Source organism: Peribacillus sp. YIM B13481, from assembly GCF_042787985.1.
In the GTDB taxonomy this organism is placed as follows: Bacteria; Bacillota; Bacilli; order Bacillales; family DSM-1321; genus Peribacillus; species Peribacillus simplex_A.
The window spans coordinates 1-52,558 of record NZ_JBHZPE010000035.1 but is presented as its reverse complement, the minus strand read 5'-3'; the positions used below and the strand labels follow the sequence as shown (position 1 = coordinate 52,558).

The window sequence follows — 52,558 nt, the reverse complement described above, 5'->3', positions numbered from 1 at the left end:
ACTCTAATGAATATTTTGTCATAAAAAATAGCACCTCCAATTGTTAGATAGTGTCTAACAATTGGGGTGCAGTTCATAAAAGGCCTATAGATATTAATTTTGTTTTTCTTGCGTCTCAAGATACTGCCTTATTTTATTAAGATACTCTGGTCCATCCATTTGATCTTTCACGATCATTTCTATAAGGGAAAGTTTTTCGGCGTTCATTTCCTGAGCCTTCTTGATGGCATCATCCAGTTCTCCATTCGTCCTGACTCTCGCAGTGAAGGCCTCCTCGCCAAATGCTTCAGCTAGCTTTGTATATTCCCACTCTGGTATCTCGTTATATTTCTGTTTTTCTATATCGACTTTTACGTTTAAGAATTTTTCTATCGTATAGCCGTTATTGTTGAGGATAAACACGATGGGTTTGCAGCCGTTCACCAACATCGAGCTTATTTCCTGTGCTGTCAGCTGTATCGAGCCGTCACCAGTAAACAAAAGTACACGACGGTTTCTATCCGCTATACAAGCCCCAAAAGCAGCGGGTGTCGCATAACCAATACTCTGCCAGCCTCCCTGGGCTATATAGGTCGCCCCTTTTGGCAATCTAACCTGTGACATACCATAATAGAATGTTCCTGTTTCAGTGACCACAATGTCATGTTCCTTCAACATTTGCTGAATTCGAGGATAATAAGAGGCCGCTTCCAGTGGTGCTGTAGGGTCTTCGACCATTGTGTCATACGGAAACGAGGTTGTTCCAACAGATTCCTTCTGCCGGTAGCCAATTTCTTTGAGAGCATTTAGAGCATCTTCACCATTGATATTCATATAGCTGGCAACTCCCACTTTTAAGGAGTCAGGTTGAACCTCTATCATTTTCAGCGGATTTAGCTTTGCTGTACCTTTGGATGTATTGACGTCTGACCAAACAGCACCTACTGCAATGATGCAATCCGCTTCCTCAACGGCCTGAGCTACCTCCTTACTTCCAAAAGCTCCGCCGTATACACCAATATAAAGGGGATGACTCTCATCAAATACGCTTTTCCCCTGCATTAACGAAGCGACTGGAACATTTAACTGCTCAGCCAGTTGCTGCACGGATCCTTGCAAGTTATAACGAAGTGTTTTCATATCTACAAGCAGGACTGCTTTTTTTACAGCCTCTAACATTTTTCTTATTTGCTCCACTGCTGACTGCAATGCATCGTCATTCGTTTTGGTCTTATTTTGGGAAGGTTCGGTGTGGGAAATCACCGGTTTTGTAACGAGATCGATGGCCACTACCAAATAAACGGGCTTTTTCTTTTCCTTCGCAATTCTGATCGCTTCCGGTATCTCCCTAGCCGCGTTTTCTGGTGTAAGAATCGCTGTATAACTGGTGATATGCTCATAAACCTTACGGAAAACATCAAAATCTCCATCCATTAACGTATGATGGGCAAGCTCTTTCTCCTTTTGGATCATGGACTTTGGTGAGCCGACAATATGAATGAGCGGCACATTTTCACTGTACGCACCAGCGACTGCATTGCATGCACTCATCTCACCAACGCCAAAGGTGGTGATCAGTGCCGATATGCCCTTCACCCGGGCATAGGCGTCCGCTGCGTATCCAGCATTGAGTTCATTTCGTCCATTAATGAACTCAATCCCATCGTAATCTTCCAAAGTATCTAGCAATGAAAAATTATAGTCTCCGGGTACACCAAAAATCTCTGTAATGCCCTCTGCTTTTAAGCAGTCGTATAAATATTGTCCCAAGGTTCTGTTTCCAGCCAAGTCAATCACTCCTTCAATTGATTCATCTCTACCTTATTAATACCCAAACATAAGTAGGTTAACCGTATAAGTATCCATATAAATAAGAGCTGCCTTCGCTAACCTATTAATCTATTTTGAACTTTGATAAATGAAGTGGGTGATATTGTCCTGGAATGGTGTGGAAATCTTTAACCACTCAAAGGGAAGAGGATGCTTTTATAGGGGTTGAAGAAAATTCATTATTCCCAACCATTCCAAAAACGAACTGCTACCTCGGAGCTACTGCCTACTATAAAAATGCGGATTTCAAAAAAAAACGATTCAATTCCAAATCAAAAAGTCTGAAAATTCTTGATTCCACCTCTAACTTTGATTTATATTTGAATCAACCGAAAAATCGGACAAGGGGGAAAATGATGAGTGAAAACAATGTGAAAAGAGTTTTGGAAACCATCATCAGCACATCGAATAATAATATTACCGTGACTGATGAAAGGGGATTCATTTTATTTACGAATCCTAACCATTGGTGGATTTATGGAATTGAACCCGACCATTATCTTGGAAAATCCGTATATCAGCTCGAAACGGAAGGAATACTTACGCCTTCAATATCTGCCATGGTATTGAAAGAGAAAACACCTGTTCAAATCATGCAGCATACGAAGACAGGAAAGATTGTCATGTCGACTGCCTATCCCATCTTTGATGATGATGGTGAATTGATTCGTGTCGTCAGTTATGCCCAAGATCAAACTGAAATCAGAAACCTTCAGGACCAGTACGGTCAATTGGAGAAAAAGATCCAAGAATATCAATCGGAGGTCGAGGAACTGAGGGAACAGGAGGAGCTAATCTATCGCAGCAAGGAAATGCGGCAAATCGCCAAAACGATACTCCGTGTTTCCAAAACGGATGCTACTGTCATGCTTCTTGGGGAATCGGGGGTGGGCAAGAGCGTTTTCGCCCGCCGGCTACATAATCAGAGTTACCGCAGCAAAGAGCCATTCATCGAAGTCAACTGCAGTACCATTCCAGAAAGTCTCTTTGAATCTGAAATGTTTGGATACGAAGCGGGATCCTTCACCGGTGCGCAAAAGCATGGTAAGCAAGGGCTGATTGAACAGGCAGACAATGGAACCTTATTTCTGGATGAAATCGGGGAGCTCCCCCTGGATATGCAAGTGAAATTATTAAATGTCCTACAGGAGAAGACTTTTAAAAGGGTGGGCGGAAAAAAAGAGCATAAGATAGATTTCCGGCTTGTAACCGCAACGAATCAAAACCTTGAGGAAATGGTCGAAAAGGGTACATTCAGGCTCGATTTGTATTACCGCTTAAATGTGATTCCCGTCCATATACCGCCTTTACGGGAAAGAAAAGAAGATATTGCCATCTTAATCAATCATAATCTCGAAATCATCAACAAGAAATACAAAACAGATAAGAAGTTGCATCCTTCCACTTACGAAATCCTGATTCAGCATAAATGGTCAGGGAACGTGCGTGAATTGGAAAATCTGATTGAACGGGTCATTCTGACCTCGGAAGACTCCATCATTTTCCCAGGCTTCCTCCCTTCCCATTTCCATGGACAAGTATCTTTGGAGAAAAAAGATGATACCTTAATGATCGACCAAATGATGGTTGAGGATCGTGATCTCAAAACCGCTCTTGAACAAGTGGAAAAATGGATGATGATGAAAGCGAGTAAACAATGTAAATCCACATATGAAATGGCAAAATTCTTAGGTATAAGCCAGCCTTCAGTCGTTAGGAAAATGAAGAAATATAAAGGTCAATTACCCATTACGTAAAAGTAAACTAAAAGAATATTTCACTGCAATCTAATAGGAGACCTTCACATGAAGGTCTCTTATTTCTCTTATTTCTCTTATTTATTTGACACGCCTGCCGAGTCAAATGTTGCCATTTCTTTAAGGACCAATGTCGCTGCCTTTAGGATCGGGTATGCCACTGCGGCCCCTGTTCCTTCTCCGATTCTCATTCCTATATCGAGGATCGGCTCCTTACCAAGCAATTGTATGGCTGTTCTATGACCTGGTTCAGCCGATCGATGTCCAACAAACATATAATCTGCTGCATGTTCAGAAATGAGGTTGGCCAATACAGCGGCCGTGGTTGTAATGAAACCATCAACAAGAATGGGTATACGGTTATTCGCTGCAGCGATCATGGCCCCTGCCATACCTGCAATTTCGTATCCACCGATTTTCATCAAAATATCGATTGGATCATCAGGACTAGGTTTTCTTAACGAAATCGCTTTTTCAATTATTCTTTGCTTATGTAAAATGCCTTCAGACTTCAAACCTGTTCCCTGTCCCACTAGCAATTCGGAGCTTTTCCCGCTTACGACGGAAATGATGGCGGAACTGGATGTCGTATTTCCGATTCCCATTTCACCAAGAATCAGGCAGTTCACTCCACGGGCAATCATTCTCTGTGCACGATCATATCCAATTTCAAGCGCTTGAAGTGCTTCTTCCTTTGTCATCGCATCTTCTTTATAAAAGTTTCTAGTTCCACGGCGGACTTTTCTCGAAGTTAATTCCGGAGCCTCGATATCTGCATCGATCCCTATATCGACAATGTCCAAGTAAGCATCTATCGCACGGCTGAGTACATTGATGGCGGCTCCATCATTCAGGAAATTGAGTGCCATTTGTTCCGTCACTTCTTTTGGATATGCCGACACCCCTTCTTCCGTAATTCCGTGGTCGGCTGCAAACACGATAACACCCGGTTTAGAAATGTCCGGAAAGGCCTCTCCTGTCATCTTGGCCAATTCAATTATCCATTCCTCAAGTCGTCCTAAGCTTCCCTGAGGAACCGTCAGTGAATCGACATGGCCTTTTACCTGCCGTCCCATATCCTCATCCAGCATCGGGATGGAAATGGCGGCTAACCCATTCGTCATATTAAAAACCTCCATAATCCAAAATGAAAAACCTTAACCATCGGAAAAGGTTCTTATCCATCATTTTCTATAAATACAACTTAGTCAATATAATTATCCTTTAAACTTTAACATGTGTACACACTAAGATCCATTTACTTCGGGACCCCTATTTCATTTAATGGATAGATGCGAAATTCCACTTTGCCCACAAGTGATTCCTCTGAAATAAAACCAAATCTTCTTCCATCCCAACTTTTCCTGCGATTGTCCCCCATGACAAATAAGTGACCAACAGGTACCTTGGATTTCCCAAGTAAATCATTCAGGGTGAAATTCTCCGTCAGATTTTCTTCAGGTGGAATTTCCTCTTTTTTCGTTTTCAAATATGGTTCTGTATACTCTATTCCATTAATAAACAGCATATCATCCTTCATTTCGATACTGTCACCTGGTAAACCGATCACCCTTTTTATATACTTCGCATCTGCGTCCGGTGCATTAAATACAACCATATCGAAACGTTCTGGCTTTCCGATTTTAGTTACCACGATCCGGTCATCGTTTTCATAAGTCGGCTCCATTGATTTACCCTTGACGGTAACTGGCGTAAATAAAAACTGTTGGCAAATAAACACGATCATAAAAGCGAATAAGATAGATTTCAACCAAGAGAACACTTCAGTTTTCATATCATTCTTCATAGCGACTCCCTCCCATCTATTGTGAACGGCTAACATTTGAAACCAATGCATGCAGCGTCAAGACCAATTTTTTAGCTCTGTTACTCCCTGTATGCTGAGTTTTGCCGGTCGGTGTTCAGAGGAGATATTCTAAAAGAAATATATGGAAAAATTGTAACATATCCATTTATCGCTTGCGAGAATTAATCATTTTTATTAACTGGGGCGCAAAGCAAATCTAAAAATATATCGAAAAAAGGATAGCGAATTTCAGCTATCCTTTTACTTGGTATCTAATCCTTGCTCCAAAAATCCTTTTATGGTGGACCTTAGTATTTATTCCAAGTCAATAAAGTATCTAGTGGCAAACGGACTTTTTCAAATCCTGCTTTAGTTCCTTTTCCAAGGGAGATTAACATGACAGGTTTGAAGTTTTCCGGTACATTGAATGCATCCACAAATTTGGCTTCATCGAACCCTCCCATAGGGACTGTATCGTATCCTTTTGCTTTTGCTGCTAACATGATCTGCATGGAAACCAAGCCACCGTCAATCATGGCTACACTTAAAGCCTTTTCAGCAGAAAAGTTACCGTAATTATGGATGATGGAAGCTACAAATGGCTCTTTGATTTCATTCTTCATGATCCCTTTATCCACCAATTCACCATAAATTCGCTCTGCATTTTTGTAACCTTCTATATCAGCTAAAACGGCAATGACCGCAGAGGCATCAACAATTTGTTGTTGGTTATTTGCGATGGGCAGCAATTCTTGTTGGGTTTGCTTATCTTGAATCACAAGGAATCTCCATGGCTGTAAGTTTGAAGAAGACGGCGCTTGAATTGCAACCTCCAGGATTTCTCTAATTTCTTCTTCAGTCATCACGTATTCAGCATCGTATTGGCGAACAGATCTCCGTTCTTTTGCGACCGTAAGGAAGTCTGTATCAGTAAGGACCTTCGGCTTTTCTAGCGGTATATTCAATTCTTTCGATTTATTTAGGTACTCTTCTTTACTCATTGTATTTTTTGTCATTTATAATGACCTCCATTTAACTGTGTATATTACAGGAACAGTATATTACGATTACTGTTCTTTTGTCAAATACAGTTTAAGAAAAACGAAACCCTATTAGTTTCGTTTTTCACTTTAAGATTTTGATAGTAAATCAGCAATCGTCTTTTGTTCCAAGCCTTGTATAATCCAGCTCTCCATCTCGTTTTTCAAACCGCATAAAGCGTCGCGAGAAGAAGGCTGAAAGCATTTTTTATCATTCACATCAAGGAAGCCCTTTGAAAAAGGTTCGGATTTAATTGCAGCGTATATATCTGCAAGTATGATTTGTTCGGGATTTTTGGCTAGTGAATATCCGCCATCCCTGCCTTCTTTAGCTTGAATCAGCCCTGCCTTAACTAAATTACTTAATATTTTTCTGAGAAAACCCGACTCCGAATCAAGCTTATCGGCCAATTTAGCACTATTACATAATCCATCCTGATCTGCAAGAACGAGCAAAGCTTGTACTGCAAGACTAAACCACATTATACTGGATACCTTTTCAGACATTTCTTTCACCTCTCCTCTACTTTAAACTATTTTTCAATGAATATAAAACGCTGCATCGAACAATTCTTCCTAAAACCTCTTTTAAATGAACCAGCCATGCGGAAAAGCTTGCATACCCTTTTAGACCGATCGGAGTTTTTCGGAGCAGTGATAGTAATGGGAAGTTGAATCTGTCACCAAAATGAATGGATAAACACAGTACTCCCACTTGGCGTATTTTATATCACCTTCCATTAAATGCTTTTCCCCATTTTACAAAAACCAGGAAAAAAAATGGACTAGTTATTTGTCCAAAATAGGTTTTTTGGGAATATGGTAAACTAACTTAATAGAATTTTCACTCAGGAAGTGTTAATGATTGATGCTAAAGACCCTCTCATCACGACTATAAGCTGGTTATTGGCTTGGAACGGAAATTAATGATCATGGCCCTCTTGGTTTTGTTCATAGCTGCTTCAGAGTATGTCCATTCTTGGGTGGTCGGTAAAATTTTCAAGATGGGGAAAGGGGGATATCATCACCTTGACATTTACAGGAGGAATGCGAAGCATCAGTGCAGGATCCGTTCTTGCGACTACCTATTTCCCTGCTGCCGTCGCTGTACCCGTTGTACTTGGTATGCTTTTTAAGCAAATGCTCGCTTCCTTTTTTGGCTTCATTATGGAGAAGCATTCCACCGTTGTTCGAAAGAAGGGTGATCAGTGAAAGATTATTTCCTAAGCATCCCTTTTCCCTTTCATTTAATTTCCAATTATAATAGACTAGTGGAACTTATTAACATGATTATCCATAAAAAATAAACAATCGGAGGTAATAAAGATGAAAATTGTTGCAATAGTGGGAAGTATTCGTAAAGAGTCTTACAACCTAAAGCTTGCCAAATATATTCAAACTAGATATCAAGATCGTTTTGATCTCGAAATCTTAAACATTCGGGACCTTCCTTTTTATGATCAAGATATTGAAAATGAGCCTCCTGCAGTCGTGAAAGAATTTAAAAGCAAAGTGGCTGATGCAGATGCAGTCCTATGGGTAACGCCTGAATACAATGGGACGATTCCAGGCGTATTGGGCAATGCCATCGATTGGTTGTCACGTGTGGATAAAGTCTTGATTGGCAAACCTTCATGGATCATGGGTGCGTCAATGGGACAATTAGGAACGGTTAAAGCTCAATTGCATTTACGTGAAATTCTATTCGCTCTAGGCATCTCCTCCCCGCTCCTTCCCGGGAATGAAGTATACGTCGGAGCCGTGCATGACAAAATCAATGACGAAGGCAGTCTTACACATGAGTCGACTGTCCAGTTTATCGATACGGTCGTCGATAACTTCATTAGCTGGTATAATCATCATACTCGTTAATGCTTTTAAGACAAGAATCCCAGCAGATCGCTCCTGCTGGGATTCTTGCTGCTTCATTCATGAGTTAAATGAGCCTTGATGGCAGTGCTCCTTCTCGATTTAAATCCTGCCTTTTCCAGGCAGATACATTCATCCTCTTCCAGCTTGGAATGAAGGATATTTCGTCATCCCGCCATCAGCAAATAAAGTGATGCCCGTTACATAACTGGATTCTGAAGATGCCAGCCATACGGCAACCGCGGCAATCTCTTCAGGCTTTCCGATATACCCCATTGGAATCATGCTTTCCAGATCCTTTTTCTTTTTGGGATCTTCAAGTTTGTCGGCATTAATTGGCGTGGCGATGGCTCCAGGTCCAATGCTGTTCACACGAATCCCTTTCGGTGCATATTCAAGCGCCAGGGTTTCCGTAAGCAACTTCACACCGCCCTTGCTTGCCGCGTAATGTACGAATAAAGGCCAGGGAATCATCTCATGTACACTGGACATGTTTATCACATTCCCTTTAACATTGTTCTCGACAAAATACTTGATCGCTTCACGGCAGCCTAAGAAATTACCGGTTAAATTGGTGTCAATTACCCTATTCCAGTCGCTTAACGGCATCTCGTGAGATGGAACGGCATTTTCTACTCCTGCATTATTAATGAATATATCAAGTTTCCCGAATTCCTTTACCGCAGATCGAACAATGTTAATCATATCTTCTTCAACCGTGACATCACATTTCACTGCAATAGCTTCCCCACCACTGTTTTTGATTTCTTCCAATACACTGTCCGCTTCCTCTGATTTAGTGCGATAATTAACCACGACCTTTGCCTTTTCCTGAACAAAGCGAATGGCCATCGCCTTTCCTAAACCAGTGGATGAACCGGTTATAACAACGACCTTACCCTCTAAATCTGTATACATTTAATCACCCTCCAATTAACTTTTTGCCAATCCGAGCATAATCCCGGCTATGATAATCAAGATAATTCCTATAACGATTCCAATTAGTTGGCGCTTCGTTTTCTTTTCACGTAATATGATGATCCCGCCGAGAGTTGATATGACTATGCCCATTTGAGAAAGGGAAAAACTCGTAGCCACTCCAACACGGGGCTGGGATATGAATAAAAACATGTTCCCTGCAGCCCATATCAGTCCGGGAATTATATTGCGGATCGTATATTTGTTAAACGGTTTATGTTTAAAGGTCAATAATAGACCGCCTATCACCATCCCGATCGCTTGAGGGAACAATGCTGACCAGCCATTAACATTGAAAAGCCGGGCTACGACCACATAGACCAAATAACCGAACGTCGAGATGAGGAGAATAATGATTCCTTTTTTCAAGTTTCCCGATTTGCCCTCTTTTGATTCTTTATCTTCCAAGGAGGTCAAGACAATTCCTATAATAATGAAAACTAGTGCCAAAACGCCTAAAATGACCGCTTTCATAGTAGACCATTCGTGAAAAACAATGACCCCGAATAAAGTCGTTGAAATGAGCTGTAATCCAGTTGATATCGGCATCGTTTTGGAAACACCCATTAAATCAATGCTCTTAAGCTGATTAGCTTGTCCAACGGCCCAAAACAATCCAGAAACGATCCCGACGCCAAACACCAAAAGTGACAACTTGATATCGGCAAAAATATAAACACCAATTGAAAAAATCAAGGCGCCAATCGTTGTACCTAGTGTTTGACTATAGGGTCCCCCCCCAAGTTTCACATTAAATAAAACGATGCTTCCCCAGAATAATGCAGGCAAGAGAGCTAATAATATATCCATCTTCAACCCCCATATTTGTATGTACTAACGGAAATTTCATTTTATATTCTCTTAATATGTTGTTCGCATTATTTGAATTGAACCTCGGTAATTTTATCCAGTTCCCGCAGAAATAGTGTTCAACACAAAAAGGGCTGCAGTCTCAGCCCTTTTTGACGATAGTGATATTAATTGCAGCTACCCACCATGTTATGATGTTGCATGTCCATTTCCGAATCATCACTACCTTGAAATAATCACTTTCATAAACAGCCGTCGTTCCGATAAAGATGAGGGAGAACAAGAGAGTCAGAAAGAAAAGGAGCAAATCCCCTCCCACTTTTTGTTTCTTTTACATCCTCTCTCTTTATATAAAAAGTCACAAAGAATATACTGGGAAGGTATTCAGATTCATCGAAATGATCATGAAAGTTTGTGAATCAAGAGCCAGCATGACCCCAAGCATGGCTCCTATCAGTGTTGTTGATAGAGACTCCATAACCGCTGTTAAACCGAATGGCCTTCCGCTATTGATGCTGCCACTGCACATATTGAGATGGCCAGAACGGTAAAACCGCAGCTTGCCGGGCAACAGGAATGGCAGCATTAAACTTGCCGTTATGCTTAACATCATGACCATGCATTTACCCAGGCTAACACCAATATGATTATGGTGAAATACTCTAGTTAGCAAATGCAAAATCCAGTAGCCTATATGTTATGAAAGATGAAGTATCCTTGCACCTTACTGAGCAATAATAGTTATTGTGAATTTAATGAGTTATTAATGAATGATCTTATTATATCGGGGGCGTTAGTTTGAAAAAAGACAGCCGTAGTGCTGTCTTTTTAATTATGAGATTATAAATAATATACGAACAGAGCCCAATAAAAAAGCAAACCATATGTAGGTTTGCTTCTTTTCTTAGATGATGGAACTTACTTCTTCAAATGATAGGGAACTGTCGCAACAACTACATTTCTTCTATAAAGCAAGTAGGCCTTAATCAGTAAACTTGATTGGTTATGAAGAATATTGTGCCAGCCTTTCTTCGGAATAAATTGCGGGATTATTACCGTAACTTTATAGTTGGATTCACTCGCTTTATGTTCAACTGTATCCACGAATTTAGTTAATGGCTGTATGATACTCCTGTAATAAGAGTTTAGTGTGACGAGTCTAACATCTGGCTGCCACTTTTTCCACTTTTCTTCAAATTTCTTTTCATCTTCTCTTTCAAAAGCAACATAAACGGCAATGACCTGATGTGCTGATAGAGATTTAGCATAATTTAAAGAGTTCTCAACCACATGAGTTATACCGGCCACAGGCACAATAATGATATTCCCTTCTATTGGCAAGATGGGCTCACAAGTTGTAATCCTTAGCTGGTCTCCGACTGCTTCATAATGCTTCCTAATTCGATGAAAAATTAAAATGATGATAGGTAAAAAAATCAAAACAGGCCAAACCTGAGTAAATTTGGTTAAAAAGAATATCATCGTGACGATAAAACTAATAGTGGCACCAATTGAATTAATGGTTAATTTCATGATCCAGCCTTTTGGCTTTTCGCGTATCCATTTGACAATCATCCCGGTCTGGGAAAACGTAAATGGAATAAATACCCCTACCGCATAAAGTGGAATAAGATTTTCTGTATGTCCCCCAAATGCGACTATTAAGATGATGGATGCAAGTCCTAGTATGATAATTCCATTGGAATATCCTAATCGGTCCCCTCTAATCGTAAACGCCCTTGGTATGAATTTATCTTTTGCAAGATTCACCGCAAGCAAGGGGAAAGCGGAATAGCCAGTATTGGCAGCAAGAATCAAGATCAATGCAGTCGTACCTTGAATGAAGAAATACATGAAATTCCGACCAAAGATCTCTTCAGCAATCTGCGAGACGACCGTTACCTCTGCGCTAGGAACAATGCTTAAATAGTAGGCTAAGAATACGATTCCCGTAAATAATACAGCCAGTAAGGAACCCATAGCTATTAAAGTTTTTGCAGCATTATTCGGAGCTGGGTCTTTAAAGTTCGGAATCGCATTGGAAATCGCTTCGACTCCTGTCAATGCGGAACTTCCTGATGCAAATGCTCTTAGCAGTATGAATAAACTGATGCCCGCTACTGGAGTCCCGATTGGCGCGTGTAATTCCGGTGAGACTCCTCCTGTCAGGATTTTGTAAATTCCTACACCAATCAAGATGAACAATGCTAAAACGAATAGATACACCGGATAGGCCAAAACAGAGGCCGACTCCGTAACCCCTCTTAGATTAAGGATGGTAAGCAGAAATACAAAAACGATGGCTATGCCTACATTATATGCATGAAGGCCGGGAAAGGCGGACGTGATAGCATCCGTACCTGCAGAAACACTTACAGCTACAGTTAAAATATAATCGACCAATAAGGATCCTCCAGCTATCAACCCTGGATTGATACCTAAATTGTTTTTTGAAACCACATAGGCTCCCCCGCCATGAGGATAAGCAAAAATGATTTGTCTATAGGACAAGATCAATGCAGCCAACAGTAACAATACTCCGATGGCGATGGGTATGGAATACCAGAATGCCGCAGCACCGACCGTGATCAGAACGATTAATATTTGCTCCGGTCCATAAGCAACCGAAGACAAAGCATCAGAAGATAATATCGCCAAAGCCTTGGTTTTGTTAAGCTTTTGATCACCTAGTGCATTTGATTTTAAAGGTCTCCCGATCAAAAACCTCTTTATAGAAGATAACATCAAGAATTCACCACCATTTTTAAGTTATAAGTTTATGTTACCCAGCTATAGAAAAAACAAAAAAAATGGAAAAATGCCCACAAGTCATAACTAAATAGACCTGTAGACATCCACTTTTTTGTCTAACAAGCTCCACCTTCCCTCTCATATAACGCTTACGAGGTTAGCTGTCGGATTCGGACCTAAGAGTAGCCCTACCTTGAAAGGATTCACCCCTTGGATTGTTAAAATAATCCCATACCGGACCCCCCGTACCATAAGGTTTAAGCGATTTAGAAATACGAAACTGTTGATTATCATACTCCCGTGAAATGGAAAAGTAAATGAAAATTTTGCACAGTAAAATAATAATTTATTTTAAGTGAGGCTTTGTTCTGACGTATATAACATAAGTCATCCAAGTGCATGATTCGAAGGTAGGAAAAAGGTGAATAACTTGTTAAAAAAGAGAAACTTCCCAATCAATTTTTAAGAAATGAAAGAACAAAAACGGTGGGTCCTTAAAAGGGAAAATTACCGAATTACGAAACTGTTTAAATCTCTAATTTATTAACGGTTCACCTTTCTTATTAAAAGGATCTGCCCCCGCTTGGATAGGTTTGCAATATATAAACTCCACGCTGAAAATCAAAAATTCGCTTCTTGAAATCCACTTTGATTTCCATCCAAAGGGGCATTCTTTGATTCTAATCAGTTCCTTCCTTCTTGAATTGTTCCCAAATTGCTTTTTTTAAAGACAAAGTATTTCTGGCCAATATAGTTCAGTACTGTATAAAAGATTGTTCCGATAAGTACAGCCACATTTTGCTGAATGGAAAAATGAACGGATGCTTCCAAGGATCCTGCAATGGCTTGTCCTAAAGAATAAGCCGCGGAATAACAAATCAGGATGACGCAAAAGAAACGGGCAACCCCTCTCCGCCAATCTATATCGCTTCTAAAAGTAAAAGTCCTGTTCAACAGAAAACTCGTTACTGCTCCCATACCATTGCCGAAAAAGGTAGAGATCCAGTAAGATAATTCAAGAACATTCATGAGAAAAAGCATGATGGAAAGTCCAACCCCTGTATTGACCATTCCAACCAATAAAAAGCGGATAAAGGAGTTAGTGTGTTTTAGATAGTTTTTCAATACTTGTCCGTTCATTATCTAGTTGCTCCCGTTTATTTAAATCGAGCGGATTAAATAAATCCAGATCCACAATATATTTAGGCCGGCGTTTGGATTCATTATAGATTTTACCGATATATTCCCCAATCAAGCCGACAGCAATCAACTGGAGTCCGCCGATCAACCAGATGGAGGTAATTAATGAGGTCCAACCAGTTTCGGTCTGCCCAAAAAACTTTAACCATAAAAAGTATGACCCAAAAAGTAAGCTAATGAAAAAGGAAAGACATCCTAGCCATAATACAAGCCGGATCGGTGTTACTGAAAAGGAAGTAATGCCATCAAGAGCAAAAGCAACCATCTTCTTAAATGGATATTTCGTTTCCCCTGCCAATCTTTCTTTGCGGTCATAATAAACAGAGTCCGTCTTAAACCCAATAAGCGGGACGATTCCCCGTAAAAAAAGATTCGTTTCTTCAAATCGTTCCAACTCCACGATCGCCCTTTTGCTCATTAGCCGGAAATCTGCATGATTATAGACAAGGTTGACCCCCATTTTGTTCATCATTTTATAAAAGCCAGTTGCAGATGTTCGTTTAAAAAATGAATCAAGGTCCCTTTTTTGGCGGACGCCATATACAATTTCACATCCTTCAGTGAATTTCCGAATGAATTCAGGGATGACTTGAATATCATCTTGTAAATCTGCATCAATTGAAATCACACAATCCGAGGCTTCCTTGGCTGTAAACAATCCGGCAAGGAGTGCATTTTGGTGGCCTGCATTCCGTGAAAGCTTTAGTCCACGAACATATTCATTGTTAATCGTTTCCTTATATATGATCTTCCATGTTTGATCTTTACTTCCATCATCAACCAATAGAATTTTACTTTGACCAGACACAACATTTTCTTCGACTAAACCCCTCACCAATCCACAAAGCTGGGAAATGGTATCCTGCAAAACACTTTCTTCGTTATAACAAGGTACAACAATCGTCACTATCGGTGAATTCACAATATCCCCCCCTTTTCAAATGACTCTGTATAAATGAATTTTCCAAACGGTCCCTTTCTTTGTGAAAATCCTATCCAGTTCCAACCCGTTTTCCTTCGCGTTGTTGATTGGTACGGCAGAAAATATATACTTGCCGCCTAATCCTTTAAACGCATCTACATTAATCTCCAAATTATCCAACTCTTTCTTCGAGCCTTTTTTGAACATATAATGCTTACCAAGCTCATCGGCAAATAGGTAACAACGTCCTCCCCATTCATCAAAGTAGATTCTGATGTTTTTATTCTTTGCCAATTCGTTTTCAATTATTTGACGAAATTGATGTTTGTATGTAAGCGGATAGAAATTGTTATAGCTATCGAGCGTGTAAAACCCATTAAATTGGGCGATAGCAGGATGTAGACCGATGCTTGCAACCCGATATTCTTCCTGTGGGAGGCCAATATGCTCTTCTATATCCTGAAAAAGGCTTTCTGCATAGAACTCTTTAAAAGATGGTTTTTTATTGTTAGTGATTTCTTCATTGAAACCCATTAAAACCATGATTTGAACGGCAATGAAGATTAAAAGGGTTTTCTTAGCAAATTCACTGTGTTCCCAGATGATTTTTATGGCGAGGGCAAACCCCAAGTAAATCACCATCGGCCTTAAAAAGTGAAATCTGGCAAAATTAAAAGTATCCAAGGTATGGAACCTTTCTGTTAAAGGAAGCCAGCCTTTATAAAACCAAAATGCATACCATGCGGAGAGCATAAAATTCAAACCGAACAAAAAAACAAAAACCCTTTCCTGTCTCCACAGTTTTTTGATCAAAATAATATAAAGGGCAAAAGCTGTAATCGGCAGGATGATAAGCGCATGTACAGTCATGACATGCGTATGTCCAAGAACGAAATTTTTGAAAGTAAGCTTAATGACCCACTCGAGCGGTAGCCTTGCGTGAAAATATTCATCCCTGCTGTTTGGCTCCGAATCAAAAATGAAAGAAGCAATCAAACGATACTCCACAAGACCAAAAATGAAGGTCATATAAACGATTGAAAGAAAAAACCTTAAATTCCAACCTTTTCTCCTAATCACATCCGTTATCCAAAGAAGGCCCATTGCAACCAGGAAAAAGAAAAAGCCAAGTACGATGCTTGAATATAGAGGTAAAAGTGTAAGGACCAAATAATTCTTCCACGAGTGGTCCTTGTTGCGGATATTCAAAAAAGCCCAAAGGGCTAGCGGCATCCCAAGCGTGCTGAGCATTCCCGATGGCCAAAATGGAGTAAGGGCAAAGGCTAAGGATGTTCCAACCCTAATCCATCCCGATTGGCGCCCTGTAATGAAATGTTTTTTTAATAGGATATACATACCAAAGAAAGCAATAAATCTTGTTAATGCCTGGCTTATTGCATATGCAACCATTGTCGGAAAAAGGGCATGAAGCCACACGATAATACTGAATTCACTGCCAAACGCATTTCGGGGCAGCCCATTCATAATCTGTGGAATTTTGGCGTTTATTGAACCAAATAACTCACCGCTTTCTGAAAGCACTTTATACCAGGCAAGGTTGGAATCCAAATTATCATGTACACGAATATGTGCATTTTCTCCAAGGATGAGTAGAGGAGAGAGATATAAAATTATGACGAGTAAAGCAAAAAGGATTTGTTTTCGCTCTTGATTTTCAATTGGCAAAATATACACCTCTTGACGAAATTCATATATCCATAATATTTACTTCAATGGTAAATCTATTCTTTTTCAGGGATTTATTTTCACCTTTTTTTGATATAGGTCAACCAATGACTACATAAAATGAAGGGTAGAACAAAAAGCGGAATAAAAGAACCTTAAAAAGGGGCTAGGCTATGATAAAGAAAGCCGTAATTCCAGCAGCCGGTTTAGGAACACGATTTTTACCTGCTACAAAAGCTCAACCAAAGGAAATGCTGCCGATTGTCGATAAGCCGACCATTCAATATATTATCGAGGAAGCGGTACAATCAGGGATTACAGATATTATCATCGTTACGGGGAAAAACAAACGTGCCATTGAAGATCATTTCGATAAATCCATAGAGCTTGAAATGCTACTACAAAAGAAAGGACAAAATGATCTGCTTACAATCGTGGAGAACATTTCCAATATGGTGGATATTCACTATGTAAGACAAAAGGAACCATTAGGTCTGGGGCATGCAGTTCTATGTGCCAAAACTTTTATCGGAGACGAACCTTTTGCCGTCCTATTAGGTGATGATATCGTGGATAGTCGTGTCCCAGCCTTGAAACAGCTAATGGAACGGTATAACAAGGTTCGAGCGAGCATTATCGGGTGTAAGGAAGTGTCACCTGCCGCTGTCTCAAAGTATGGGATTGTAAATTTCCAAGAACAATATGAGGATTTATTTCTGGTACGAAACTTAGTGGAAAAGCCAAAAGTTGAGGAGGCTCCATCAACACAGGCTATTATTGGCCGATATATTTTATCACCTGCCATTTTTGAAACCCTTGAAACCGTACAGCCCGATTGTAAGGGGGAAATCCAGCTTACCGAAGCTTTAGACCTTTTGCTGGAAAAGGAACCAATATATTCGTACATCATCGAGGGAAATCGATATGACGTCGGGGATAAATTCGGCTTTCTTCAAGCTTCAATAGATTTCGCCTTGAAACGACCTGAACTTCGCGATCAGCTAATATCTTATTTAAGACTGTTGTTTCCTTAATAAGGTTCATAAAAGCCTATGCCCAATTACCAAGATGTGATTGGGTCATTTTCATAACTTCTTGCATTTTTGATTCAATGGAAAGATTTTTTGAGTTTAGTCAGCTCCAGATACATTTTAATATGACCCCAATAACATGTTCCCGTACCAAAAGCTTAAGATCTATGAATATGAAACTGTTTATTAATGGCAAATCAAAGTGAAAATTTTGAACAGAAAAAGAATAATTTATTGTTAGTGAGGTTATGTTGATAAGGTATATCAAACATATGAGATCCAGAAAGGATTGCAGAGAATCACATGCATAAAAAAAATAATCCGATAATAACCGATGAATTTTTAGATAGTGTAGTTAAGGAAATCAATGACCTATTTGGTGGACCCATTAATGAAAAAAATGATCGTTTCCAGCATGGGGACGATCAAGAAAGAAATTGAATCCTCCTTATCCACAACAAGGAGTTTCCTCTACCGGGAAATTACCCCACATCTTCTGAATCTAGTCTCAAAAAAACTCTGGCGGTTTTTATCCAGAGTTTTTTTTATGGCTAAATGCAGGCTGACTCCCCTTCTTTTCCTATATATAGCCGTATCATAAGAAATTTAAATGTTCATTATGACTTGTCCAAACAGATTTAGCTTATCCTCATAGAATGAATATACGTAACTATTTAAAAGAAAGGGGTCAAACAACATTGAGCCACACTGATGATGGCTTCCGCAATTCTCAAAAAGTGCCAAAGGGAAGGCTGATTTCCGGACATACAAAGGAGTTTCAAAAAGATGCCCTTGGCTTTCTTACCCGATTGGCCAAGGAATATGGGGAGGTCGCAAAATTCCGTTTTGGACCATTCCAAAATGTTTACCTCGTTTCCAACCCTTATTTAATAAAACAAATACTAGTAACAAAACAAAAATCCTTCGTCAAATCAAAGGACCTCAAAGCTTTAAAACCACTTATTGGTGAAGGTCTGCTTACAAGTGAAAAGGACTTTCATATGCGCCAGAGAAGGCTTATTCAGCCCTCTTTCAAAAAGAATCATATTAGCCATTATGCCAAGGATATGATTGATATCACAATGGCTTATATATCAACTTGGGAACATAATGATGAACGGATAATTACAAAGGATATGATGGACATCACTCTGGGGATAGTCAGCAAGACCATGTTCAGCATAGAATTCACGGATGGCTCTGAAATTGTAGGGAAACCGCTGGACACTGTATTAAAAGCTGCAGTCAAAAGGATGAGATCGATTTTCCGGTTGCCATTATGGGTACCAACTAAAATCAACCGTGAATATAAAAAGGCGATAAAAAGCCTTGATAAAGTGATTTACGAAATTATTGAAAAACGGAAGACCGACACAGTAAAACATGAAGACATGCTTGGAATCCTGATGGATGCACGTGATGCCGAAGACGGATTAGGAATGACAAACCATCATTTACGTGATGAGTTAATGACCATTTTTCTTGCAGGTCATGAAACGACAGCAAATGCTCTTTCTTGGGCACTGTACGCACTTTCAATGAATCCTGAAATTCAATCTAAGCTTTTCTGTGAAGTGGATAGCATAATTGGTCGTAGGACACCCAGCCCTGACGATTTCATGAAATTACCATACACTCAAAATATCATACAAGAAACACTTCGAATGTACCCGCCAAGTTTTATGATATCCCGGGATGTGGAGGAGGATGTCGTTATAGGAGGATATCACTTTAAAAAAGGCGATATGATTATAATAAGTTCTTATGTGATGCAGCATGATCCAAAGTATTTTGAACAACCGGATTCTTTTATTCCTGAACGATTTGAAAACAACTTTTTGAAAAACCTGCCTATGTTCGCTTACCTTCCATTTGGCGGAGGACCCCGGGTTTGTATCGGCAATCATTTTGTCATGATGGAAGCAGTGCTTGTCCTGGCTTGCATTTCTCAACGATATAGGATAAAGCTTGCACCTGACCATCATGAAGTAACCCCACTTCCGTCCCTTACGCTCAGGCCTAAGCGTGGGCTGCGCATGGTCGTAGAAGAAAGAGAAGCGAGCCTTTGCACCTGAATCATCAACTTTTAAATGAATATGAATGATTCCCCATGAACAAAACATTTTTATCTCCTTTAAGAGACTGGCCTATTTTTTGAAAGGAGGGTTGAAAAATGTATATGCACCATTCACCAAAGATGGGTATCATCCACACTGAATTACAATATTTAGGGATGGCCTCGCAGGTATATACCGGTTATTTAGAATTTATAAGGGAAATTGATCCGGTACAAGAATCTGAAGACCAACAGCCGCTTCCTCTCCCCTTTTTATATGAGAACGAGTAGTCCCATTAGCCATTTCCTGCTCTAAACCTTATATGTTATAGAAAAACCGACCTATCAAGGTCGGTTTTTTGTTATTCAGCAGTATGTTCCATAACCGTAACCCTGGGCGTACCCGCCGCCAAATCCAGCTCCGCCGCAAAAGCTAGCTCCCACAATCACTAAAAGGATAAACAAAACGACTATAAAGGCGAAACCTCCGCCAAATCCAAAACCGCCATCACAACCACAATCTGACATATATGACATCTCCTTATTCGTTTTTATAGAAGGACTTGAACTGGTTACATCATCTTATTCACTACCAAACAAAATGACAGTGAAAATGCGTTTTAAGATAATTTTTTTAACTCTCGTCTCTTGTTCAATATGTATTTTTTTCGGAATGTATGCAAAATCGGCTTTTCCAAAAACCTCCGATTATTTTAAATAAAATTGCCCACATAATTTTTTCATTCCACTCTTAAAAAATCACTTATTATACTACTTTCCTTAATTTATTTCATAAAATTCAAATACTTTTAGATAATAAAGAACCCCTAAGGCATTTCTAAGAACAACCCAAAAGGGTATCCCACTTAATGGAATATTTTTAACTACATCATGTATATTTGGTGGTGTGTATTTATCCTATTTGACCCCAGATCTGATATTAAGCTACCTTATGGCCATCCCTTTCCTCACAGTTCTATTATTATCGATTAGTATTTGTTCGGTGCAATTGAAGCTGCGTAAACAATAAACCGACAAACGGGGTTTCTGGTTAAAATGGCACACATATACAACTATATTAGCTATCACATCTTTAAGCTTTATCTTTTTTGCATTTATCTTCAATAAGCAAAATATAATTGGAACTACTGTATGTCTTGTCACTTTAGCAATACTTATCCTTATTTCTTTTATTGTCAAACAAAAAAAGAAATAAGGAAAATCCCTGAATTTATTGGATTTCAGGGATTTTTTCTTTTCCAAAATTCTTATGGGAAATTGAAATTTGATTTTACAAATACTCGGATGCAACAACATTCTTGTTATATATTAAACATACATATGTTAAAATAACCAATGAACCAATCATCCTACAAATTCGAGGTGTATATATTGTCCATATCTAAAACAAATCGCTTATCCCTTGTAGAGCAAGTGGTTTCCCAAATCGAATCGTTAATCGAATCAGGTGAATGGGAAATTGGAAATCAGATTCCTCCTGAAATGGATTTGATCCAACAATTCGATGTAAGCAGAAATACATTAAGAGAAGCTGTACGATCACTTGTTTATGCAGGTCTTTTAGTGACGAAACAAGGAAAGGGAACATTTGTAAAGTCCTCAAGTGCCTTGGGGGCGGCATTTCAAAGAAGGATCCAGCAGTCAAGTTTATTAGAAACGTTAGAGGTCCGTCATGCCCTTGAAAGAGAGGGAGCTCAGTTAGCGGCACTGAGACGTAACCAGGGAGATATAGAAAGATTACGGCTTCATATAACAGCTTGCAGTAATGCGGCAAAAGCAAAGGATATCAAGGCTTACGAAGAAGCGGATATCCAGTTGCATAAATCGATTATGGGTTCATCACATAATGGTTTATTGATTGATTTGTACGAACATATGGAAGACTCCCTCCATGATTCCATCCATCAGATAGTCGAGATGAGTTCTGATGCGAACCTTCATCTGAACATCCATTGCAACCTTGTAGATGCAATCATCGAGCAAGATGTGAACCGGGCAATCGAAACAGTGAATGAATACATTGCACAATTCAAAAAGTCTTTAGAGTAAGTACGGAGGAGATTATGAGCATTCATCAAGCGGCAAATCAACTGGAACAAACAAAAATGGATATTAAACCCAGGTTAGGACTTCTCATCATCGGGATCATTCTTCTTGGTGCCAATCTGCGGGCTCCCTTAACATCTGTTGGCCCCCTTGTCACTTCGATCCGGGATAATTTAGGAATTTCCAATACACTATCAGGTTCCTTAACGACATTGCCTTTGCTTTCTTTCGCATTATTATCACCATTTGCGCCTAGGATAGCACGGCGGTTTGGAATGGAGCTCACTCTTTTCCTTTCCTTGATATTATTAACGATCGGGATTGGGATACGCTCTGTTGGCGGCGTATTGACATTGTTCATTGGGACCATTTTAATCGGGTTGGCCATCGCAATGGGCAATGTATTGTTACCCAGTCTGATAAAACATAACTTTGCTAGGAATATCGGTTTAATGACAGGGACATATGCAGTTTCCATGAATTTATGTGGCGCAATAGGTTCCGGGATCAGCATTCCCATTGCTACATCATCGGGTTTGGGTTGGGCTGGTGCCCTTGGATGCTGGGGAATTTTATCTCTTATTACGGTTTTCTTTTGGATGCCGCAATTAAGACGGCCATTCAAGTCAGGTAAGGATATACAAACGGCTCAAAAGGTTAAAAACATTAACTTATGGCGTTCTGGATTAGCCTGGCAGATTACTTTTTTCATGGGGTTGCAATCGTTTATCTTCTATACAGTAATTACCTGGATGCCGGAAATCCTGGAGCAAAAAGGTCTGAATGCTGATGAGGCTGGCTGGATGCTATCCATTATGCAGCTTGCCGTCATTCCCATAACATTCATTGTGCCAATTTTAGCTGGACGCTTACAAAGTCAGCACCTGTTAGTGGTCCCACCTGTCACCTTCCTTATTGCAGGGATATTCGGCATATTATACGGAAGCACTATATTCATACCAGTATGCATGATATTGATCGGAATTGGCGTCGGAACCATTTTCAGTTTATCCATGATGTTCTTTAGTCTTCGAACACAAAGTACCAATGAAGCGACGGAATTATCAGGAATGGCTCAATCATTCGGTTACCTCTTAGCTGCCATCGGACCGGTATTATTCGGATTGCTTCATGACGTTACACATAGCTGGACAATTCCCTTATTTATGTTGGTCGTTATTTCGGCACTTATTTTCATTGTTGGAATGCGTGCAGGAAAAAATGAATATGTAACTACAAATGAAAGTCTCTCATGAATTTTGTAAAAAAGAGCATACTTACATGATAAAGAACCTGTGAAAGCGTTAGAACAACGTGTTGTCGAATTAACGAAACGAATGATATAAGTTTAGTGTATTTGAAAAAAGCCATTGTTCCTGTTGAGCAATGGCCTAGACAGTGGACATCAAGTTTGCCTACTGTTTTTTTATGGCTTGTACAATTTGAAAGAGGGCTATCGCCAGTACAAATCACCAAAACACATTTGTGTGACATGTCATTTTTATCAAAGTGTACCGAAAGTAAAGATATCAAAAAGTAGTGACACGTCATATTGGGCACGATTATATGATAGAAGCAGATCATCTGCGTCATCATCTAGATATAAAAACCTATCTATGCGAAAAGTAAAGAAACGATTGAGCGTGTTTTCGCAGATGAAAAAAGAATAGCATGGTGCGTTGGACTACTTAAAGGGGACTTGAAAAATTGTCCATGCAGGTGATGCACTTTCGCTGCCATGAATGTAAAGAAGATGGCCAATTGGACATGGGAAGGTCAAAAAATGGCCTAACATAGTGGGCTCGTAAAGACACAATTCCTTAATATTGAGCAAAATTCAATTTCAAAAGGGGTTCGGAATGTTTTAATTCCGAACCCCTTTTATCTGAGCCATTGCTCTTGTTGAGCAATAGCCTTTTCGTATGTAATTCCTGAATCTGCAAAATGAAAAAAGACGTACAATGTGAATCGCACGCCTTTTTTGCCTACAATTATAATGACTTGGAAATCGCCATCTCCGCGTTCTCTTTTTTATGCATACTTCTTACTTTCCTCGTCTTTAAAAAAGCTCTTCATTGCGTGGAAAACATCTGCCTTTTGCTTAAGGATATAATACCTGAATTTTTCATTCTCGATATTCTTATAGGCTGTCATCAATGTAGAATGACGATTGTATTGATTGACTTCCCCATACCCGAACATATTGGAAACCTTCATGAGTTCTTCAACAAGCTTAACGCATCGAACGTTATCTGATGTGAGGTTATCACCGTCGGAAAAATGAAACGGATAGATATTGAACTTCGCAGGGTCATATTTATGATCAATAAGTTCTAATGCTTTTCGGTATACGGACGAACAAATCGTACCGCCGCTTTCCCCTTTTGAAAAAAAATCCTCTTCCGGAACCACTTTCGCTTCAGTATGATGGGCAATGAACTCGATTTCAACCGTTTCATATTTTGTCCGCAAGAAACGGTTCATCCAAAAGAAAAAGCTTCGAGCCATATATTTTTCCCACAACCCCATACTACCAGAAGTATCCATCATTGCCAGCACGACTGCTTTGGAATCAGGTTTCTGGATCTCATTCCAGGTTTTGAATTTAAAGTCTTCCTTATAAATAGGATGAAACCCTGGATCCCCGCTTAAAGCGTTCCGTTTGAAAGCCGATATCATCGTTTTCTTTTTATCGATATTTCCCATTAAGCCTGTCTTGCGGATATCGTTGAATTCGATATGTTCAAGCGTGTGCTCCGCCTGTTCTTTCTTCTGGAGATTAGGCAGTTCCAATTGGCTGAACAGGGCTTCCTCCAATTCCATCATCGACACTTCGGCTTCATAATAATCCTCACCGGCCTTATCACCTGCACCTTGGCCCTTACCGGCCCCGGCATCGGACGGTGAGCCATCCCTTGCAACCACATCCCCCACTTTACTGTCTCCATCGCCTTGCCCTACATGTTTGTTTTTATCATAGTTATAACGAATTTTGTATTCATCCAAGGAGCGAATGGGAATCTTGATAACATCCCGGCCATTAGACATTATGATGCTTTCTTCTGAAATTAGATCAGGCAAATTATTCTTGATCGCTTCCTGCACCTTTTCCTGATGACGTTGTTGATCATCATAGCCTTTCCGATGGAGGGACCAATTTTCCTGTGAGATAACATATTGTTGATTATTCTCTTCCGACATTCTCTTCCCCCCTTAAAAATGTTTGCACGCTTTTCATCATTCCTTCATATAATAAATTAGTGTGGGAAAGCCCACATCATTCCGGTGTCCCAATGAAAAATACTATGCGAAAAAACGGATTAAAAGAAAAGTATTACTCTATCTTATGCAGCGGTGCAGGATAATTTACCACAAAATTCAATAATGGACGTTTGCCTACGAACTAGACAAGTCATGACATCGACATACGGACCCTTTAAATATTTTTTTCTAATGTTAATGCAAAATAAGTATTTATCTAGAAAACGAACAGACTTATCAGTCCTGTTCGTTTTTCAGCAGGCTTCATTTATCGGATTAGATTTTTATAAGGTAACTTAAAATATCTTTTTGATGTTAGCCGGGTACAAAATCTAAAAGCAGAGACATGCAAATACATATCAAAAAATAGCAGCAATAAACCACAACAAAAGGGTGCTCCAGTAATTTTCTGGACACCCTTTTACACAGATAGAATGATTCTGGTTGTGATATTCGTCAATCTTTATCTTCCTCAATTTCATGTTGCACTGTACCTGGGCGTTTGTCCCGCTCTTTCAATTCTTCATTCGTCCTTTGATTTTCCATCTGCTTCCCAAGTTCTTTCATCTCTTCATAATCCTTAGCCATGGAGCTGTTTTCCGGAACATGTTCTCTTTTCAATTCTTCTTTACTCATTTGCTATCACCTCCACTTATTGATACCCAATATTTCCAAATCCAAAACGTAACATATCCAATGGGAAGATGGGGTATAGATAAGACATTATGAGCAAACCAAAGGAGGTGTAAGAAGGATGCAAACAACTACACTTTATGTAAAAGAAGCAACGTCAGAAGGTCCGATTCTAAATCTAGAGTCCATACTTTTAAAAACGGAAGGCGTGGAACGTGCGATCATCGATGTTGATGATGGGGAAATTAAAATCGATCATAGCGAAGACGAACTTTCCCCCGACCAACTTATCACACTTATTGAACAGTATGGCTTGAATGTAACCAAATAGGAATCCAAAGTACCGGGCTCCCCCTAGTAGGGCCCGGTACTTTTTTTAATTTTTAAATATCCGATACCCTGTCACCTTTATCAAATACTTTACCTTTCCTAAAAAAGGATATAAACCCCTACCCAATAGGGGGCAGGGGCAAGAAAGCATGCATTTACCGATTTAACAAGCTGCCCACATAGCGCAGCAAATCATTGGCCGAAGTGGAATTATAACCGTGCTCATCGATAAGTCTCGTAATGACTTCGTTCACCTTCTTCAGTTGCCTTTCGTCTGGTGTTTTCGTTGAAGTAGTGATTTTGACGACATCCTTCAAATCCGCGAATAGCTTCTTCTGGATTGCTTCCCGTAAACGATCATGTGAATTATAATCGAATCGCTTTCCTTTACGCGCATATGCAGAGATACGAATCAATATTTCTTCGCGGAATGCTTTTTTTGCATTCTCGGAAATTCCAATTTGCTCTTCAATCGAGCGCATCAATTTTTCATCCGGATTAATTTCTTCCCCTGTCAAAGGATCGCGCAGCCTTGATTTATTGCAGTATGCTTCGACATTGTCCAGATAATTATCCATGAGGATTTTCGCAGACTCTTCATATGAATAGACAAATGCCTTTTGCACTTCATTTTTTGCAATGGCATCATATTCTTTACGTGCAAGGGAAATGAAATTCAAATACCGCTCCCGAAGTTCGTTCGTAATGGACGGATGCTGATCAAGACCTGCTTTTAATGACATAAGTACATCCAATGCATTGATGGACGGATTTTCCTTACGAATGATCGTAGAGGAAATTCGGTTAATCACGTAACGTGGATCGATTCCGCTCATGCCTTCGTCCTGATATTCTTTCTTCAATTCATTGATGTCTGCGGAATTAAAGCCTTCCACATTTTCCCCATCATACAGCCTCATCTTTTTCAGTAAATCTATATCGCCCTTTTTGGGATCCTTCAAGCGGGTCATGATGCTGAAGATTGCCGCCACCCGTAATGTATGCGGGGCAATATGAACATCTGAGACATCACTTTCATGAATCATTTTTTCATAAATCTTTTCTTCCTCGGTAACCTTCAGATTATACGGAATAGGCATGACGATGATCCGCGAATGCAATGCCTCATTTTTCTTGTTGGAAATGAAAGCTTTATATTCCGTTTCATTCGTATGGGCCACGATAAGTTCATCTGCACTGATCAATGCAAAACGCCCTGCCTTAAAATTCCCCTCTTGTGTCAATGAAAGCAAATGCCATAAGAACTTCTCATCACATTTAAGCATCTCCTGGAATTCCATCATCCCGCGGTTCGCCTTGTTCAGTTCGCCATCAAAGCGATAGGCACGCGGATCCGATTCAGATCCATATTCGGCAATCGTCGAAAAATCGATGCTGCCCGTCAAATCAGCAATATCCTGTGACTTAGGATCAGAAGGACTGAATGTTCCAATTCCAACACGCTTATCCTCTGAAAGGAAAATACGCTCGACCATCACATCTTCAATCCTGCTTCCATACTCCTGTTCTAACCTCATTACATTCAGCGGCGATAGGTTTCCTTCAATCCGGATGCCGTATTCCTCATAAAAATCACCCCGTAAATACTGCGGAATGAGATGCAGTGGATCTTCATGCATCGGGCATCCTTTTATTGCGTAAATGGCACCAGAATCCTTTAATGAATAATTTTCAAGTCCACGCTTCAGTAAAGAAACGAGTGTAGACTTTCCTCCTGAGACCGGACCCATAAGAAGCAAAATCCGCTTACGGACATCCAGCCGCTTTGCCGCCGGATGGAAATATTCCTCGATGAGCCTTTCCAGTGAATCTTCAAGCCCAAACAACTGACCGCTGAAAAAATTGTATTTCTTTGACCCATTTACTTCCTCTATCCCTGCATCTCTGATCATGTTGTATACACGTGAATGAGCAGATTGAGCAACTAATGGCGTTTCTTTCAAAATTTCTAAGTACTCTGCGAAGGTGCCTTCCCACTTCAGCTTCTGTTCATCTTCTCTAAATTTTTCGATTTTCTTTAAAATATCCATTTAAGGAACCTCCCCCTGTCACTTTCAGAGAATACTTAAATCTATGCTCTAAGTCTGACAAACATGTCAGACTTTAAAAAGTGTCCGGGCATTGTTTAGAAACCTCCTGCACGCTCCATATATCGAAAAAGGCTTCATCATTGAACAATTGATGACAAATCGGCTGACAAGAAAAATAGTGTACACTACTGCTAAAAATTAGGGTATACTAAGCCTATACTTAAGTGGGACAATATGGGTAAAGGGAGGTCACATTATGGGCACAATTATTATCGTTGCAGTTGCTATTACATTTTTAGCCGCTATCTTTACTGCTGGTTATGAAGATAAACCGGGTGTCAAATAAAGAAAATATTAAGGCCTTTCTTACATTCCAAAAAAAGGGACAGCAAATTAAATTTGCTGTCCCTTTTCTTTGCACACCCATCCATATAAATAGAAAAAAGTCCTTTCGAACCCTGGAAGGATTTCTTAACTTTTAAAATAAATTATTAATAAACACTTCATTGATTTCATGCTTGCATGAAATCAATGAAGTGTCTTCATATTTTATACAGCGTTCTTTTTTTCCGTTTGAGATGTGATATCGTTCTCCAATGCTCTCAAGTCGTCGTTTACTTTTTTTCCTTGTTCCAAATATTCTGTTTGGAATCCACTCTTTATTGCCCACCTATAAAACACTAGTGATAAACATGTAATGAGGGCCATATCCCAACCAAATGGAATTACGTTAAGTCCACCAAACTTTTCACTGCCTAAATATGAAATGGTCATCATACAGATTAAGTAAACAACCATCCAAAGTCCTGCCGAAAAGTTTTGACGGAATCCTTTCCAGTTTATTTTTGCTTGATAATAGAAATAAACGGGAAGACCGATCATTATGATAAATAATACTTGACCTGTCAGCGGCCATCTTGCCCAATAAAGAACCAAAGAAGCAAAAACAAAGCCAAGTGGCGCAATGATGCTTAATCCTTTTAGACGTAATGGTCTGTACAAGTCCTTACCTGTGCGTCTTAGTGTCATAACAGTAACCGGACCTGTAATATAAGAGACTAAAGTGGCAACCGAAATTACCTCTGCTAGTACTCCCCAGCCCCTAAACATGAATAAAAATAAGAAAGATACACCTAGATTTAAAAACATGGCTTGACGCGGGATACCATAAAGAGGATGAAGTTTTCCAAACACGCTTGGTAAATATTTATTCTTTTCCATTCCATAAATCATTCGTGACGTTGTCGCCGTGTATGTTATTCCTGTCCCGGAAGGGGAAATAAAAGCATCGACGTATAGTAAAATGACTAGCCAGTTTATGCCTAAAACAATTGCTAAGTCAGCAAACGGTGAATTGAAATTCAAATGATGCCATCCGTTCACAATCATGGACGGATCAACGGCTCCAATAAACGCAATCTGTAATAAAACATAGATAACCGTTGCAATTAAAATGGAGCCAATCACTGCAATTGGGATCGAACGTCCAGGATTCTTTGCCTCACCTGCCATATTAATCGGACTTTGAAAACCGTTAAACGCAAAGATTATTCCAGAAGTCGCTACTGCAGTAAGTACACTTGCCCAACCATTAGGTGCCATACTTCCCGCTGACGTAAAATTGGATGCATGAAAACCAGCAAATAAAAGTGATCCAATCGTAAGTCCAGGTATAATAACCTTAAAGACTGTAATAAATGAGTTAGCTTTTGAAAACAAACTAACTGTCCAGTAATTTAATAAAAAGTAGACGATAAGTAATGCAGAGGCAATTGCCAAGCCTCCCCCTGTAAGACTTCCATTTTTCACTAAACCATGTGTCCACTGCGCCCATTCCCATGGCCATGAGCTCATATATTGAACTGAAGCAATCGCTTCAACTGGAATTACGGAAACAATTGCAATCCAGTTTGCCCAACCTGCAAGAAACCCTATGAACGAACCATGAGAGTACTGCGTGTATTTTACCATTCCCCCAGCTTCAGGAAACATTGCCCCTAATTCACTGTAAGAAAGTGCAATAAATAATATAACAACCATTCCTATAATCCAAGAGATAATGGCAGCTGGTCCTGCGATTTGTGCCGCTCTCCAAGCTCCAAATAACCAACCTGATCCAATAATAGACCCGAGTCCTACCATCGTTAATGAGAACGTTCCCATCTTTCGCTGTAAATTATTCATATGTTCATCACCATGCTTTCCAAAAATTCATTCCTTTAAATAACGTTTTAAAGTAACTGGATTTATGATTTGTGCTAGTGTACGCCCAAATAAATCTTAATGTAATTGCTGCATTCAGATCACCTCTTATTAAGCGCCTAACTTTTGATTGGAATATCTTAAGGTTGTCCCCTTTATGAGAACAATATTTTCTGCTTTTTTAGAAAATGCTTAGATCCCATTCTTCTGCCATATGTTTCAATAGCATACTACCTGTCACGCTATTCCCATATTCATCAATTGCCGGCGCATAAATACCAATACCACATCCACCTTTGAAGGGCATTCCGCTTCTGGCACTTGGAGGAACTGATGCCATAATTCCACCCGATACTCCACTTTTGGCTGGCACCCCAACAAAAGCCGCAAATTTCCCCGAAGCATTGTACATTCCACAAGTAAGCATTAACGCTTTGGCTAGTTTAGCCACTTTTTTAGGGAGAACTTGTACTTGACGTATAGGATGGTATCCATCTAGTGCGAGAATCAATCCAATCAGGGCTATGTCTTCTGTAGTCACTTCTATGGAACATTGCTTCAGGTAAACCTCTAAAGCCTCCTCTACATCAGATTCTAAATAATTCATCTCTTTTAAATAATGTGCTAAAGCTCTATTTCTATGAGCGGTTAGCACCTCAGATTGAAACACTTCCTCATTGATGATTGGGCGCTTCCCTAACAAATTTTCAAATAATGCAAGGAGAAATTCCAATTTTTTTTGTGAAGACTCCCCTGGCAGAAGCGAAGCTACAGTAATCGCCCCAGCATTTATCATAGGATTAAACGGTTTTCCTGGCTTATGCATTTCTAAACGAATGATTGAATTGAAAGCATCCCCAGTTGGTTCCACATCGACCCTATCCAACACATAAGAAATGCCGCAACCCAAGCATGCTGCTATAAAGCTGACCACTTTTGAAATACTTTGTAACGTGAAAGGGACTTCCCAATCTCCTGACTTTATCATGTTTCCACCTGGCTCTAGTATGCAAATACCTAACTGCGATAAGTGTGTATTCCTCAACGCAGGTATATAATTGGCGGTTTGTCCTTCAGTAGCATAGGGTTTGTAATTTGCTACCCATTCATCCAAGCAGGCTTGCTTTTGATTATTAACATGAATGTTATAATCTTTTGTTAATTCTCCAACCACTTTCTTCCACCTCTTCATTGTTGTGCTTAACTTTAATGGATTAGATGAAAACATAATGAATATTCTAAATATTGTTAAGCGCTTTCAAAAGTTTTTACCTACCTTGAATTTTAAAACGGGAACTACATAATCTTACAAAAACCTACAAAATCTAAAAAATAAAAATCCTTTAAAAGCAAAAACGGGATTCTTTTCACATGTTTTGATACTATTTTTGTGGATAGAAAAAAAGATTGTTTTTTCCGTATTTTTACTAATACGTTCTATTAAGCAAAGTAAGCATTGTATTGAAGCCGCTGAAACTGTATACTGATTTTTTAAACAATTGGGAGGTGAACGCCTTGAATCTCGGTACGTTAATGAAAAAAGAGGTCAATATCCTTGCTCTGATGTTGTTAACAGTGCCATTAGCTGGTGAATTGAGTTTTTATCCTTTAAATGAAACGTTTCGGATAAGTTTTGGTCCGCCTGCACTTTTCTTCTTTTTACTATTATTACAGAAAACACCTGCTATTTTATCGGGTGCCTTGACAGGAACGATGGTTGTGTTATTTCGTATCCTAATAGACTTTTTCACAAATGATAATTTTCACTGGGCGTCCACTTTTCAAGAACAGTATCCCAGTTTTTTCTTTTATTTCACCTATTCCTTTCTTTTTTCTTTAGTGAAAATCAACCGCTTTCAAAACCGGTCTTTGATTATTGGATTTATTGGCCTCATTATCGAAATATTATCCGACACTGCAGAATTAATCATTCAATATTTTGTATTAGAAACAACAATTACGTTAGGTTCATTAAATGAGATGATCGTGATCGCATTCGGACACAGTTTTATCGTTTTAAGCTTTTTTAATATGATGAAACTTTATGAGGCACAATCAAGAGAAAGGCAAATCAGAAAACAAAATGAACACATGCTGATGCTCATTTCCAATTTATATGAGGAAACGATTCATTTAAGAAAAACATTAAAAAATGCAGAGAATATAACAAAGGAATCGTATGATTTGTATCGCGATTTAAAAGAACGGGAAAAACGGGAAAAGCAACCCCATGTTCTTACACAGCAATATAGTCAAAGAGCATTGCGCATTGCGGGTGAAATGCATGAAGTTAAGAAAGATAATCAACGGATTTTTGCTGGTCTCTCTAAATTGATTTCTAATGAGAGTTTTAAGGATTATATGGAAGCTGCTGAACTTATTCGATTAATTATCCGAATTAATGAAAAATATGCCTTATCACTTGGAAAGGATATTCAATTTGAATACTCTTTAGATGGAAACACCGATTCACATTATCATGTATATACCGTATTATCTCTTTTCAATAATTTAGTCGCAAATGCAGTGGAGGCAATTAAAGAAAAGGGAATCATTAGTTTAAGTTTGAGTGAACTTTGCGATAATGTAGAATTTAAAGTTGCTGATAATGGTCCTGGGATCCCTAAAAAATATCAGACCGTTATATTTAAACCTGGATTCACTTCAAAATATGATCATTTCGGGACCCCTTCAACAGGGATTGGACTCTCATATGTTAAAGAAGTTGTGAAAGAACTGGGAGGGGATATCCTATTAGAGAGTAAGATTGACGGCGCTGTTTTTTCTATAAAGTTACCAATCCATAAGTTGATACAGAAAGGATGATTCCATGCGTTTTTTTATAACAGATGATGATTGTGCTATACGTTCGAACTTAAGCCAAATTATAGAGAACGAAGATTTAGGAGAAGTGGTAGAGGAAGCGGAAGATGGCAGTCAATTAGAAGGACATATTTTGAATTTAAAACAAATTGATATATTATTTATTGATTTATTAATGCCCATCCGGGATGGCATTGAGACACTTCGTCATATAAAAAGTACATTTAATGGAAAAATAATAATGATTTCACAGGTTGAATCAAAAGAGCTGATTGGTGAGGCATACTCACTCGGAATCGATTATTATATTACTAAACCAATTAATCGCATTGAAATATTAACAGTTATCCGAAAGGTCATGGAACGTATTCATTTAGAAAGATCGATCACTAATATCCAAGCCTCTTTAAATAGTGTATTGAATTTTGAACAGCCAAAGGCTGATAAATCAAATAATTTTAATGAAAAAAGCATAAAAGAGGTGGGCGAATTTTTATTATCGGAATTAGGGGTTGTGGGAGAAAATGGGGCAAAGGATTTAATTGAAATGCTTCAGTATTTATTCATGTATGAACGGACATTTACTTTTGAACAGCATTTCCCGACTCTTAAAGATATCTTTGAAGAAATTACAAAAAAAAAGCTCGGAGCATCAGCTGCGCAAGTTGATATTAATCGAGAAATGAAAGCTGCCGAACAGCGAATACGCAGAACGATCAACCATTCGTTAAATCATTTTGCTTCGCTCGGTTTAACGGATTTTTCAAATCCAAAGTTTGAAAATTACGCTTCTAAATTTTTTGATTTCACAGTCGTTCGCCAAAAGATGAAAGAACTGCAAAATGATTCAACGATCGTCCTTACTCCTACCCGGGTAAATACAAAAAAATTCATTCAAGTATTTTTTTTCGAAGCGAAACGATTGAATCCAGAGGAAATAAATAGATATAGATAAATTCCATAATTAAAAATAAATAACTATGGAATTTTGTTTGATTCTACAAAAGGAAGTGCTCAAAAAAAGCGTAAAATCCCCTGAAAGATTTCAAGGGATTTTAGCAATGAACTCACTTCTTCAACAATAAATACATGAAATAAGGAGCACCGATCAATGCAACCATGATACCTGCAGGAATCCCCTCAGGTTCAACAATATTACGACCTATTGTATCGGCAAGCAACAATAGCCATCCACCGATTAAAATGGCAACTGGAATGAATAATTGATTTCGAGGTCCCACCAAAGATTTTGCTATATGGGGGGCCATGAGTCCAATGAATGCAATTCCGCCTGTAACAGAAACGGCAGCCGCAGCCAGTGCGACAGCTGTGATTAGCAATACGATCCGTTCCTTTTCAATCGATACGCCCACTCCAATTGCGATTGGTTCACTTAAACCAAGCAGATTCAAACGGTTTGCTTTATATAAAGTGAATGGAATGAGGATGATTAACCATGGAAGAATAGCCCAAATGAAGGGCCAATCCGTACCCCATATATTTCCCGCCAACCATTTTGCAATGAAATCGACTTTTGCCCGTTCCGCTGATGAAATGAGGACAATCATCAAGCCTGAAAGCGCCATTGAAAATCCTACGCCAATCAAAACTAACCGAACAGGTTCAAGGCCAGCCCCTTTCTTAAATGAGAGTATATATATTAAACAGGCCGCCAGTAACGCGCCTATAAAAGCGACAAGTGGGATCATGTAAACAAACGAACCTGTATCAATCGGGAAAAACAAAAAGAAAGCGGCAATGGCAACACCAGCTCCTGAGTTGATTCCGATGATTCCGGGATCGGCTAAATCATTACGTGTGATTCCCTGTAAAATGGCTCCCGACAGTGCAAGGGCCATGCCTGCTAAAAGGGTAATGATGATCCGCGGTAATCGGACAGAATATAAAATGAATTCCTCTTTAAACGTCCCTTGCCCGAAAAGCGTTGGAATCAGTCGCCCTAAAGAAAGATTCGAATACCCCGAACATGTCCCAATAATGATCGTTATGATTATGAGTGCGAATAATGCACCTAATATCCATCGCTGTTTTTTGATTAAAGCTGACTGGATCATGAAAATGATTTACCTCCTTTACGCACGATTAGGAGGAAGAAAGGTAAACCTATCATCGCAACAACCGCTACCACAGGTGTTTCATATGGAGAATTTATTGTCCGGCCTATCGTATCGGCAAGAAGCATGAAAGTGGCGCCTGAAATCGCTGACATAGGCAGGATGAATCGATAATCCGTACCAACGATTGCCCTAACCATATGGGGGACCATTAACCCGATGAATACCATATTCCCAACAAGAGCAACGGCAGCACCAGCTAGGAGAATGATGACTACGAAGAGGACCGCCTTTATTTGTGTTGTCTTTTGACCTAATCCTAACGCCACTTCTTCACTTAAGCTAAGTATTGTGAGCTGTCTAGAAAAGATAAAGGAGATCAGGATGCCTATTACAATAACTGGGACGATTACACGGAGCTGCCCCCATGATGTTCCGATATTCCCGCCTGCAGTCCACATCGAAACATCCTTTGATACCTTGAAATAAATACCGACCCCTTCCGAAACGGCAAATAGGAATGCAGAGACTGCAGCACCAGCCAATACGATCCGTAAAGGAGAAAATCCTCCCTTTTTCATCGCACCTATGCCGAAAACCATGGTAGCCCCCACTGCGGATCCAATAAAACACGCAGTCATTATCCCTAAGTTATTAGCTGAAGGAATAAATGCCAAAGTTATGGCGAGACCTGCATTGGCACCTGCCGTCAATCCAAGCAACCCTGGATCAGCAAGTGGATTTCTAGTCATTCCCTGCATGATGGCACCAGAAACGGCAAGTGCCGCACCAACAAAGATTGCACCCACTTCACGAGGGAACCGGATTTCCCGAATGATGGAAATCTTATCACCGGTAGCATTTGATGTCAGTGCTTGCCAGACATCTTTGACGGTAGCATCTGCCGCACCAAATGCCATCGAAATAAAGAACATGCCCATGGATGCAGCAATCCCGATGATCAGTTTATATATAAATGGGATGAAACGTTTATTCTCATTAGTCATCTGTCTCTCATCTCTTTATTTATAGAATAAAAGGAGAGGTATTTGAATCCCTCTCCTCGCTGTATTATTTACCTAGAAAACCTTTGGAAAAGAAGTCTATTTGGTAATCTAATGTTATTGGATCATTGAAGTAAAATTCTTTCGCATTAGCTTCAAATAGTTGATTGTTTTTAACAGCAGGAATGTTTTTATACGTATCTGTTTGTTGGAATGAATTATCCTCATCTTTATTATTACTCAAAATCACATAATCACCGGCATAGTCTGCCAGAACTTCTAAAGATAAAGCAAAGTAACCATCTTTCAACGCCACTTCTTTTACTTTTTCAGGCATGGCCAAATTCATTTCTTGATAAAGGATTTCCGTTCCACGTCCCCAATTATCACCAAATACATAGAAATGTTTGTCAAACTTTTCAAATACGGAAACGGTAGTATCTTCACCGATTTTAGCTTTTATGTCTTCACCGGTTGTTTTTGCACGTTTTTTGAAATCATCCACCCAAGCCTGGGCTTCTTTTTCTTTATTCAAAAGCTTACCAATTTCTATGTGCTGCGTTAAATAGTCCACTTTTCCGTATGTATACGTAACGGTTGGAGCAATTTCACTTAATTTATCGACATTTTTAATCGTTGATAAACCAATGATTAAATCCGGATTCAACTCCATGATCTTTTCCAGGTTTTCGTCCGTCACTTCTTCGACATCCTTTAGTTCTTTAAAGTTCGGGTTCATTTTAGACCAGGAATCTACCCCTACAAGGTTAACATCCAAAGCCATTACGTTACCTGCGAAAGTAGATAGTACTACAACGCGCTTTGGATCTGCAGGAACTTCAACAGGGCCGTTCTCAGATTGGTAAGTGATTGTACCTGATTTTTCCTTTTTGGAAGTGGAGCCTTTTTCTTTTTTGGTCGACTCGTTACCACAAGCACTAATAATTAACACTAACAGCAGTATAAACGGGATCATTATCTTTTTCATTTGATGTCAAATCTCCTTTTAATAAATTGTAGGTGCTGCACATTGGTTTGTTCGTTCGTTGATCTCGTCCGATTACCGCATCAATATGGAATACTTCCTTAAGCACATCATGAGTGATGACTTCTTCACAATCTCCTGCTTTGACTATTTCCCCTTCTTTTAAGGCAATGATATAGTCGGCAAAGCGAGCAGCTTGGTTTAAATCATGAAGGACCATGACAATCGTACGTCCCTGTTCTACATTCAGCCTCTGTAATAGTTCTAAAACCTCTAGTTGATGCGCCATATCCAAATAGGTGGTCGGCTCATCGAGGAAGATGATTTCCGTTTCCTGGGCAAGGGCCATGGCAATCCAAACACGCTGGCGCTGGCCACCTGAAAGAGCATCCACCGGACGGAACTTAAAGTCTTTCATGCCGGTCACTTCAAGTGCCCAATCAATCACATCATAGTCCTTTTGGGTCAGACGCCCAAAACCTTTTTGATAGGGAAAGCGCCCATATGATACGAGCTCGCCAACTGTCAAACCACTTGCACTCTCGGGTGTCTGCGGAAGTATGGCCATTTTTCTTGCAAGGATCTTAGTGCTTTCTTTTGAGATATTCACCCCATCTAAAATAACCGTACCTGATTGGTTTGGAATGATCCGGGTGATCGCTTTCAAAAGTGTGGATTTCCCACATCCATTTGAACCGATGATCGTTGTGATTTTTTTATCTGGAATTTCCACACTGAGATCTTTTACAATTAAATGTTCATCGTACCCAATATTTAAATTCTCTGTATATAGGCGAACCATTTTTTAACCTCCATTTACTGAAAAATAGGTAAGTAAAGACTCAATTGAAAATGATTATCATTACCAATACTTTAATCCTATAATTCTATCTAAATATATTGTCAATAGTTAGTTCATGGGTATATAAGAAGACAACCTTTTAGAACTTTCGCCTGAAAAGTTTTACCAATTGATAAATGAAAACAGTGAAGATCCCGGAAATAATTCCGGGATCTTCACTGTTTGGCGCATGCTCAGGATTTTGAAAGGATGTCCCTTAAGTCATCAATCAATGTTTCTTAAATCCTTGCTTCTCCACGTAATCTTTCATGTACAGCCTGCTTTTTTTTCCAAGCATGCCAGCCATTTGCTCGGTCCAGGTGTCTTTTCGTTTACCTTTAGTCCGGCTTTCGTAATAACTGGAAATCGTTTCATTGTACTCTTCAAGTTGTCCGATGAACTCCTGCTTATCCTCCTGATATCCATTTTCATGATAGATATTGGACTTCGGCAAACGGGGCTTTTTATCCGAACGGTTTTTCGGATATCCAACCACTAAAGCGAATAATGGAATAACCCGGTGCGGTATATTCAAAACCTCAGACACTTCCGGGAGATTATTGCGTATCCCGCCGATATAGCAAATGCCAAGTTCCATCGATTCTGCGGCCAATGCTGCATTTTGAGCCGCCAGAGCAGCGTCAATACAGGCAACCATGAATTTCTCCGTACTTTCAATCGATTCAGTCAGGTCCATGTTTTCCATTTCGGAAACCATATCCTGACGATATAAATCGGCGCAAAAGACGAATAGATGTCCATTCTTCTCTACATAAGATTGTGGTCCGGCAAGTTCAGCAAGCTTGGCTTTCTTTTCCGGATCGGTTATCCCTATGATTGAATACGCTTGAATATAACTTGAAGTCGATGCAGCCTGGGCGCATTCCACAATCGTATTGATTTGCTCCTCAGACAATGGCTTGTCCTCAAAAGAACGAATGGAACGGTGATCTAAAATCTTCTCAATTATTTTATTCAAAGCTCTCACCCCTATTGAATATGTAAAGTGAAAAATCCATCATCGGGGCTGTAATTCCCCCGATGACAGTAAGCCAGTGATGACACTCAACCTTTTGTTTTCAAATCCAATTCACGGTAATTTTGCTGTCTCAATGCTTCATAAATCAAGATGGCAGCCGTGTTCGACAGATTAAGGGAACGTACTTTATCCGTCATTGGAATCCGAAGGCACCGATCCATATTTTCTTGGATCAGCTCTTTCGGGAGACCCGTCGTTTCACGGCCAAAAATGAAGTATATCTCACTGTCTTGATCACTGTAATCGAAGCTGGAATGCGGCTGCTCGCCGAATTTCGTTAAGTAATAAAATTCACCGCCGGCATTCTTTTCGTAAAACTCTTCTAACGAATCATAATAATGGATTTTTACATTCTCCCAGTAATCGAGCCCAGCCCGTTTGAGCTGTTTGTCATCCGTTGAGAAACCAAGCGGGCGAATGAGATGCAAAGACGTATCCGTCCCTGCACACGTTCTTGCAATATTGCCTGTATTTGCTGGAATCTGTGGTTGATATAAAACTACATGTATTGCCACTTCATATTCACCTCTAGTTTGAACTTCACCTTAATTATAGCATTAAACAAAAAAGACTAAAAACCAATCACCCTCCATCCAAAATCACAAAGAATTTATAAACGATGTTCGGTGTATATCTAGTCGAATCCTCATACGTCCAATACCGGTGACGGCTATTCATCGTATGGGCATTCACAAGCGGCATCCCATCCTGATCCTTCGCGGTTACAATCAAGTTATGATCAAACCGTCCGTCCCCTTCAAAATCTATACAGAGGATATCACCCAAATTCAATTCCTCTGCCGTCTCCACCTGCTTTGTCCTGATGGCATTCCCGGATTTTAGCAGATGATATAAAGAATGTGCCGTCGTCCAAGTGTAACTCCAGCTTTTTCCTCTTATCCACCAGCCCTTACTTTTGTTTGGCGCCCCCCACATCGGAATTCCTCCCGCATGTAGACATTGTGAAATGAAATTCGTACAATCATCAGTGAATTTATGATACCTTGGATTGAATTCATTCCACCAACGCTCGGCATATTGGACGGCCTTCATCCGCTCATACTTATATGCAAGACGATTTGCGCCGGGATCACATTTTGGCTGTGCCTCTTCCGTTTCAAAGCTGGGAACCAACTCACATTCATCCACTATATACCCATTTCGAAATCGAGCTTCCCTTTCTTCCATTTCTTCTTCAATATAAAATGAATCCTCCTTTTTCAATAAATATTGCAGGTGCACTTGATAAGTCAGGACTGTATCCATGTCTTCCTTTCTCTTCGAATGAACCTTGCCTGCTGCATTCACCCGAACAATTTCCGCTGCACGGTTCCTCATCAATTCCTTTTTCAGATGTAATTTCCTTTCACTCCGTTCCTGATTATCGGAAGTATAAAACTCCACTCTTTCTTGTAAAAGGCGTTGCAATTGTTCCCTCAAGTTCATGCCCTCCTTCTTACCATCTATGCTAATGTGTATGTGCGAAGGGGATTAAAATGCACCTGACGATTTCCTCCCGCCTTTTTACGATTTTAAAGGGCAATCCAAACAACCCTCACATTCATAAATTTTAAAGTCACGTGTGATGTCTTTCCGTATGGGTCGATTACAGTATGGCTTTTTTTATACTGAATTATAATCAAAGTAATATTGGGGAAAATATAAGAATGAATACACAATTTTCTAACCTGTTTAGACCAGATTGGAGACGGAAATTTTGAGCTTTATTGAAGTGTTAAGTAGGGTAGTTACTGCTTTTGTGGTTTTACTATTGATGACTCGAATTATGGGAAAAAAGCAAGTAAGTCAGTTGACTTACTTTAACTATATTACAGGTATCACTATCGGCGCGGTGGCTGCTTCCATCACAATCGATACAAGTATTGATTTGGTTGACGCCTTCGTTAGTTTAATCGGTTGGTCCGTACTTACTATTCTTGTAAGCTTCATTAATTTAAAATCTCCAAAAGCTCGTATAATACTTGACGGCGAACCTACAATTGTAATCAAAGATGGAAAAATCCTAGAGAAAGCGTTGAAAGGGGAAAAATTAAACATGGATGACCTTAGCATGCTATTGCGAGAACAAAGCATATTCTCCATGCAAGAGGTAAACTATGCCGTTTTAGAACCAAATGGTCAATTGTCTGTCTTAAAAAAAGTGGATAGCCCGAGTGTTTCCAAAAAGGATATTACTTATGTGAAACCATTATACATACCTACAGAAATTATTGTGGATGGAAAAATCGTTCCTCATAATTTAAGTAAACTGAGTTTAAACCAAAGCTGGTTGGAAACGCAATTACAGCAGTTTGGTGTATGCCTAAAAGATGTATTTTATGCTGAAATACAAAGTGATGGCACTTTGTATATAGATAAAAGACAAGATGACCAGTTTCCTCCACGTTAAGAGGAAAAGGGGGAGCTCAAGTCATTTAAATTTGGACAGTTATGCTTTTAGAGCTAAGGATTTGCTGATTATTAACAGCCCAATAATCTCTCTTTTTAGGTACCCGCAGGTATATATATAAACAAATATTTTCACCATAAGGAATAGAGTAGCAACTAGTTATTCAGAATGGCAAGTGTCCAAAAGAAGTGGTGCTGCAGCTCATCTTAAGTATGAATTTGTAGATGCCGTAACAAATATACCCGTATAACAACAATCTTATTACGGGGATGTAAGTACTGCTGATAGTCGATACTGGTTTTATCTTCTGTTCAATAATGTATTTACTACAAAAAACTACTACTTAGTGGTTACAAATTGGGAGCTATCCGGTTAACTTTAGTGGTAATGTCTATAACTAGAAAAAAGAGAAAGAAGCTGTCCCAAAAGTCATTTACGACTTTTAGGACAGCCACTACATCTTAAATATCATTTTGTTTCCAAGGTAAACTGCAGTCCCTTTTCAATTTCCGCCAGTACCTCTTCATCCGTTTCCTTCATTCGTGCTTCTTCCAGAACGGAAACGGACTGCCCCCGGCCAATTTTCCCAACCGCCCAGGCCGCCGTTCCCCGTATGACGGGCCGCGGATCATCCTTCATGACCTGGATCAGTTCGGGCAATGCCGTTTCGTCTTTGAAGTGGGCCAATGCTAAAATGGCATTTCTTTGGATTGGTTTTTTACCGCGCCAAGAGCCAGATACATGGCCGTATGTCTCCTTGAAGTCCCGATTTGAAATCGTAAGCAGAGGTTTCAACAGCGGTTTCGCTAACTCGGGGTCGGGTTCCATTTCTTCATGAAAATGAAAATCCATTCCTTTGTTTTTCGGACAAACGGTCTGGCATGTATCACACCCATACAAACGATTGCCAATTTTCGTCCTGAACTCATCCGGCAGGAAACCCTTTGTCTGGGTTAAGAATGCAATACAACGCTTGGAATTTAGCTGGCCACCCTGAACGAGCGCACCTGTCGGGCAAACATCGACACATTTATTGCATGTCCCGCATTGATCTTCCATCGGTTGATCCGGTTCAAATGGCAGGTTGGTAATCATGTCTCCCAAGTATACAAAAGACCCGAATTCCGGAGTGATGATCATACTGTTTTTTGCACTCCAGCCAATTCCTGCACGCTCAGCCACTGCCCTATCTGACAATTCGCCCGTATCTACCATTGACTTCACCACTGCCCCTGGCACTTTATCTTTAATGAAACCCTCAAGTAACTGCAATTTATTACGGAGAACGGTATGATAATCCGTTCCCCAAGAAGCCCGGCAAAAGATCCCTCGCCGCTCACCTTTTGTGCTTTGCGGAGCATCCTTCAATTTTGACGGATAAGCAAGTGCAATCGAAATGATGGATTGCGGTTTTTCGAATATCAATTCAGGCCTGACCCTTTTTTCTATATCGCCTTCTTCAAACCCTGACTGATAATCCAGTTCCTGTTGACGTATCAGGCGAGCTTTCAATTCGGCAAAAGCCGTGGCCGATGTAAAACCGATTTTATCTATGCCGATCTCTTTACTATATAAAATCACTTCTTGCTTGAATGCATTCATATCCATATTAATCACCTACGTTCATTCAGTATTCCGATCGAAGCTTGTATCCATTTCAAACCATTGCTATCTATGATAAACTAATTGCAATCATTTTTGGAGGTGAAACGCTTGGAAATTACCGTATCAGCTAATCTTAGCAGTAAAATCCCCCAATTCAAAGTTGGGATCATTACATATGAAAACATCGAAGTAGGTCCCTCCCCGCAAATGGTGAAAGGGAGACTTCAACTATTTCAGGAAGCTCTTTTCTTCGACCTTGAAGAAAAGGAATTGACCGACTTTTCCGGCATTAAAGTGTGGCGGGAGACTTTCAAGGCTGCAGGGACCAACCCGTCACGGTATCGCCCCTCCGTTGAAGCCCTGTACCGCCGCGTAAAAAAACAGAATTACTTGACACCCATCCATTCAGCCATAGATTTGAATAACTTCTTCTCCCTATTATATGAAGTTCCGATCGGCATTTATGATGCGGAAAAGGTATCAGGAGACATCTTGATTAAGATTGGCGAGGGGACGGATGGTTATGACGGTTTGAACGGCCGCTTGAATTCCATGGAAAATATGATTACATCAGCCGATCATGAGGGCGCATTCGGAAGCCCATACGTTGATTCAGAACGCACGAAAGTCACCGAAGAAACAAAGAAAGCCATCCAAATCATTTATTTACAACCCAATACTCCAATCACAGAAGCACATCAACTAACAAAATCCTTGATGGATATGTTCCTTGAAATCCACGGTGGTGAAGGGACTTACTCGATTGTAGAAGGCTAATCAAAATTGAACGGAAATAAACCCTTTCCACAATCGGAAGGGGTCTTTTCGTAAACTTTCCAAACTTTTAAAATAAATTACATTCCCATCGATCCATCCCTTCAGCTCATTCAACCCCTTCCCAAATTTCCGCCCCCATAAAATGCAGGTAATTTGGACAATAAAAAAATCCCACTGTAAACAGTAGAATTCTTGTAATAATATTTAAACGCAAAGCTTCGTTCTCCAGGTAACGAAACCCTACGTTATGAGTATGTATTGGAGCGGGTGAAGGGAATCGAACCCTCATCATCAGCTTGGAAGGCTGAGGTTTTACCACTAAACTACACCCGCATGTCCTTGTAGAACTTTGTCGAATTACCAATCAACAAAATTAATTATATAATTTAATGTGAAAAAATGCAATAGTTCTTTTAAAAAAATTTAATAATTAATGTATTGTAACGTTAATATATTCATTCATTCTAGTAGAGATGTTAAAAAGTCCCCTGATTCAGAGAACTTTTTCATCCTTTATGATGATTTAAGACCAAATGACTTCCATTAACCGCGGATAAACCTGCTGTGCCGTTTCAAGCAGCATGATTAACTTCCTGAACGCCAGATCCGGTACGATATCCCCCTCAATGGAGTATGAATACCGAATGGAAATGGTTCCATTTTCTTCATACAGCTTGGAATACCTAAAATTAGCATTATATTCATTCAACAGTGTATGTACATCCTGTTTCTTTTCAGGATTCTTCAATTCGGCGACATTAAAGCAAAATAAGTCCGCCACATTTTCATCTTGATTGAAAGCAAATACTAAAAGAACCTTCCACCCGTCCTTTAACTTTTGTTCAGCTCTAAAAAAGGTGGTGCCATCTTCATTCAACTCATTCATATAGATTTTCTCACTAGTTAAAAAATCACGAAATTCAGCAACGTTTGACATGGTTCATCACCTTTCTGTTTGTAAGTACATTTTATAATGAAAACTGGCATTTTTACAGACTTTTCTATAATCCTACCAATTTCATCCTATTAACAGAGGCGAAGAAATCCTTTTTTAATTGAATGGGAGTCAAATATGAACTCCCTTATTAGAATCAATAGATTGATTCGCCAGTTGCTTCCCCGCAAAACTGAAGTGCTTCTTGAAGGTCCAAAATCTCCTGGCGAATTTTTGAATATCCTTCAATTTCAGGCACTTCTTTATTAGTATGTGATCGACCTTTATCTGCCGCTATCGCCATGGTTTCGAAAACATACAGCATTTGTGCGAGCTCCCGCTCTGAAAGGACTGGCCGTTCAGGCCAGCTGGCATTTAGATAATAGCCCAACTGTTCTATCGAAAATATAACGGGCCAAAAAGATTCCAGTCTAGCCTTGTTTTTGAATATCTCACCAAGGGATGCATTGTAAACCGTTAATAGATTCACCATATTTGTTTGCATTTTGTTCCTTTCGCTGCTTTCATCAATTGCAAGGTCATTATCTTTCTCAGAGAACGCCATCAATAATAACTGCCCCTGGCTTCGAATCGTTTTGGCCATCAAATGATTGAGAAGACTGGATGCAGAACGACTGCCGAGTAACAGCGCCCCAATAAGACCTATCAAGCTTCCAACGACGATATCGGTTATTCTTACAGTCGCAAAAAAACTGAAATCATAGCTTTGAGATGAATATTCCGCCATGATTAATGCTGAAGGAGTAAAAAACATCGCTGCCAATCCATAATTCCGAACGATGAAAAGCTCTGTAATGAATGTCAACAGTAAAATGATCAAAACGATGATGAACTCGTTATGAACGGCTGCTAGAATTAAACTTGCTATCAGGAGTCCGATGACCGTCCCGAAAGTCCTTTGGACCGCCCGATGGAATGTGGCGATTATGGTCGAACCCGACATAACGGCCGCACAGGATAAGGGAATCCAGTACGAACGGTTAAAATCGGCGGAATAGGCGATGATGGCGGCAATGGTAAGGATTGTTCCATATCGAACGGAAGAGAGAAAGACAATTGAATTCTTATCGAACGCCCCAAGAAAAATGGTTTTTAAAGAAGGCTTTGAGATGGTTGCTGCTTGATCGATTTTCTGGACAGGTTCATTCATGATGGCATCTGCATTATAAATCTTCATGAATAACTCTTCCACCTCTTCAGTCATTTGGTCAGGTTGAAGGATCTTTTTTTCATTCTTTGTTTTAGATGCAATGGAACCGGTAAGGGCACGAACGGATTGACCTAATTCTGGCGGCAGTACGATATTTTTGTTCAAGGAAATTTCCAGAACCTCCAAGAATATGGCATTCGCATGTTCATTCAGTAGGAACAACCGCTTTAACTCATCTGGGCTTCGCCTGTTTGAAAACCCGGCTAACAGTGTATCTTCAGCCTGTTTCATCGCCAATACCGTTCCCTGTCTTGCTTTATTGTATTTCTCGGTTCCCATGGAATCAAAGAATGCCCCCAATTCTCTGTACACCTTTTCCACCGCAAGCGATTCTGGTCCATGAGGGTTGAAAAACCACCCTAACATACAGATTATCCAAGATAGTGTCCCACCCATTAAAACGAGGCCCCCACGCAACGGAGCCAGACTTTGATCAACGGGCATACCTGTCGCAAGCGCAAAGCTCAAGACGAAGAATACCGCCGAAGGACCGGTAATCTTTAATGCACCAAATATAAAAAAAATACTTGCCCCGATGATCCCCATCATTATGGCTGTTCCCAATTGGTATGGAGCCAAAAGCGTCCCTAATACAACAGATAAAGCAAGACCCACCATCACAAAGAAAATCTTTATAGCTCTTTGGTGATACGGTTGGTTAAAAACGTATAAATAAGTGAAACCTCCGATCCCTGCCAGTAAACCGTACGCTAAATTTCCGAATAATAAGCCAATAAAAACAGGTAAGGCAGCAGCTATGCCTGCGCTTAGTGCTTTTATCCAAGGAAATGGATTCTTCTTTATTTCAAAAGCCTGTTTAAATGTCGTATGTATCGCATCTGATTTCAGAGATTCGGAAGGGTGCTTATTTTCACTCATTTTCAATTTATCCTTTCATTAATGATTCTATTGACTCTGCAGTGAAAGCTACTGATAAGATGACTGCTAATAATTAATATCCTTCATATGGATAAAAAGATACCACTAAAGGTAAAAGCAAAGTAGATTGGAACGGGTGTGCGAGACTCCTGCGGGAAAAGCGCGTCCAGGGAGACCCCGCAGGCGCAAAGGCACCTAGGACGGATTGCCTGCGCAAAGTGAGTGCCTATAGGCAACGTTCAAATTTGCCTACAGTCTGGGATATCTTTTTATGAAAAGGAAAACGGCCTTTTCTCGATTGAATATCGAAAAAAGGCCGTTTTTATTATAAGCTGCTTAAAAATCACAACAAAGGACCTTCCTCAGCTTTATTTCCATAATACTTAGAGTTGAGCGAATTCAGGTTCCGCAACTTTTACAAGCTGCTTACCGAGGTTCGTTCCTTTAAACAAACCTAAAAATGCATCAGGTGTGTTTTTGAACCCTTCAATAATCGTTTCTTCATACTTCAGCTTTCCTTCTTGAAGCCACTTACCTAAATCCGTCGCACCCTCTTGGAATCTAGCGGCATAATTTCCAACTGTGAAACCTTTCATAAGTGCACTCGTTTTGATCATCGCCGATTGCAGACGCGGTCCTAGATCTTTCCCTTCTGAATTATACGAGGAAATCGCTCCGCATAATGGAATTCGGGCATTCGCATTCAAAAGTGTGAAAACAGCATCTGTCACCTCGCCGCCCACATTATCGAAATAAACATCGATTCCATCAGGAACAGCATTAGCTAAATCTGTCGCAAAACTATCACTTTTATAATTTACGGCTCCATCAAATCCGAGCTCTTTCGTTAAGTACTCAAGTTTTTCATCTGAACCAGCGATGCCAATAACCTTCGCACCTTTTATCTTAGCAATTTGTCCGACTACTGAACCAACTGCTCCAGCCGCTCCGGAAACAACTACAGTTTCACCTTCTTGAGGTTTACCAATATCAAGCAAACCAAAGTAAGCTGTCAAACCGGTCATTCCAAGAATCCCTAAATGCGTTGTGATCGGAGCCACCTTGGGATCAATCACGCGGATTTCCTTTTCAGTGACAACTGTATATTCTGCCCAGTCGATATTCCCAACAACGACATCCCCTTGTTTGAAAGAATTCGATTTGGACTCAACAACTTCAGCAACAACGCCACCCGTGATGACTTTATTCAATTCAAATGGAGCAATGTATGATTTGGTTTCTTGCATTCTGCCACGCATGTATGGATCGACAGATAAATATAGCGTCCGTACTAAAATCTCATTATCTTTTGGTGTGGGAACTTCACTCTCAACAAAGTTAAAATCTTCTTTCGAAGGCATACCTTTTGGACGGTTTGCCAGGGTGATTTTTTGTTGTTTTGTTTGTGTCATCAATCGTTCCTCCTTGATTTTGAATGCGTAATATCGAAAAGAAGCGTATCACTGTTGAAGTTCATAGGTCAAAGAATATGATTGCCTTTTGCTTCCATAACACTCTTCATGTAGCCTTTCTTGAAAGTCCTAAACTTGCTACGACCTATTATGCCCTATGTTTTTCATTCATATAAAGGACATGAGGAAAATGCTTTGTCCTACAATGTTCGTTTTAAGCATAAATAATGTACGACGACTTCTACCATATACGGTTCGCTTCCTGGAAATTTAACGGCCTTTCCCCGTTTGGATACCGAGAAAAGGCCGCAGCTTGAAATACACTATTTTTATTGATCTGCTTGGCAAATGGTCAAGCTCAGCAGCTACTTTCTTTCTTCTTCTTTTTTATATTCCTGGTTTAAAACGTCAGCCTGGACTGTTTTCACTGCAATCATTGAGGCTATGTTCGCCCTTGAAAAAACTTTGCAAACATATGTGAACTTGGTTTAATGGATGGTCTACATCAATTTTGAAATAAACATCGTCGCAATTCCAAAGTAAATAAGTAACGAGAGTATATCATTTAGTGTTGTAATTAATGGACCAGAAGCAACTGCGGGATCGATGTTGAGTTTATATAAGATTAGAGGAATGATGGTCCCAGCTAAGGTCCCAATAATTAGGGTCATGACTAACGAACTTCCAACCACTAATCCCAGAACGGGATTTCCCTGCCAAACATAAGCTATGATGGAAATTAATATTCCACAGGTAATGCCTATTATCAATCCAACTTTCAGTTCCCGTATAATAAGTCTGGTTACGACTCCCTTATCCGTATCACTAGTGATTAGGCCCCTTACAACAACAGCTAAAGATTGGGTACCTGTATTTCCAGTCATCCCTGCGATCATCGGCATAAAGAAAGCAAGTGCAACAACTTTGGACAATGTTTCTTCAAAACTGCTTATAATAGTTCCAGACACTAATCCGATAAATAAAAGTAAAATAAGCCAGGGGAGCCGACGATATGCGGCCACATGGGCCTTCGTGTCAAAATCAATAGCTTTACCGGATGCCGATAGTTTTTCAATATCTTCGTTTGCTTCTTTAATGACAACATCAATAATATCATCAACGGTTACAATTCCTAATAACTCATTATTTTTTTCAACAACAGGGATTGCTAAAAAATCATAACGCTCAATAACACCGGCTACCTCTTCTTGATCTTCATAAGCCGATACGGAGATCACTCGGCTGTACATAATATCTTTAATTTTTTCAGATTCATCATTTATTATTAAATCCCGATATGAGACAACACCAACTAATTTTTTATCATTATCAATTACATAAAGATAGTTAATCGTTTCCGAAAACTCCGCAAATATTTTAAGTTTTTCAACTGATTCACGGACCGTATAATGTTGGGGGATCCATACAAAACGGTTTGTCATTATTCGTCCCGCCGTTTCAGGGGGATAATTCATGATATTTTGAACGATTTTAGATTCTTCTTGTTTCATGCCTGAAAGAAGTTCTTCAATTTTCCCAGGGGATAGGTTCTCTAACAATGAAGCTAGGTCATCATTATCCATTAAATCCATTACATGCCCGGATTTCTCTATTCCTAATTTACTAAGAATCTTTAATTGATGTACTTTTTCAAGCTCTTGAATCAGTTCAGCGATTTGTTCTGAATTAAGGAACAGCAAGAAACGTGTATGATGTTTTTCTGGGAGTCCCTCAAAAATCCGAGCAATGTCATATGGATGGAGTTCTTCTAATATTGCTTGAAATTCTTTCTTTTTTCCTTCTTTTAAAACTTTTATGATTTGTAAAGTTATTTGGTCTTCTGTCAAGACTTTTATCATTTTTTCCACTCACTCCTTTTTAGGGGAGCAAAAAAATATTTCCTTAATAAGCGTAAAAAAAATATTATTATTCCCCTTCCAAAATCTTGTGTTTATTCAATTTTCACTAAGTTTCGAGTATATCGTCGCGAATAAGGATCCAAATCCTCACCTCCAGGAAAAAAATAAAAACACCTCCATTACAAATGAAGGCGTCAAAAATACGGTATATATGCGTACATTGTCTGGATGACAAATAAAACAGTCGTATATGACTGAATGACAAATACATAGCATAAATCCAGTTCCTCCATTCGTAGAGCTTTAGCACTGTGTGGCATAGGACAAAGCCAGCTACATTAAAAACCACCTTATGTCGATGGTTTCTGTTGACCCATTGGCGTCTTTCGACATTTTTGGGCAGTAGCGTATCTCCTACACAGGAGCCTCACCTAACGAGGATATTTAATTTACACATCTACTCTAAAAGAGTTTCTTTTAGAAGTCAATGTTTGTTTTATAAAAAATTCTGATATTGACCTAATATAGCTACCGCTATGAGGGTAGTCAATTTTTAAAAAATCTACTTTGAGAACAGCACCGTCCTTAAGCATACCGATATTAGACACAGCCTCATTAGCCATTAAATCTATTATGTACACTTTTATGGAAAAATAAATACCACCTCAATGGAAAAAATCGGAAATTCATATTAATATATATTTATAATGAAGACTGATAGAAGTGATTCAAATATCAATAATGAAAGAGTGACTGAAACAGAAAACGACAATAAAGTTCTAATAAAGAAAGGAAGTTGCTCAAATGAAAAGACCTTTAAAGATTATATGTATCATCGTAAGCGCTTTAGTATTAATGGCAGGTTGCAGAATCAAGGAGGCGGAACAGGTGGATGAGAATTTGAAGGAAGTGAGCTCATTGAAAGATATTGAAGGTAAGTGGGAAGGAGATATAAATATTCCCAATCAACCCCTTCCAATTATTGTTCATTTCACGAAGGAAGATGGAACTATAAGTATTCCTGTACAAGGATTGAACGAATTCCCCTTAACAAGTGTTAAGTTAAGTAAATCAGATTTATTTTTTGATATGAAAATTCAAAATCAGCAAATAACGTTTGATGGGAAAGTCGATCAGGAAAAGATTTCAGGAACATTTGCTCAGAATGGGCAAGAGTACCCCTTTGAATTGCTTAAGAAATCCAATCAGGAAGTTGCAGAAAAAGAATCAGGTGAAGTTGTGCAGGCCGACTTAAAGAAAGGAACAATTAATGGCCTTTTAGAAATACCAAAAAATGAAGGCCCTTTTCCTGTGATGATTATAATTGCGGGTTCTGGTCCGACTGATAAAGATGGGAACACCATTGCAATTCCCGGGAAAAATAATAGTTTGAAAATGTTAGCCGAAAGTCTTGCGGAAAAAGGTATTGCAAGCATAAGGTACGATAAGCGCGGTATAGGGGAAAATATGAAATTAGCAGGAAAAGAAGAGGACCTGAGATTTGAACAATATATTGATGATGCAGCTGCTTGGGTTCAATTTGCTAAGAAGGATCGGCGTTTTTCCAAAGTTGGCATCATCGGCCATAGTGAAGGTTCTTTAATTGGAATGGCAGCTGCAAAGAAAACGGAGACAGACATATTCATTTCATTAGCGGGTGCAGGCGAACCTATAGACCAAGTACTTGTTAAACAGCTTGAAGAGCAGTTGACACCGGCGTTATTAACGGAATCCAAGGATATTCTGACAAATCTAAAACAAGGTAAACAAGTCGAGTCTGTCAATGCAGACTTATATAGTGTATTCCGTCCTTCTGTTCAACCCTACATGATTTCTTGGATTCATTATAATCCGATAGAATTAGTAAAAGAACTAAAAATCCCTGTTCTAATCGTAAACGGGAATAGAGATATCCAAGTGGCGCCCAATAATGCAAAAGCTTTGCACAAGGAAAAAGGCGATTCTGAATTACTTATAATCGAAAAGATGAATCATGTATTGAAAGAAGCCCCTGCAGATCGAGAAGGAAATCTAGCAACCTATACAAATCCTGAACTACCGTTATCACCTGGATTGGTGAATGGAATTCTTGAATTTTTAAACAAACATGACATCACCAGTAATGATGATCCATTAAAATGATGATAATTGAGAATTGGTTCTCCCGGGGGTTGCAAAAATGTATCAAATGATCAATATTAGGGTAAATACTGAAAGTCCCTAGTTAAGATAAAGAATACAAAACTTCAGCAAGGGTATTCTTTATTGCATTACCCTGTCAATACTTTGATAATGATAAATTGTATTTTTTAAATAGGAACAGGGAGCCAAATTTATTGGCTCCCTCCAGTTTGTAGACAAAAGGGGTTCGGAATTAAAAAATTCCGAACCCCTTTTTGAGATTCCCTTTGAATTTTTGCCTGA

45 protein-coding genes, 1 tRNA gene, 1 pseudogene and 2 riboswitches are annotated in these 52,558 nt (G+C 39.5%); of the genes and pseudogenes, 15 read left to right on the top strand and 32 right to left on the bottom strand.

Annotation, left to right across the window (positions count from 1 at the left end; genetic code table 11):
• Window positions 1-93: 93 nt before the first annotated feature.
• The gene (locus ACFX4X_RS18085; protein WP_377385127.1) at window positions 94-1,767 is read right to left on the bottom strand and encodes an alpha-keto acid decarboxylase family protein; all 1,674 of its coding nucleotides are present in this window, start codon (window positions 1,765-1,767) and stop codon (window positions 94-96) included.
• A gap of 395 nt (window positions 1,768-2,162) precedes the next feature.
• Here ACFX4X_RS18085 and ACFX4X_RS18080 point away from each other — a divergent pair, with 395 nt between their 5' ends.
• A complete protein-coding gene (locus tag ACFX4X_RS18080; protein ID WP_377385130.1) occupies window positions 2,163-3,566 on the top strand; it encodes a sigma-54 interaction domain-containing protein in 1,404 nt (467 codons plus the stop codon).
• Between the two features lie 77 nt (window positions 3,567-3,643).
• Here the strand turns inward: ACFX4X_RS18080 and cobT are convergent, their stop codons facing one another.
• The 4 genes from cobT to ACFX4X_RS18060 all read right to left on the bottom strand — a co-directional run bounded on the left by cobT (window position 3,644) and on the right by ACFX4X_RS18060 (window position 6,920).
• Window positions 3,644-4,690 (bottom strand): nicotinate-nucleotide--dimethylbenzimidazole phosphoribosyltransferase, encoded by a 1,047-nt coding sequence (gene cobT / locus ACFX4X_RS18075; RefSeq protein WP_377385125.1) that lies wholly within the window; start codon window positions 4,688-4,690, stop codon window positions 3,644-3,646.
• A gap of 134 nt (window positions 4,691-4,824) precedes the next feature.
• Entirely contained in the window at window positions 4,825-5,373 is a 549-nt protein-coding gene (gene lepB / locus ACFX4X_RS18070; protein WP_289320932.1) for a signal peptidase I, read from the bottom strand.
• A 308-nt stretch (window positions 5,374-5,681) separates the two neighbouring features.
• Window positions 5,682-6,389, bottom strand: coding sequence for a nitroreductase family protein (locus ACFX4X_RS18065; RefSeq protein ID WP_089365045.1), 708 nt, complete (start codon window positions 6,387-6,389; stop codon window positions 5,682-5,684).
• 114 nt (window positions 6,390-6,503) lie between these two features.
• Window positions 6,504-6,920 (bottom strand): RrF2 family transcriptional regulator, encoded by a 417-nt coding sequence (locus tag ACFX4X_RS18060; RefSeq protein ID WP_089365044.1) that lies wholly within the window; start codon window positions 6,918-6,920, stop codon window positions 6,504-6,506.
• A 522-nt stretch (window positions 6,921-7,442) separates the two neighbouring features.
• Here ACFX4X_RS18060 and ACFX4X_RS18055 point away from each other — a divergent pair.
• Both ACFX4X_RS18055 and ACFX4X_RS18050 read left to right on the top strand, forming a co-directional pair.
• The gene (locus tag ACFX4X_RS18055) at window positions 7,443-7,625 is read left to right on the top strand and encodes a hypothetical protein (RefSeq protein ID WP_284471645.1); all 183 of its coding nucleotides are present in this window, start codon (window positions 7,443-7,445) and stop codon (window positions 7,623-7,625) included.
• A gap of 114 nt (window positions 7,626-7,739) precedes the next feature.
• Window positions 7,740-8,285 carry an NADPH-dependent FMN reductase gene (locus ACFX4X_RS18050; protein ID WP_284471646.1) on the top strand — a complete coding sequence of 182 codons (546 nt, stop codon included), beginning with the start codon at window positions 7,740-7,742 and terminating at the stop codon, window positions 8,283-8,285.
• A gap of 129 nt (window positions 8,286-8,414) precedes the next feature.
• Here the strand turns inward: ACFX4X_RS18050 and ACFX4X_RS18045 are convergent, their stop codons facing one another.
• The 8 genes from ACFX4X_RS18045 to ACFX4X_RS18010 all read right to left on the bottom strand — a co-directional run bounded on the left by ACFX4X_RS18045 (window position 8,415) and on the right by ACFX4X_RS18010 (window position 16,629).
• Complete coding sequence (locus ACFX4X_RS18045) at window positions 8,415-9,200, bottom strand: glucose 1-dehydrogenase (RefSeq protein WP_284471647.1); 786 nt, start codon at window positions 9,198-9,200, stop codon at window positions 8,415-8,417.
• A 15-nt stretch (window positions 9,201-9,215) separates the two neighbouring features.
• Window positions 9,216-10,070, bottom strand: a complete 855-nt coding sequence (locus ACFX4X_RS18040; RefSeq protein ID WP_061461839.1) for a RhaT/GlcU family sugar-proton symporter — start codon at window positions 10,068-10,070, stop codon at window positions 9,216-9,218.
• A 142-nt stretch (window positions 10,071-10,212) separates the two neighbouring features.
• Window positions 10,213-10,377: a hypothetical protein gene (locus ACFX4X_RS18035; RefSeq protein ID WP_377385122.1), complete on the bottom strand. Its 165-nt coding sequence runs from the start codon at window positions 10,375-10,377 to the stop codon at window positions 10,213-10,215.
• 51 nt (window positions 10,378-10,428) lie between these two features.
• The gene (locus ACFX4X_RS18030) at window positions 10,429-10,743 is read right to left on the bottom strand and encodes a hypothetical protein (RefSeq protein WP_377385120.1); all 315 of its coding nucleotides are present in this window, start codon (window positions 10,741-10,743) and stop codon (window positions 10,429-10,431) included.
• Between the two features lie 245 nt (window positions 10,744-10,988).
• Window positions 10,989-12,815, bottom strand: a complete 1,827-nt coding sequence (locus ACFX4X_RS18025) for an APC family permease (protein ID WP_377385118.1) — start codon at window positions 12,813-12,815, stop codon at window positions 10,989-10,991.
• A gap of 136 nt (window positions 12,816-12,951) precedes the next feature.
• Window positions 12,952-13,095: riboswitch (cyclic di-AMP (ydaO/yuaA leader) on the bottom strand.
• Window positions 13,096-13,505: 410 nt separating this feature from the next.
• Window positions 13,506-13,961 carry a GtrA family protein gene (locus ACFX4X_RS18020; RefSeq protein WP_289320936.1) on the bottom strand — a complete coding sequence of 152 codons (456 nt, stop codon included), beginning with the start codon at window positions 13,959-13,961 and terminating at the stop codon, window positions 13,506-13,508.
• On the bottom strand, window positions 13,921-14,943 hold the full coding sequence (locus ACFX4X_RS18015) for a glycosyltransferase family 2 protein (RefSeq protein ID WP_089364585.1): 1,023 nt from the start codon (window positions 14,941-14,943) through the stop codon (window positions 13,921-13,923). Before ACFX4X_RS18015 ends, ACFX4X_RS18020 begins: the two co-directional genes overlap by 41 nt.
• Window positions 14,944-14,958: 15 nt before the next feature.
• Window positions 14,959-16,629 (bottom strand): DUF6044 family protein, encoded by a 1,671-nt coding sequence (locus ACFX4X_RS18010; RefSeq protein ID WP_375166254.1) that lies wholly within the window; start codon window positions 16,627-16,629, stop codon window positions 14,959-14,961.
• A gap of 173 nt (window positions 16,630-16,802) precedes the next feature.
• Here ACFX4X_RS18010 and galU point away from each other — a divergent pair, with 173 nt between their 5' ends.
• From galU to ACFX4X_RS17995, 3 genes are all read left to right on the top strand, one after another.
• Window positions 16,803-17,663, top strand: coding sequence for a UTP--glucose-1-phosphate uridylyltransferase GalU (gene galU / locus ACFX4X_RS18005; RefSeq protein ID WP_089364586.1), 861 nt, complete (start codon window positions 16,803-16,805; stop codon window positions 17,661-17,663).
• 695 nt (window positions 17,664-18,358) lie between these two features.
• Complete coding sequence (locus tag ACFX4X_RS18000; RefSeq protein ID WP_377385115.1) at window positions 18,359-19,735, top strand: cytochrome P450; 1,377 nt, start codon at window positions 18,359-18,361, stop codon at window positions 19,733-19,735.
• Window positions 19,736-19,833: 98 nt separating this feature from the next.
• Complete coding sequence (locus ACFX4X_RS17995) at window positions 19,834-20,007, top strand: hypothetical protein (protein ID WP_155727224.1); 174 nt, start codon at window positions 19,834-19,836, stop codon at window positions 20,005-20,007.
• A gap of 75 nt (window positions 20,008-20,082) precedes the next feature.
• On the opposite strand, the gene ACFX4X_RS17990 is transcribed toward ACFX4X_RS17995, so the two are convergent.
• Window positions 20,083-20,253, bottom strand: a complete 171-nt coding sequence (locus ACFX4X_RS17990) for a YjcZ family sporulation protein (protein WP_089364588.1) — start codon at window positions 20,251-20,253, stop codon at window positions 20,083-20,085.
• A gap of 301 nt (window positions 20,254-20,554) precedes the next feature.
• Here ACFX4X_RS17990 and ACFX4X_RS17985 point away from each other — a divergent pair.
• From ACFX4X_RS17985 to ACFX4X_RS17975, 3 genes and pseudogenes are all read left to right on the top strand, one after another.
• A pseudogene (locus ACFX4X_RS17985) lies at window positions 20,555-20,746 on the top strand (amino acid permease); the annotation flags it as partial.
• Window positions 20,747-21,108: 362 nt separating this feature from the next.
• Window positions 21,109-21,786: a FadR/GntR family transcriptional regulator gene (locus ACFX4X_RS17980; RefSeq protein ID WP_377385112.1), complete on the top strand. Its 678-nt coding sequence runs from the start codon at window positions 21,109-21,111 to the stop codon at window positions 21,784-21,786.
• A gap of 14 nt (window positions 21,787-21,800) precedes the next feature.
• Window positions 21,801-23,039, top strand: coding sequence for a CynX/NimT family MFS transporter (locus tag ACFX4X_RS17975; protein WP_377385110.1), 1,239 nt, complete (start codon window positions 21,801-21,803; stop codon window positions 23,037-23,039).
• Between the two features lie 775 nt (window positions 23,040-23,814).
• Here the strand turns inward: ACFX4X_RS17975 and yhbH are convergent.
• Both yhbH and ACFX4X_RS17965 read right to left on the bottom strand, forming a co-directional pair.
• A complete protein-coding gene (yhbH, locus tag ACFX4X_RS17970) occupies window positions 23,815-24,984 on the bottom strand; it encodes a sporulation protein YhbH (RefSeq protein WP_089364591.1) in 1,170 nt (389 codons plus the stop codon).
• 516 nt (window positions 24,985-25,500) lie between these two features.
• A complete protein-coding gene (locus ACFX4X_RS17965; RefSeq protein WP_089364592.1) occupies window positions 25,501-25,680 on the bottom strand; it encodes a hypothetical protein in 180 nt (59 codons plus the stop codon).
• Between the two features lie 118 nt (window positions 25,681-25,798).
• Between ACFX4X_RS17965 and ACFX4X_RS17960 the strand changes: the two genes are divergently transcribed.
• Complete coding sequence (locus tag ACFX4X_RS17960; RefSeq protein ID WP_061461829.1) at window positions 25,799-26,008, top strand: hypothetical protein; 210 nt, start codon at window positions 25,799-25,801, stop codon at window positions 26,006-26,008.
• 154 nt (window positions 26,009-26,162) lie between these two features.
• Here ACFX4X_RS17960 and ACFX4X_RS17955 read toward each other — a convergent pair whose 3' ends face one another.
• The 3 genes from ACFX4X_RS17955 to ACFX4X_RS17945 form a co-directional block, all read right to left on the bottom strand.
• Window positions 26,163-28,058: a PrkA family serine protein kinase gene (locus ACFX4X_RS17955; protein WP_061461828.1), complete on the bottom strand. Its 1,896-nt coding sequence runs from the start codon at window positions 28,056-28,058 to the stop codon at window positions 26,163-26,165.
• Between the two features lie 549 nt (window positions 28,059-28,607).
• On the bottom strand, window positions 28,608-30,242 hold the full coding sequence (locus ACFX4X_RS17950; RefSeq protein WP_284471656.1) for a glutamate/serine transporter AimA: 1,635 nt from the start codon (window positions 30,240-30,242) through the stop codon (window positions 28,608-28,610).
• 199 nt (window positions 30,243-30,441) lie between these two features.
• Window positions 30,442-31,452: a glutaminase gene (locus ACFX4X_RS17945; protein ID WP_375166313.1), complete on the bottom strand. Its 1,011-nt coding sequence runs from the start codon at window positions 31,450-31,452 to the stop codon at window positions 30,442-30,444.
• 314 nt (window positions 31,453-31,766) lie between these two features.
• Here ACFX4X_RS17945 and ACFX4X_RS17940 point away from each other — a divergent pair, with 314 nt between their 5' ends.
• Window positions 31,767-33,086 (top strand): sensor histidine kinase, encoded by a 1,320-nt coding sequence (locus ACFX4X_RS17940; protein ID WP_284149580.1) that lies wholly within the window; start codon window positions 31,767-31,769, stop codon window positions 33,084-33,086.
• Window positions 33,087-33,090: 4 nt separating this feature from the next.
• On the top strand, window positions 33,091-34,038 hold the full coding sequence (locus ACFX4X_RS17935; RefSeq protein WP_284471657.1) for a response regulator: 948 nt from the start codon (window positions 33,091-33,093) through the stop codon (window positions 34,036-34,038).
• Between the two features lie 112 nt (window positions 34,039-34,150).
• On the opposite strand, the gene ACFX4X_RS17930 is transcribed toward ACFX4X_RS17935, so the two are convergent.
• From ACFX4X_RS17930 to ACFX4X_RS17900, 7 genes are all read right to left on the bottom strand, one after another.
• Entirely contained in the window at window positions 34,151-35,158 is a 1,008-nt protein-coding gene (locus tag ACFX4X_RS17930; RefSeq protein WP_377385107.1) for a FecCD family ABC transporter permease, read from the bottom strand.
• Window positions 35,155-36,165, bottom strand: a complete 1,011-nt coding sequence (locus ACFX4X_RS17925; protein ID WP_377385105.1) for a FecCD family ABC transporter permease — start codon at window positions 36,163-36,165, stop codon at window positions 35,155-35,157. Before ACFX4X_RS17925 ends, ACFX4X_RS17930 begins: the two co-directional genes overlap by 4 nt.
• Window positions 36,166-36,229: 64 nt before the next feature.
• Window positions 36,230-37,150 (bottom strand): iron-hydroxamate ABC transporter substrate-binding protein, encoded by a 921-nt coding sequence (locus tag ACFX4X_RS17920; protein ID WP_377385103.1) that lies wholly within the window; start codon window positions 37,148-37,150, stop codon window positions 36,230-36,232.
• Window positions 37,101-37,949, bottom strand: coding sequence for an ABC transporter ATP-binding protein (locus ACFX4X_RS17915; protein ID WP_377385101.1), 849 nt, complete (start codon window positions 37,947-37,949; stop codon window positions 37,101-37,103). The genes ACFX4X_RS17920 and ACFX4X_RS17915 overlap by 50 nt, the downstream gene beginning before the upstream one ends.
• 268 nt (window positions 37,950-38,217) lie before the next feature.
• Window positions 38,218-38,967 (bottom strand): oxygen-insensitive NADPH nitroreductase, encoded by a 750-nt coding sequence (gene nfsA, locus ACFX4X_RS17910; RefSeq protein ID WP_377385099.1) that lies wholly within the window; start codon window positions 38,965-38,967, stop codon window positions 38,218-38,220.
• A gap of 86 nt (window positions 38,968-39,053) precedes the next feature.
• Complete coding sequence (trmL, locus tag ACFX4X_RS17905) at window positions 39,054-39,542, bottom strand: tRNA (uridine(34)/cytosine(34)/5-carboxymethylaminomethyluridine(34)-2'-O)-methyltransferase TrmL (RefSeq protein ID WP_089364594.1); 489 nt, start codon at window positions 39,540-39,542, stop codon at window positions 39,054-39,056.
• Window positions 39,543-39,609: 67 nt separating this feature from the next.
• A complete protein-coding gene (locus tag ACFX4X_RS17900) occupies window positions 39,610-40,473 on the bottom strand; it encodes an amidase domain-containing protein (RefSeq protein ID WP_309145527.1) in 864 nt (287 codons plus the stop codon).
• A 271-nt stretch (window positions 40,474-40,744) separates the two neighbouring features.
• Here ACFX4X_RS17900 and ACFX4X_RS17895 point away from each other — a divergent pair, with 271 nt between their 5' ends.
• A complete protein-coding gene (locus ACFX4X_RS17895) occupies window positions 40,745-41,437 on the top strand; it encodes a DUF421 domain-containing protein (RefSeq protein ID WP_377385096.1) in 693 nt (230 codons plus the stop codon).
• A gap of 468 nt (window positions 41,438-41,905) precedes the next feature.
• Here the strand turns inward: ACFX4X_RS17895 and queG are convergent, their stop codons facing one another.
• Window positions 41,906-43,045, bottom strand: coding sequence for a tRNA epoxyqueuosine(34) reductase QueG (queG, locus tag ACFX4X_RS17890; protein WP_061461821.1), 1,140 nt, complete (start codon window positions 43,043-43,045; stop codon window positions 41,906-41,908).
• A gap of 105 nt (window positions 43,046-43,150) precedes the next feature.
• Here queG and ACFX4X_RS17885 point away from each other — a divergent pair, with 105 nt between their 5' ends.
• Entirely contained in the window at window positions 43,151-43,819 is a 669-nt protein-coding gene (locus ACFX4X_RS17885; RefSeq protein WP_089364596.1) for a B3/B4 domain-containing protein, read from the top strand.
• A gap of 259 nt (window positions 43,820-44,078) precedes the next feature.
• On the opposite strand, the gene ACFX4X_RS17880 is transcribed toward ACFX4X_RS17885, so the two are convergent.
• From ACFX4X_RS17880 to mgtE, 5 genes are all read right to left on the bottom strand, one after another.
• Window positions 44,079-44,152 (bottom strand) — tRNA-Gly (locus tag ACFX4X_RS17880).
• Window positions 44,153-44,342: 190 nt separating this feature from the next.
• The gene (locus ACFX4X_RS17875) at window positions 44,343-44,756 is read right to left on the bottom strand and encodes a YbjN domain-containing protein (RefSeq protein WP_061461819.1); all 414 of its coding nucleotides are present in this window, start codon (window positions 44,754-44,756) and stop codon (window positions 44,343-44,345) included.
• A 154-nt stretch (window positions 44,757-44,910) separates the two neighbouring features.
• Entirely contained in the window at window positions 44,911-46,863 is a 1,953-nt protein-coding gene (locus tag ACFX4X_RS17870) for an FUSC family protein (RefSeq protein WP_377385093.1), read from the bottom strand.
• A gap of 383 nt (window positions 46,864-47,246) precedes the next feature.
• A complete protein-coding gene (locus tag ACFX4X_RS17865; RefSeq protein WP_284471667.1) occupies window positions 47,247-48,275 on the bottom strand; it encodes an NADP-dependent oxidoreductase in 1,029 nt (342 codons plus the stop codon).
• 500 nt (window positions 48,276-48,775) lie between these two features.
• Window positions 48,776-50,134 (bottom strand): magnesium transporter, encoded by a 1,359-nt coding sequence (mgtE, locus tag ACFX4X_RS17860; protein ID WP_176432039.1) that lies wholly within the window; start codon window positions 50,132-50,134, stop codon window positions 48,776-48,778.
• A 280-nt stretch (window positions 50,135-50,414) separates the two neighbouring features.
• Window positions 50,415-50,580: riboswitch (M-box (ykoK) riboswitch) on the bottom strand.
• 358 nt (window positions 50,581-50,938) lie between these two features.
• Between mgtE and ACFX4X_RS17855 the strand changes: the two genes are divergently transcribed.
• Window positions 50,939-52,276 carry an alpha/beta hydrolase family protein gene (locus ACFX4X_RS17855; RefSeq protein ID WP_377385090.1) on the top strand — a complete coding sequence of 446 codons (1,338 nt, stop codon included), beginning with the start codon at window positions 50,939-50,941 and terminating at the stop codon, window positions 52,274-52,276.
• Window positions 52,277-52,558 lie beyond the last annotated feature (282 nt).

What these genes read in the sequence shown, in the direction of transcription:
- ACFX4X_RS18080 (WP_377385130.1), top strand. Translation starts at nt 2,163, where the DNA reads ATGATGAGTGAAAACAATGTGAAAAGAGTTTTGGAAACCATCATCAGC.
- cobT (WP_377385125.1), bottom strand. Translation starts at nt 4,690, where the DNA reads ATGACGAATGGGTTAGCCGCCATTTCCATCCCGATGCTGGATGAGGAT.
- lepB (WP_289320932.1), bottom strand. Translation starts at nt 5,373, where the DNA reads ATGAAGAATGATATGAAAACTGAAGTGTTCTCTTGGTTGAAATCTATC.
- ACFX4X_RS18065 (WP_089365045.1), bottom strand. Translation starts at nt 6,389, where the DNA reads ATGACAAAAAATACAATGAGTAAAGAAGAGTACCTAAATAAATCGAAA.
- ACFX4X_RS18060 (WP_089365044.1), bottom strand. Translation starts at nt 6,920, where the DNA reads ATGTCTGAAAAGGTATCCAGTATAATGTGGTTTAGTCTTGCAGTACAA.
- ACFX4X_RS18050 (WP_284471646.1), top strand. Translation starts at nt 7,740, where the DNA reads ATGAAAATTGTTGCAATAGTGGGAAGTATTCGTAAAGAGTCTTACAAC.
- ACFX4X_RS18045 (WP_284471647.1), bottom strand. Translation starts at nt 9,200, where the DNA reads ATGTATACAGATTTAGAGGGTAAGGTCGTTGTTATAACCGGTTCATCC.
- ACFX4X_RS18040 (WP_061461839.1), bottom strand. Translation starts at nt 10,070, where the DNA reads ATGGATATATTATTAGCTCTCTTGCCTGCATTATTCTGGGGAAGCATC.
- ACFX4X_RS18025 (WP_377385118.1), bottom strand. Translation starts at nt 12,815, where the DNA reads ATGTTATCTTCTATAAAGAGGTTTTTGATCGGGAGACCTTTAAAATCA.
- ACFX4X_RS18020 (WP_289320936.1), bottom strand. Translation starts at nt 13,961, where the DNA reads ATGAACGGACAAGTATTGAAAAACTATCTAAAACACACTAACTCCTTT.
- galU (WP_089364586.1), top strand. Translation starts at nt 16,803, where the DNA reads ATGATAAAGAAAGCCGTAATTCCAGCAGCCGGTTTAGGAACACGATTT.
- ACFX4X_RS17995 (WP_155727224.1), top strand. Translation starts at nt 19,834, where the DNA reads ATGTATATGCACCATTCACCAAAGATGGGTATCATCCACACTGAATTA.
- ACFX4X_RS17990 (WP_089364588.1), bottom strand. Translation starts at nt 20,253, where the DNA reads ATGTCATATATGTCAGATTGTGGTTGTGATGGCGGTTTTGGATTTGGC.
- ACFX4X_RS17975 (WP_377385110.1), top strand. Translation starts at nt 21,801, where the DNA reads ATGAGCATTCATCAAGCGGCAAATCAACTGGAACAAACAAAAATGGAT.
- yhbH (WP_089364591.1), bottom strand. Translation starts at nt 24,984, where the DNA reads ATGTCGGAAGAGAATAATCAACAATATGTTATCTCACAGGAAAATTGG.
- ACFX4X_RS17965 (WP_089364592.1), bottom strand. Translation starts at nt 25,680, where the DNA reads ATGAGTAAAGAAGAATTGAAAAGAGAACATGTTCCGGAAAACAGCTCC.
- ACFX4X_RS17960 (WP_061461829.1), top strand. Translation starts at nt 25,799, where the DNA reads ATGCAAACAACTACACTTTATGTAAAAGAAGCAACGTCAGAAGGTCCG.
- ACFX4X_RS17955 (WP_061461828.1), bottom strand. Translation starts at nt 28,058, where the DNA reads ATGGATATTTTAAAGAAAATCGAAAAATTTAGAGAAGATGAACAGAAG.
- ACFX4X_RS17950 (WP_284471656.1), bottom strand. Translation starts at nt 30,242, where the DNA reads ATGAATAATTTACAGCGAAAGATGGGAACGTTCTCATTAACGATGGTA.
- ACFX4X_RS17945 (WP_375166313.1), bottom strand. Translation starts at nt 31,452, where the DNA reads ATGAAGAGGTGGAAGAAAGTGGTTGGAGAATTAACAAAAGATTATAAC.
- ACFX4X_RS17935 (WP_284471657.1), top strand. Translation starts at nt 33,091, where the DNA reads ATGCGTTTTTTTATAACAGATGATGATTGTGCTATACGTTCGAACTTA.
- ACFX4X_RS17930 (WP_377385107.1), bottom strand. Translation starts at nt 35,158, where the DNA reads ATGATCCAGTCAGCTTTAATCAAAAAACAGCGATGGATATTAGGTGCA.
- ACFX4X_RS17925 (WP_377385105.1), bottom strand. Translation starts at nt 36,165, where the DNA reads ATGACTAATGAGAATAAACGTTTCATCCCATTTATATATAAACTGATC.
- ACFX4X_RS17920 (WP_377385103.1), bottom strand. Translation starts at nt 37,150, where the DNA reads ATGAAAAAGATAATGATCCCGTTTATACTGCTGTTAGTGTTAATTATT.
- ACFX4X_RS17915 (WP_377385101.1), bottom strand. Translation starts at nt 37,949, where the DNA reads ATGGTTCGCCTATATACAGAGAATTTAAATATTGGGTACGATGAACAT.
- ACFX4X_RS17900 (WP_309145527.1), bottom strand. Translation starts at nt 40,473, where the DNA reads ATGAACTTGAGGGAACAATTGCAACGCCTTTTACAAGAAAGAGTGGAG.
- queG (WP_061461821.1), bottom strand. Translation starts at nt 43,045, where the DNA reads ATGGATATGAATGCATTCAAGCAAGAAGTGATTTTATATAGTAAAGAG.
- ACFX4X_RS17875 (WP_061461819.1), bottom strand. Translation starts at nt 44,756, where the DNA reads ATGTCAAACGTTGCTGAATTTCGTGATTTTTTAACTAGTGAGAAAATC.
- ACFX4X_RS17870 (WP_377385093.1), bottom strand. Translation starts at nt 46,863, where the DNA reads ATGAGTGAAAATAAGCACCCTTCCGAATCTCTGAAATCAGATGCGATA.
- ACFX4X_RS17865 (WP_284471667.1), bottom strand. Translation starts at nt 48,275, where the DNA reads ATGACACAAACAAAACAACAAAAAATCACCCTGGCAAACCGTCCAAAA.
- mgtE (WP_176432039.1), bottom strand. Translation starts at nt 50,134, where the DNA reads ATGATAAAAGTCTTGACAGAAGACCAAATAACTTTACAAATCATAAAA.
- ACFX4X_RS17855 (WP_377385090.1), top strand. Translation starts at nt 50,939, where the DNA reads ATGAAAAGACCTTTAAAGATTATATGTATCATCGTAAGCGCTTTAGTA.